Here is a 57,671-nt window from a genome sequence, read left to right as displayed (position 1 = left end):
TGAGCCTTTTCTTAAAAGGAGACTATTACTCTATCTTTATCATGATGAGTGTACTGCTTGCCTCACTTGGTGCGCTGAGTCTGATGAAGGCAGTCAAAAATGAGAGCAGCTCTATTCATGAACAGGGCGGCGGGATTTAATCACAAATCCGACTATTAACATCTAATAAATATGAACATTGAGAGGAAGATGAACAAATGAGTTTAACACCACATGGTGGCGTATTAATTAATCGAGTAAATGAAGAATATGATCTCAGCACAGCTGCAAAGGAAATTGAACTAGATGCGATCTCCTTTGCAGACCTTGAACTCATTGCAATTGGCGGATATAGTCCAATTGAAGGGTTTTTAACAAAAGCTGATTATGAAGCAGTTGTGAGCAGTATGCGGCTAGCAAGTGGTGTCGTTTGGTCTCTTCCTATTACACTGCCAGTGACAAAAGAAAAGGCGGCGGAAATCCATCAAGGCGATATCGTACGCTTATCCTATAATGGAACTGTATATGGGGTCATTGAAGTAGAGGATCAATACACACCAGATAAGGAAAAAGAAGCGGTAAATATCTATAAAACTGATGACCGCAATCATCCAGGCGTGAAAAAATTATTTGAACGCGGTGATACTTACATTGGCGGGAAAATTACACTGACGAAACGCAGTGAAAAACCATTCCCTCAATTTACGTATGAGCCAGAAGAAACAAGACGCCATTTTAAAGAAAATGGCTGGAAAACCATTGTTGGTTTCCAAACGAGAAACCCGGTTCATCGTGCGCATGAATATATTCAAAAAACAGCATTAGAAACGGTCGATGGTTTATTTTTAAATCCGCTTGTCGGTGAAACAAAATCTGACGATATCCCGGCAGATGTGAGAATGAAAAGCTATCAAGTGTTATTGAATGGTTATTATCCAAAAGACCGCGTCTTTTTAGGTGTTTTTCCTGCTGCAATGCGTTATGCTGGACCAAAGGAAGCGATATTTCACGCGCTTGTTCGTAAAAATTATGGCTGCACCCATTTTATTGTCGGAAGAGATCATGCAGGTGTTGGTGACTATTACGGCACATACGAGGCGCAGGAACTATTTGATCAATTTACAAGCGAAGAAATCGGTATTACGCCATTAAAATTTGAACACAGCTTCTACTGTAATACATGTGAAGCGATGGCCACACCAAAAACGTGTCCTCACGACAAAAGCGAGCATGTCATTCTTTCAGGTACAAAAGTTCGAACGATGCTGAGAAACGGTGAATTACCACCAAGCACGTTCAGCCGAAAAGAAGTCATTGAAACATTAATCGAAGGATTAAAAACGACGGTATCTTAAAGGGAGGGTATGACATGAGCAACGAACATATCGTGTGGCATGATGCATCTATTACAAAAAAAGAATATCAACAGAAAAACAATCATACGAGCGGCATTATCTGGCTTACAGGTTTAAGCGGATCAGGTAAATCAACGATTGCAAATGCAGCTGCAAGAGAGCTGTTTGAACAAGGCTATCAAGTCACCGTTCTTGACGGCGATAACGTGCGGCACGGACTCAATAAAGATCTAGGGTTTTCAGATGACGACAGAAAAGAAAACATCCGCCGAATCGGAGAAGTGGCGAAATTATTTGTGGAGCAAGGTACGATTGTCATCACTGCTTTTATTTCTCCATTTCAGGAAGACCGCCACATTGTCAGACAGTTAGTCGAAGATGGGGAATTTCACGAAGTGTTTGTCAAATGTGATCTGAACGTGTGTGAAGAGCGTGATCCAAAAGGGTTATATAAAAAAGCGAGAAACGGCGAAATTCCATTTTTCACTGGAATCGATTCACCATATGAAGAGCCAGCTTCGCCTGAGCTCGTCTTAGATACAGGGGAATTATCCCGTGAGGAATCCAAACAGCGTCTTGTTGATTATGTAAAAGCTACAACGAAATAATCGCCTGATGGCAGGGGGAGAAAAGCAAGATGGGGAAAGTATACATTGTGGGTGCTGGACCCGGAGACCCAGATTTAATCACATTAAAGGCCCATAAGGCGATACAGCAGGCAGATGTCATCTTATATGATCGTCTTGTCAATCAAGACATTCTCGCCCACGCCAAACCAGAGGCGGAATTGATTTATTGCGGAAAGCTGCCAAATCATCATACAATGAGACAGGAAGCCATCAATGAAGCGCTTGTGGCTCATGCAAAGGAAGGGAACGTTGTCGTTCGGCTGAAAGGCGGTGACCCCTTTGTCTTTGGACGCGGCGGTGAAGAAATCGAATGCTTAGCTGAGCACGGAATTCCGTATGAGGTTGTCCCAGGAATTACTTCTGGTATTGCGGCAGCTGCTTATGCGGGAATCCCTGTGACACACCGTGAATTCAGCTCAAATGTTGCTTTTGTCACGGGTCACTATCAAAAGGATGAACATTTTGAAGAAAAGTGGGAGGCGCTGGCTACAGGGATTGATACTCTTGTGATTTACATGGGTGTCAAAAACGTGGAAAGAGTGCAGCGCCTGCTTTTAAAAAATGGACGGGATCCAGAAACACCCGCTGCATTTATACACTGGGGAACCACGACGAGGCAAAAGACAACTTGCTGCACTGTGGCGACACTGTCTGAAACCGTTGAAAAAGAAGGGATCGAGCATCCAAGTTTAATTGTTATTGGAGATGTCGTTCATTTTCATCAAAAACTGAACTGGTTTGAACCCGCATTAATCGAGAAATGAGAATGATAGAGAAAAGACACGTACGTACATACATCGTGTCTTTTCGTCTGATGAAATAAGTGAGAGGGAGGAGCCGCATGAAACAAGCTGTCCTTTATGTTGGGCATGGAAGCCGAGTAAAAGAGGCGCAAGATAAGGCCATTTCTTTTATGAAAAGCTGTATGCCGTTAGTGAAAGCAGATATACAAGAAATTTGTTTTTTAGAGCTGACGGACCCTTCTATAGAAGAAGGATTTGAGGCCTGTGTGAAAAAAGGAGCGACACACATTGCCATCGTCCCGCTCCTCCTTTTAACTGCCATGCATGCTAAATCGGATATACCGGTCGAAATTGAGAAAGTGCGCGCGCGATTTCCGCAAGTGAAGGTCACATATGGAAAGCCAATCGGGGTGAATCAAGAAGTAACAAAAGCAGTTGCCGCAAGAATTGAAGAAGCAGGATATCAAGGCGAGCGGGCGCGGATTCTTTTAATTGGTCGCGGGAGCTCTGATCCGGATGTGAAGCGAGATGTGTTTGGCATTGCAGACGATGTCAGAAGTCTGCTTCCGCATGCAGAGGTTTTTCCGTGTTTTATTACAGCATGTGAGCCAAATTATCGAGATGTTCTCGCGCAGTTATCAGCAGATGACGATAGGCCTGTCTATATCGTTCCTTACTTGCTGTTTACCGGAATTTTAATGAAAGAAATTGAAAGTGAAGCCGCTCAGGCGAGAAATCGGCTGAAAGATGTCCGGGTATGCCGGTATATTGGCTTTCATCCGCATGTCAAAGCGGCTTATATTGAACGTGTGCAAGAAACCATGTTAAATAAAGAAGATGCGTTTCGTTTCCGAGGAGAAAGCCATGCTTCCAGTCCATCTTGATTTAACCAATAAACAAGTGGTCATTGCCGGCGGCGGATCGGTGGCGTTAAGAAGAGCAAAGGCGCTGTGCACGGAGTCTTGCCATATAACAGTTGTGAGTCCTAATCTTTCTGAAGAGATGGCACACTTCATTGATACATACCAATTGAATTGGAAGGAAAAGAAGGTAGACGCTGGAGATTTGAAGGATGCATTTTTCATTGTAGCTGCGACAAATGACCCTTCGGTAAACGAATGGATTGCACAAACAGCACAGCCTCACCAGCTTGTGAATTGTGTGAGCCAATCAGAGCTAGGCAATGTGATGGTGCCGAAGGTTGTCAAAGCAGGAAAAATGACGATTTCAGTCTCTACAAGCGGTGCAAGCCCCGCCCGGACAAAACAGCTGGCGGCGGCAATTGAATCCTTGCTTGAACAAGAGGATATTGACGCACTTGATGCCCTTTATATCGAAAGAAAAAAACGACAAAGAAAAAGCCGATAAATCCTCATGTCAGGATTTTATCGGCTTTACTTATTTATTTTCTCAGCTTGAGCACAAGATCCTCGTCAGGTGTGACAAATAATGTTTGCTGCTGATCATACGTAACAAAGCCAGGCTTTGCTCCGTTCGGTTTTTTCACATGCCGGATTTTTGTATAGTCGACAGGAACGGAGCTGGACTCTTTTGCTTTCGAAAAGTAGGCGGCAATTTGAGCCGCTTCAAGCAGCGTTTGTTCATCAGGTGCTTGGTGACGAATGACGACGTGTGATCCAGGAATATCCTTTGTATGCAGCCAAATATCATCACGAGCAGCTGCCTTTGTAGTCAAATGCTCGTTTTGCTTGTTATTTTTTCCAACTAAAATCGGAATACCTTGGGACGATTCATACGTTTCGAGCTGAATGGCCGCCGGTTTTTTCTTTTTGGCGTGACGCTTTTGTTTGGCGCGCAAATATTTTCCTTCAACAAGCTCTTCTCTCATTTCCTCTAAATCCTTCGGCGAAGCAGAGGACAGCTGCTGAATCAGCTCTTCAAAATAAGCAATTTCTTCATGTGTCCGCTTAATTTGTTCATTTACAGCTTCTACTGCATTTTTTGCCTTTTGATATTTTGTAAAGTATGCTTGTGCATTTTCAGAAGGGGTTTTGTTTGTTTTAAGCGGGATTGTAATTTCTCCGCCGTCTTCATCGTAATAATTGATGACAGTCGCTTCTTTATCCCCTTTTTTGATCGCATATAAATTGGCTGTTAACAATTCGCCATAGAGCTGATATTTGTGTGCATCCTGAGATTCTTCAAGGGTTCTTTTTAACTTTTTCAGCTTGTTTTCATTTTTCTTTTTTTCATTGACGACAAACCGTTCAAGGTCAGCCGCCTGCTGTTTGACTCTGTCTCTCTCAGCTTTTCCAAAATAAAAGCGGTCAAGCAGCTGGCTGAGTGAGTCGAATGTCTTCATCTCGCCTTGGACATGCTGAAGCTCTAATAAATAGAAATACTCTTTCCCGTCTTTTCTTGTAAGCTGCGGCGTAAAAGAATGCATGCGAATGAGCTGGAACATGTCGAGCAGTGTATTGGGAATCGTTTCTTGATTGGCAAGACCGGCCCGGTGTACTGCTTCCTTTGCAAACAGCGGGGAAACCCCAGAGAAGGTATCGACAATTTGATTGGCGATCTTTCCTTCTTGAAAGCGTAAATGCTTCAAAATATCATCCTTTGTCACGTCAAAAGGATTCAATTTTTGCTGCGCAGGCGGCAGTAGGTATTCATAACCAGGGAGCACCGTTCGATAGCTGTTCACAGATGGAGAAAGGTGTTTCAGACCATCAATGATCTGCTGCGTTCCATCCTCTACAAGAATGAAGTTGCTATGACGTCCCATGATTTCAATGTAAAGCTTACGCGTCTGCTCATCGCCGATTTCATTTCGGCTTCGCACATGAAGCACGATCACCCGGTCAAATCCAATCTGTTCAAAACGTTCAATGAAGCCGCCCTCAAGATGCTTTCTGAGAAGCATACAAAACATTGGCGGCTCACTTGGATTGTCGTATTGATGCTCGGTGAGCTGCACTCTCGCATAGCTCGGATGAGCCGATAAAAGGAGCTTATGATTTTTCCCATTTGCTCGAATATGAAAAATCAGCTCGTGTTTATATGGCTGATGAATTTTTGAAATCCTTCCACCCGTTAATGCCTTTTGCAATTCATTTGTCATACCATATGTAAAAATGCCGTCAAATGACATGTTGGATACACCCTCTTCTTTCACACAAATCTACTGAAAGAACCTTCCGTTTTCTCGTTCTTTAGGCAGTCTTATTATTATAGCATGATTTAGGACGAGTCTGAATAAACTGGCTTATAGAACACTGCATATGAGAGAGAGAACAAAAGAGGAGTGGACGAGGTCAAATGAATTGGCATGAACTGAACCAAACCGATTTATTAAAAACAATGAATACATCGATAGGTGACGGACTGTCAGAAAAAGATGTACAAAAGCGGCTTGAAAAACACGGGCCAAATGAATTGCAGGAAGGAAAAAAGGCGTCGGCTCTGATCATTTTTTTAGCACAGTTTAAAGATTTCATGGTGTTAATCTTGCTTGCAGCAACAATCATTTCTGCCTTTTTAGGAGAATACATTGATGCTGTTGCGATTGTAGCCATTGTTTTGATTAATGGTGTACTCGGCTTTTATCAAGAACGCCGGGCGGAAAAATCCTTACAAGCGTTAAAGGAATTATCAACTCCGCACGTGTATGCAAGGAGAAATAATGAATGGGTCAAGATCCCGTCTAAACATCTCGTGCCAGGGGATATTGTGAAATTTTCAAGCGGAGACCGGATTGGGGCAGATATTAGATTACTAGATACAAAGAGCTTAGAAATTGAGGAGTCCGCCCTCACTGGTGAGTCTATCCCAGCGGTCAAACACGCAAGTCCACTTTCAAGCGGCCATGTTTCGCTTGGGGATTTGACGAATATGGCCTTTATGGGGACGCTTGTTACTAGAGGCAGCGGCGTAGGGGTTGTCATTGGTACAGGAATGAATACAGCGATGGGACAAATTGCCGGCATGCTGGATGCAGCAGGTAATATGGAAACGCCGCTGCAAAGGCGTCTCGAGCAGCTTGGAAAAATTCTGATTGTGGCTGCTTTATTTTTAACGGTGCTCGTTGTTGTTCTTGGTGTAGTGCAAGGACATGAATTGTATCATATGTTCCTAGCGGGAGTATCTCTTGCTGTGGCGGCGATTCCAGAAGGACTGCCGGCGATCGTCACTGTCGCCCTTTCCCTAGGGGTGCAGCGGATGATCAAACAAAAATCGATTGTCAGAAAGCTCCCGGCAGTGGAAACACTCGGCTGCGCGTCAATCATTTGCTCTGATAAAACAGGAACCATGACGCAAAATAAAATGACAGTGACCCATGTGTGGGCAGAGGGAAAAACGTGGAATATTTCTGGCACAGGCTACGAGCCATCCGGTGACTTTACCTTAAACGGGGAAATCGTCCATGCCGACAAGCATCCAAGCCTGCAAAAGGTGTTATTATACGGGGCGCTTTGTAATACATCAACCATCGTTGAAAAAGACGGGGAGATGAGGCTTGATGGGGATCCGACAGAGGGAGCGCTCCTTACCGCAGCACGTAAAGCGGGTTTTACAGAGCAATTCATCGAAGCTGGATTTCATGTTATTGAGGAGTTTCCTTTTGACTCAGAAAGAAAGATGATGTCAGTCGTCGTTGAAACAAATCAAAAAGAGCGGTATGTCATTGCAAAAGGTGCGCCGGATGTACTAATGAACCGTTCAAGTCATATCATGCACGGCGGACGCACAGCTTCTTTTTCAACCACTCATAGGCAAGAAACAGAAGCTGCGATTCAAGGTTTAGCAAGACAGGCGCTTAGAACCATTGCCATTGCGTATAAAAAAGTCGGTTTGACAGAGAAAATCACCTCTGTCCAGCAGGCTGAAGCTGATTTAACATTTATCGGATTAGAGGGCATGATCGATCCGCCGCGTCCTGAAGTCAGACGAGCGATTAAAGAGTGCCGGGATGCTGGCATTAAAACGGTCATGATTACAGGGGACCACGTGGAAACGGCCAAAGCGATCGCAAAAGACTTAAGCCTTTTACCGAAGCAAGGACAGGTGCTCGACGGAAAAGCGCTTGATCAGATGAGCGACAAAGAGCTTGAGCAAACAGCTGAAAATGTATACGTCTTTGCCCGGGTTTCCCCTGAGCATAAGCTGAGAATTGTCAAAGCCTATCAAAAAAATGGTCATGTTGTGGCGATGACAGGTGACGGGGTCAATGATGCGCCTGCCATTAAACAAGCAGATATCGGCATCTCCATGGGCATCACTGGTACAGACGTAGCCAAGGAAGCGTCTTCTCTTATTTTACTTGACGACAACTTTGCGACCATTAAATCCGCCATTAAAGAAGGCCGAAATATTTATGAAAACATTCGTAAGTTTGTCCGCTATTTGCTGGCATCAAATGTCGGAGAAATTTTGGTCATGCTGTTTGCGATGCTCCTCGCGCTTCCGCTTCCGCTCGTTCCTATACAAATCTTATGGGTAAACCTTGTCACAGATGGTCTACCGGCTATGGCACTTGGCATGGATAAGCCAGAAGGCGATGTCATGAAGAGAAAGCCGCGGAATGTGAAAGAGGGCATTTTTGCAAGGGGGCTTGGCTGGAAGGTCATCTCAAGAGGATTCCTCATCGGGCTTGCGACCCTTTTGGCATTTATATTTGTGTATCACCGCGATCCAAACAACCTGCAATATGCACAGACTGTCGCATTTAGTACGCTTGTTTTGGCGCAGCTCATTCATGTATTTGACTGCCGCAGTGAACGGTCCATTTTTGAACGTAATCCATTTGGGAACCTTTATTTGATCGGTGCGGTTTTGTCATCACTTTTACTCATGCTTGTGGTCATTTATTACCCGCCGCTTCAGCCAATTTTCAAAACGGTCGCGATTGCACCAATTGATTGGCTGCTGATCATCGGGATGTCTGCACTGCCAACTTTTTTACTGGCAGGATCACTTTTGACAAGAAAAAAATAATTCATTATGGTATAATTTTGAGGTAATAGTGTCTGCTATTACCTTTTTCATTTTATTAATATGAAAGAATTGGGTGTTTTAACATGATACGCAGTATGACGGGATTCGGCCAAGCGAGTAAAACGGATGGAGAACTGACAGTGTCAGTTGAGCTAAAATCGGTCAATCACCGTTTTAAAGAGGTTCATGCCCGTTTGCCGAGGCCGCTTTTATATTTCGAAGATACATTAAAAAAGATCATTCTTCGTCACGTGCAGCGCGGTAGAATTGAGCTGTTTGTCACGATTGAAGGCGGTAAACTAGCAAGCCGGTCCTTACAGATCGACTGGCCGCTGCTTGATGAATACATGAAAGCCGCAAAAGACCTCGAGGAACGCTATCACATTTCAGGCATTCAGCATGCACATGACTTATTGGGGCTTGAGCTTGCCGTTCAGGTGGAAGAGTCAGCCAGCCGAAATGAACAGCTAGAGCAGCTGCTGATGGAAGCTTGCGAGGATGCTGTCAAGGAGCTTTGCTTCATGAGAGAGCAAGAGGGAGCATCACTTCAAAAAGACTGTGAACTAAGGCTTTCTGAACTAGAGGCCTATACAGAAGAAATCAAAGTCTTTGCACCAGAGGTTGTGAGTCAGTACAAAGAACGATTGAATCAGCGATTGCAAGAATGGATCGGAGAGGCGCTTGACGAGAGCAGACTGACAACAGAGGCTGCCATCTTTGCTGACCGCTGTGACATTACAGAAGAGATTACGAGATTAAAAAGTCACTTTCAGCAATTTCAGCAAATCTTGCTGCAAGGCGGTGCTGCCGGCCGAAAACTTGACTTCCTTGTACAGGAGCTCAACCGTGAAGTGAACACCATTGGATCAAAAGCGAACCATCACCATTTAACAAAGCTGGTGGTTGAAATGAAAAGTGCTATTGAAAAAATAAAAGAACAAGTGCAAAATATAGAATAGTCATTGTGTATGCTGTTTACAGTGCGTCTCTTTCGGCGAGACTAGAGACGTTTATATTACAGGGGGACGAAAGAAGATGACCATAAAGTTGATCAATATCGGATTTGGAAACATCATTTCAGCGAATCGGATGATTTCGATCGTCAGTCCGGAATCAGCACCGATTAAACGAATGATACAAGACGCAAGAGATCGAGGCATGCTCATAGATGCTACATACGGAAGAAGAACCCGTGCTGTTGTCATTATGGACAGTGACCATGTCATCTTATCTGCCGTTCAGCCTGAGACTGTCGCGCAAAGACTTTCTGTAAAAGAAGAAATCATAGATGAAGGGCAGGGGTAATACGCCATTATGAAAGAAAGAGGACTATTAATCGTTCTCTCTGGACCTTCGGGAGTTGGAAAAGGAACGGTCAGACAAGCCATTTTCTCCCAGGAAGATACGAAATTTGAATACTCTATTTCTGTGACGACACGCAAACCGCGTGAAGGTGAAAGAAATGGTGTCGATTATTTCTTTAAAACCAGGGAAGAATTTGAACATATGATTGAAAACAAAAAGCTGTTAGAATGGGCAGAGTACGTCGGGAATTACTACGGCACGCCTGTTGACTATGTTGAACAGACATTAAGCGAAGGAAAAGATGTTTTCCTTGAAATTGAAGTGCAAGGTGCACTTCAAGTAAGAGAAGCATTCCCGGAAGGTCTATTTATTTTCCTTGCACCGCCTAGTCTTTCAGAACTTCAAAACCGCATCATTACACGCGGTACAGAATCTGAAGAGCTCATTCGAAACCGAATGGCCGCTGCGAAAGAAGAAATTGAAATGATGGATGCTTACGACTATGTCGTTGAAAACGATGATGTCGAGCTTGCTTGTGAAAGAATCAAAGCGATCGTCCTTGCAGAACACCTGCGCAGAGACAGAGTCGCACCGAGATATAAAAAAATGCTGGGGGTAGAATAAACCATGTTAGATCCTTCAATTGACTCATTGATGAACAAACTTGATTCAAAATATACACTTGTAACAGTGTCTGCACGCCGTGCACGTGAAATGCAGATCCACCAAGATCAGCAGATTGAAAACACAAAGTCTTACAAATTTGTAGGCAAAGCACTAGAAGAAATCGACGCTGGTCTTTTGACATTTGAAAAAGAGGATCAAGAATAACACATCGCTTCTGCTATGCAGATACGATACGTTCAAAAAAGTCAAAACTATGATTGGTTTTGACTTTTTTGAATTGTAGACGAATTTGTGAAAAAGGCCGTTAAGGGGGACAAACAAATGATACAGTCAAAAAATATTTTGCTCGGTGTCAGCGGAGGAATCGCCGTATATAAAGCAGCAGCACTTACTAGTAAACTTGTACAAGCAGGCGCAAATGTCAGAGTGATTATGACGGAATCTGCTCGTGAGTTTGTGTCTCCGCTAACCTTCCAAGCTCTGTCTAGGCATGAGGTATATGTGGATACATTCAAAGAAAACAATCCAAGAGTCATTGCGCATATTGACGTAGCTGACTGGGCCGATCTCATTCTTGTTGCCCCTGCAACAGCACATACAATCGGTAAAATGGCCGCTGGACTTGCAGATGATATGCTGACGACGACTTTGCTTGCTTCAACAGCGCCTGTATGGATCGCTCCAGCGATGAATGTGCATATGTACGATCACCCGGCTGTGAAACGGAACATTCGCACATTATATGAAGACGGCTACCGCTTTATTGAGCCAAGTGAAGGTTATTTAGCCTGCGGATACATTGGAAAAGGGCGATTAGAAGAGCCTGAAAAAATTGTGGAACACATCCGTGCTTTTTTTGATGAGCCAAAAAGCTTACCGCTCTCAGGAAAAAAAGTCGTGGTGACAGCAGGTCCTACACGTGAAGTCATCGACCCTGTCCGATTCTTTACAAATCGTTCTAGTGGAAAAATGGGCTATGCGATTGCAGAGGCTGCTCAGCAAATGGGGGCAGATGTTACGCTGATTTCTGGACCTGTTTCTTTAACTGAACCTGACCATGTACATGTAGTGCATGTTGAATCAGCTGAGGAGATGTATCAAGCTGCACTAAATGTATACGGGGAAGCTGATCTTGTCATTAAATCAGCAGCTGTCGCCGATTACACCCCTGTCACGACATATGCTCATAAAATGAAAAAACAGGACGGCGCTCTGGACATTGAATTCACTCGGACAAAAGATATTTTAAAAGAGCTCGGGAAAAGAAAAGAGCATCAAGTGCTGGTCGGTTTTGCAGCTGAAACGCAGGATGTAGAATATTATGCGAAAAAGAAAATTGAATCCAAGCATTTAGATATGATTGTCGCCAACAATGTGACAAAAGAGGGTGCAGGCTTTGGCACAGATACAAATGTGGCAGCGATCATTAAGGCAGATGGAACAAAAACAGAGCTGCCGATGATGAGTAAAAAAGACCTCGCTTTTGAAATTTTAAAGGAGGCAATACAGCTGCTTCCAGAAGAGCGTGATCGAGCATGATTGCTGAAGTCATCGTAGATGTCACAACGAAAGCCATTGACCGGCCATTTGATTACCGTGTACCAGATCGATTCAAAGATCTCGTCAAAGCGGGAATGAGGGTGGTCGTTCCCTTTGGCCCGAGGAAGATTCAAGGGTTTGTGACAAAAGTCAAAGATGAAACAGACATCAAGACAGGAAACATCAAAGAGATTGTCGATTTATTTGATTTATCACCTGTTCTGACAGATGAGCTATTGGAGCTTTCCCACTGGCTGACGGAAAAAACATTGTCCTATCATATCACGGCACTTCAATCGATGCTGCCCGCAGCCATGAAGGCAAAGTATGAAAAAGAAATTCAGGTGCTTTCAGAGGAAGAACTTCCGCAGTCATTGAAAGAGCTTTTCGGTCAGCGAGAAAGCATTCTTTATGCTGACATCCCTGCTGAACAATTAAAACTAATTCAAAAGCATGTCCAAAAAGGTCATCTCGAGGTGAGATACCATGTCTCACAAAAATCTGGAAAGAAAAAGGTCCGCATGCTCCAGGTGGCTGTATCGAAAGAAAAACTTGCAGAAAAACAGCAGCAGCTAAAGAAAAATGCGGTGAAACAAAAAGCACTGATCTCCTATCTGCTTGAAGCGGGAGAGACAACCTTTTTAGCGAAAGACTTGCAGCAGCAAACAGGCGCAAGTTCTCAAACGCTTAAAACCTTTATTCAAGAAGGGCTGTTAACAGAAAGCTATGAAGAGGTCTATCGAGATCCTTATCGTGACCGGGAGTTTACACCATCTGCTCCACTAGATCTCACGCCAGAGCAAAGAGAGGCGGCCAAGCATATTCATCAAGCAGTGAGTGAGGATCAGCACGAAACCTTTCTTTTGCACGGAGTGACAGGAAGCGGCAAAACAGAGATTTACTTGCAGACAATCGATCATGTTCTTCAAAAAGGAAAAGAAGCGATCGTTTTAGTTCCTGAAATCTCGTTAACCCCTCAAATGGTGCAGCGATTTAAAGAACGATTTGGCTCAAATGTGGCCGTTCTTCACAGCGGCTTATCGACAGGAGAAAAATATGATGAATGGCGGAAAATCCATCGCAAGGAAGTCAAGCTTGTCGTTGGCGCAAGATCTGCTGTTTTCGCTCCATTTGAAAATCTAGGCATGATTATTATAGATGAAGAGCACGAATCCTCTTATAAACAAGAAGAAATGCCTCGTTACCATGCCAAGGATGTCGCCATTGAACGAGCAGGGCGGCATCAATGTCCAGTCGTATTAGGCAGTGCAACACCTTCACTTGAAACCTATGCACGTGCGAAAAAAGGCGTCTATACATTGCTGTCGCTCAAACACCGCGTCAACCAGCAGCAGCTGCCGCACGTTTCGTTAATTGATATGAGAGAAGAACTAAGAAATGGCAACCGCTCCATGTTTTCAGAGGAATTGATGCTCAGGTTAAAGGAAGTGCTTGAAAGAAAAGAACAAGCCGTTTTATTTCTGAACAAAAGAGGCTATTCATCCTTTGTCATGTGCCGTGATTGCGGATATGTAGAGCAATGTCCTCATTGCGAAATTTCTCTCACCTATCACCGCTATCAAAAACGGCTGAAGTGCCATTATTGTGGTCACGAAGCACCAGTACCTGCTGAATGTCCAGAATGCCACAGTGAGCATATCCGCTATTTTGGTACGGGGACGCAGCGTGTAGAAGAAGAGCTGACAAAAGTACTGCCAGAGGCAAGAGTCATCCGAATGGATGTGGATACAACGTCTAGAAAAGGTGCTCATGAAAAGCTTCTTACCTCTTTTGGCAATAAAGAAGCGGACATTTTGCTCGGGACGCAAATGATTGCAAAGGGACTGGATTTCCCAGATGTCACACTTGTTGGTGTTCTCAGTGCGGATACATCCCTTCACATCCCTGATTTCCGTTCAAGTGAAAAAACATTTCAGCTTCTCACACAGGTCAGCGGCAGGGCAGGGCGGCATGAAAAAGCGGGCTCGGTCATTATTCAATCGTATACGCCTTCTCACTATAGTATTGAATTAACGAAGCAGCATGACTACGAATCCTTTTATGAACAGGAGATGCTGCATCGCCGCCACCAGTCCTATCCGCCGTATTACTTTTTGGCGATGGTGACAGTGTCACATGAGGAAGTGACGAAGGCAGCACATGTGACTGATCAAATTGTCCAGTTCCTAAAAATGAATTGTGCACCGAATACGCGAATCCTTGGTCCGGCTGCATCACCAATCGCTAAGATCAAAGATAGATATCGCTATCAATGCGTGATAAAATACAAAAGGGAAAATGAACTGGCAAGTTTACTACGGAAAATACAAGACCATTATCAAAAGGAAATGGAACAAAAACCATTGATGATTTCAATAGATATGAATCCATATATGATGATGTAAAACGGAGGGCTATAAGTGGCAGTAAAACCAATAGTCATACATCCGGCAGAAGTGCTTGAACAAAAGACAGAGCGTGTCGATACGTTCGATAAAAAGCTGAAAAAACTGCTGGATGATATGTATGATACAATGCTTGAGCTGGATGGAGTTGGACTAGCAGCACCACAAATTGGTGTTTCAAAAAGAATCGCTGTTGTAGATATTGGAGAGGAATCTGGCAGAATTGATTTAGTGAACCCCGAGGTGCTTGAAGTAGAAGGAAGCCAGACAGATATTGAAGGCTGCCTGAGCTTTCCATCTTTATACGGTACTGTAGAGAGACCGAACTATGTGAAGGTAAAAGCCTTTGATAAGAAAGGCAAACCATTTACAATAGAAGCAGATGGATTTTTAGCAAGAGCTTTATTGCACGAAATTGATCATTTAGACGGCATTTTATTTACGTCAAAAATCATTGAAACCTATACAGAAAAAGAACTTGCGGAAATGGAAGGGTGAAGAAAATGGCACGTATCGTATTTATGGGAACCCCTGATTTCTCAGTACCTGTGCTGCAAACACTGATAACAGAAGGATACGAAGTGGTAGGGGTCGTCACGCAGCCAGACCGCCCGAAAGGAAGAAAGCGAGTGCTCACACCGCCTCCTGTGAAAGTGGAAGCCTTAAAACACGGCATTCCTGTGTTGCAGCCTGAAAAGGTACGCCTAGATGAAGAAATTGATAAGGTGCTTGCATTACAGCCGGATTTAATCGTCACAGCGGCATTTGGACAAATTCTACCTAAACGGTTACTTGATGAACCTAAGTTTGGCTGTATCAACGTTCATGCCTCGCTCCTGCCAGAACTAAGAGGCGGCGCGCCGATTCATTATGCGATCCTTCAAGGCAAAAAGAAAACAGGCGTTACGATCATGTACATGGTGGAAAGGCTTGATGCAGGTGACATGATCAGTAAAGTAGAAGTGGAAATCGATGAATTAGACAATGTTGGAACATTGCATGACAAATTAAGTACAGCTGGTGCCGCACTGCTAAAAGATACGGTGCCAAATGTTCTGAGCGGATCTATTTCTCCGATTCCGCAAAATGAAGAAGCGGCCACATACGCACCAAATATTAAGCGGGAGCAAGAAAGGTTAGACTGGACAAAAACCGGTGAAGAGCTTTACAACCAAGTTCGCGGGCTAAATCCATGGCCAGTTGCCTATACTGAATGGAACGGCGCTCATCTAAAAGTATGGGAAGCGAAAAAGGTTCCGCTACAAGCGCAAGAAGAACCTGGGAAAGTGATTGAGCTTCAAAAAGAAGGTCCGGTCATTGGAACGGGTAATAAGCAAGGCCTCTTGTTAACAGGTGTGCAGCCAGCTGGTAAGAAAAAAATGAGCGGCGAAGACTTCTTAAGAGGCGCAAATATCGAAATTGGGCAGAAATTAGGGTTAATGAATGAAGAAAAGTAATGTGAGAGAAGTAGCGCTGGACGCTTTAATCAAACTCGAACAAAACCAAGCTTACAGTAATTTGCTTTTGCAGTCAGTCATGAAAGATAAAGACTTAGCTGATCAAGACAAACCGCTGTTAACAGAGCTTGTGTATGGTACACTGCAAAATAAGCTGGCATTAGATTATATGCTTGCGCCCTTTGTGAAAAAACCGCAAAAGGTGGCTCCGTGGGTGATGCAGCTTTTACGGATGTCACTTTATCAAATGGTGTACCTTGAAAAAATCCCAGATCGTGCAGCCATTCATGAAGCTGTCGAGCTAACGAAAAAGCGCGGGCACAAAGGCATTTCTTCACTTGTGAACGGTGTTCTTCGTTCCGTACAAAGAGAAGGCATTCCGTCATTTGATGTGATCAAAGATCCAGTAAAGCGGCTGTCCATTGAGACAAGCCACCCATTATGGCTTGTGCAGGAATGGGTTCAGGCGTACGGATTTGAAGCGGCAGAAAACATGTGCCGCATTCATTTAGTCCCGCCAAAGCAAACCCTTCGCGTCAATCGAATGAAAACTGACCGGACGGCACTGCAGCAAAAACTAATGGATGCAGGCATCGAAACGGAGCTTGGCGACTTATCTGAAGATGCACTTAAGCTCATGAAAGGGTCCATCGTCTCAACCCCTTCTTTTCAAGAAGGCTATGTTACGATTCAAGATGAAAGCTCGATGCTTGTTGCAAGAGCGCTTGACCCTCAGCCAGGAGAAACGGTGCTTGACGCCTGTGCGGCTCCTGGCGGAAAATCAACTCATATTGCAGAACGTATGAATGATGAGGGGAAAATTGTTTCACTCGACTTACATGAACATAAAGTGAAACTCATCAAACAAGCAGCAAAACGTCTGAACCTTACTCACATTGAGGCAAAAGCACTTGATGCAAGGAAAGCGGCAGACTATTACAGCGAAGCTTCGTTTGACCGTATTCTCATTGATGCGCCGTGTTCCGGTTTTGGCGTCATTAGACGAAAACCAGATATGAAATATACAAAGTCACAAGAAGACTCAGCAAGGCTTGCAGCTATCCAGCAGGCCATTTTAAAGGAAGCGGCCCCGCTTTTAAAACCGGGCGGAACCCTTGTATACAGTACATGTACAATGGATCCAACAGAAAATCAACAAGTGATTCATGCGTTTTTACAAGAACACCAAGACTTCGAACCCGATCTATCTCTTAATGAACGGCTGCCTGAGCAGGTTGCTCCGTTTGTTCAAAACGGAAGTGTACAAATTCTTCCTCATTATTTCGGAACAGATGGTTTCTTTATTTGCAGCATGAGAAAGAAGGGATAAAAAATGACAGAACAAAAAGTAAGAAAAGAACTGAAGACAGAAATGCCGTCGATCTACTCATTTGAGCTTCACGAAATGAAAGAATGGTTAAAAGAACAAGGCGAAAAGCCTTTCCGCGCAGCTCAAATTTTCGAGTGGCTTTATGAGAAACGTGTGACATCCTTTGACGATATGTCTAACCTTTCAAAGGATTTAAGAGAAAAATTAAAAAATCAATTTGCGATCACCACATTAAAAACCGTGATCAAACAAACGTCTCAAGACGGAACGATCAAGTTTTTATTTGAATTACATGATGGTTATACCATTGAAACAGTGTTGATGCGCCACGAATACGGAAACTCTGTCTGTGTTACAACTCAGGTTGGCTGCCGAATTGGCTGTACATTCTGTGCATCTACACTTGGCGGGTTAAAACGAAACCTTGAAGCAGGAGAAATCGTTGCTCAAGTATTGAAAGTGCAACAGGCACTTGACGAAACAGATGAGAGAGTCAGCTCGGTTGTTATCATGGGAATTGGAGAACCATTTGATAACTTTGACGAAATGCTTGCTTTCCTTAAAATCATCAACCATGACAACGGCTTAAATATTGGCGCGCGTCATATTACAGTGTCGACAAGCGGAATCATTCCAAAGATCTATCAATTCGCTGATGAGCAAATGCAAATCAATTTTGCTGTCTCCCTGCATGCACCAAACACAGAAATCAGAAGCCGTCTAATGCCGATCAATAAGGCATATAAGCTGCCGAAATTAATGGAAGCCATTGAATACTACATTCAAAAAACAGGAAGACGTGTCAGCTTTGAATACGGCCTGTTTGGCGGAGTAAATGATCAAGTTCATCATGCAGAAGAGCTTGCAGACTTATTAAAAGGAATCAAGTGCCACGTGAACCTCATTCCGGTGAACTATGTACCGGAAAGGGATTATGTAAGAACACCGAGAGAACAAATCTTCCTATTTGAAAAAACGCTGAAAGAACGCGGCGTAAACGTAACGATTAGACGAGAGCAAGGCCATGATATTGATGCTGCTTGCGGTCAGCTAAGAGCGAAGGAGCGTCAGGAAGAGACGAGGTGACGAATGTTGATAAGGGCAGCCTTTCAAACCGATACAGGAAAAGTCCGTCAGCATAATGAAGATGATGCAGGTATTTTTGAAGCAAAAGAAGACACCCTTCTAGCTGTTGTAGCTGATGGAATGGGAGGTCATCTTGCTGGTGATGTCGCCAGCAGGATGGCCGTCTCTTCTTTAAAAGAATACTGGGAAGAAACATCTTCAATCCCAGCAAAACCAGCAGAGCAAGAAAGCTGGTTAATCTCAAAAATTAGTGACATTAATGATCAAGTATATGAACATGCGAAAAACAATGAGGAGTGCCAAGGAATGGGGACAACCATTGTTTGTGCGCTCGTTCATTTGCAAACGGTCACAATTGCCCATATTGGAGACAGCCGCTGCTACTTGCTAAGAGAAGGAGCACTGACCCAGCTAACAGATGACCATTCACTTGTAAATGAGCTTGTGAAAACAGGTGAAATTTCTAAAGAGGATGCAGAATATCATCCAAGAAAAAATGTGCTTACAAAAGCATTGGGAACAGATAAACACGTTCAAATCGATGCACATACTTTTGAAGTGGACCCAGGAGATCAAATCCTGCTTTGCTCAGATGGATTATCAAATAAAGTAGAAGAAGAGAATTTGATTCATATTTTAAACCAAACGACCGCACCAGATGAAAAAGTAACAGCATTAATCCAAACAGCGAATGACAACGGCGGTGAAGATAACATTACAGCAGTATTGTTAGAAATCTCCTCCCAGCCAGAGGAGGGTGACAGCAAGTGTTGATCGGAAAACGGATCAGCGGCCGTTATCAGATTCTTCGCGTCATAGGCGGAGGCGGAATGGCAAACGTTTATTTGGCGGAGGATATGATTTTAGATCGCGAAGTCGCGATTAAAATTTTGCGCTTTGACTTTGCAAGCGATGATGATTTTATTAGACGTTTCCGGCGCGAGGCGCAATCAGCCGCAAGCTTAGATCATTCAAATATTGTCAGCATCTACGATGTAGGGGAAGAAGATGACATTTATTATATTGTCATGGAATATGTCGAGGGGATGACGCTAAAAGAATACATACACGCCAATGGCCCGCTTCATCCGAAAGAAGCCGTTCGCATTATGGAGCAAGTCGTTGCGGCGATGGAAGAAGCCCATGCGAAACAGCTCGTCCACCGGGACATTAAGCCTCACAATATATTAATAGACAACATGGGGAATATTAAAGTCACTGATTTCGGGATTGCCATAGCACTCAGCTCAGCGACCATCACCCACACAAATTCGGTCCTAGGATCCGTGCACTATTTGTCTCCAGAACAAGCACGCGGAGGTCTTGCGACGAAAAAATCAGACATCTATTCACTTGGCATTGTGCTCTATGAACTCATTTCTGGCCGCATGCCATTTGAAGGGGAATCAGCTGTCAGTGTTGCGCTGAAGCATTTGCAATCAGAGCCGCCATCTGTGAGAAGGTGGAATCCTTCTGTTCCACAAAGCGTGGAAAACATCATTTTAAAGGCGATGGCCAAAGATCCTTTTTATCGATATGAAGATGCATCTGAAATGCAAAAAGATTTACAAACTGCTTTCGACCCTTCAAGGCTAAAAGAAAAACGCTTTGTGATCGAAGAAGATCATGAAGCAACGAAAGCGATCCCAATCATTCAAGATCATCAAGTCGATCAAGACAATGAAAAAACAGCTGTCCATCCAGTGCAAAAACCGAAGAAAAAAGAGAAACAAAAGACGAAAAAGAAACGGAAAAAATGGCCTTGGATTGTGGCATCCATCCTATTTATTCTGACTGCTGCGACTATTTTAGCCATCACTGTGTTTCCGGGACTGCTTTTTCCAAAAGATGTGGAGGTCACTGATGTATCTGGCATGACGATTGATAAAGCCGAGAACACCTTGAAGAACGCCGGCTTTACCGTCGCCTCTGATCCAATTGAGATCGCTGATGAAAAAATTGAAAAAGGGCTTGTCGTCAAAACAGACCCGAAAATCGGCACAAAGGTAAAAGAAGGAACCGAGATTCAGCTTTACCAAAGTACGGGCAAGGAAAAGACCGAATTACCTGATGTAACAGGTGAAAAGGTCGATAAAGCAAAAGAATTATTAGCGAAAAAAGGGTTTAAGCAAGTTGTTGTGGAGGAAGTAAATGATAATGACACCGAATCTGGGATTGTCATGGAACAGAAACCTTCAGCGAGTACTGAGCTTGTGGCAGCAGATGAAGAAGTGACGTTGACGGTCAGCATAGGTCCTGCCGATATTACTTTGCGGGATTTAACGACATATAGTAAACAGGCTGCATCGAATTATTTAGAGGATAACGGATTAAAGCTTGATGAAAAAGAAGCGTATTCTGATGATGTGCCAAAAGGTGAAGTGATGAAACAGGAGCCAGGAGCTGGTACTGCTGTGAAACCAGGTGATACGGTTAAGATCACCTTCTCACTCGGACCGAAGAAAAAACCGGCTAAAACAGTGACTGAGAAGATTGCCATCCCGTATGAACCAGTAACAGAAGGGCAAGAGATGACCGTTCAGATTTCCATTGACGATGCTGAGCATAGCATTTCTGATTCATATGAAACCTTTAACATCACTGCACCAACCGAACGGACCATTAAATTTAAGATTGAACCAGGTCAAAAAGGATACTATCAAGTGACGGTTGATGATAAAGTCGTAAGCTCTAAAACAATTGAATACCCTGAAGATGAATAAAGGAGGGACTTTATGCCTGAGGGCAAAATTATTAAAGCATTAAGCGGATTTTATTATGTGCTTGATGAGTCTTTAGAAAGTGGAAAAGTGATTCAGTGCAGAGCAAGAGGCATTTTTCGTAAAAACAAAATCACACCTCTTGTTGGAGATTATGTTGTGTATCAAGCAGACAACGATAAAGAAGGCTACTTATTAGAAGTAAAAGAGCGGACAAATGAACTTGTTCGTCCGCCTATTAGTAACGTCGATCAAGCGGTGCTCGTTTTCTCTGCGACAGAACCAACCTTCAGCACATCGCTTTTAGACAGATTTCTAGTGCTTGTAGAAGCAAATGATATTGAGCCGATTATCTGTATCACAAAAGTGGATTTATTGAAAACAGATGAAGAGCGTGAAAGTATTCAAGGCTATGCAGAGGACTATCGGCAAATTGGATATGATGTTCATTTAACATCCACGATCGAGGGAGACGGAATTGAAAAGCTGACCCCGCATTTTCACAATAAGATCACTGTATTTGCTGGTCAGTCTGGTGTAGGCAAGTCCTCCCTTTTAAATGCGATGAGTCCTGATCTGGCGCTGAAAACCAATGATATTTCCTCCCATCTTGGAAGAGGGAAGCATACGACTAGACATGTCGAACTCATTCGTACAGCAGAAGGGCTTATTGCAGATACACCTGGCTTTAGCTCACTTGAATTTACCGGCATCGAAGCGGAAGATTTAGGTCTTTACTTTTTAGAAATCAAAGAGCGGAGTGCAGATTGTAAGTTTAGAGGCTGCCTGCACGTGAAAGAGCCAGGCTGTGCGGTAAAAGATGCGGTCGAACAAGAGCAAATCAAAGAGTATCGCTATCAGCATTATTTAGAGTTTTTAACTGAAATCAAAGACAGAAAGCCGAGGTACTAAATCATGGTTTATATTGCCCCTTCCATTTTATCAGCAGATTTCGCCAATTTGGAGAAAGATATCCGTGATGTGGAACAAGGCGGAGCGGATTACATTCATATCGATGTGATGGACGGCCATTTTGTACCGAATATCACATTTGGGCCGAATGTTGTGGAAGCAATCAGACCGCATACAAAGCTGCCGCTTGATGTTCACTTAATGATTGAGCAGCCAGACCGGTATATTCCTGCATTCGCCAAAGCAGGTGCTGACATTATTTCTGTCCATGTTGAGGCTTGTCCGCACTTGCACCGAACGATACAGCACATAAAAGAACAAGGTGTAAAAGCAGGTGTCGTCTTGAACCCGCACACACCTGTTTCTCAGATTGAGCATGTATTAGAGGATGTAGACCTTGTCTTATTCATGACGGTGAATCCTGGTTTTGGCGGACAGGCGTTTATTCCTTCTGTCCTCACGAAGGTAAAAGAAGTGAAGTCCCTTAGTAAACAAAAGGGCTTATCAGACTTACTCATAGAAATAGACGGCGGTGTCAATGTAGAGACTGCAAAGAGCTGTAAAGAGGCGGGCGCTAATTTACTTGTGGCCGGCTCAGCGGTATACGGTAAAGACAACCGTGCAGCTGCTATTCAGGCCATTCGAGAAGCGTAAAAAAAGGAACCAAAGTCACTCTGATCTTTGGTTCTTTTTACATGGAGAGGAGCGTATATCATGCACATACATATCGTAGCCGGCGGTCCTTTTGAATACATTCCGCCCCTTGAACATGAAGCATCACAGGATGATATTCTCTGGGTTGGTGTAGACCGGGGAACGCTCTTTTTACTAGAGCATGGCATCATGCCTGCCAAGGCTTTTGGTGATTTTGACAGTGTGACAGAAGAAGAGCTTTGCGAGCTGAAAAAGAAATTGCCTGCCTTGAATGTATTTCAGGCTGAAAAGGATGAAACCGATTTAGAGCTTGCGCTGAACTGGGCCATGCGCCAGCATCCAGCGCATATTTACATCTACGGCATTACAGGAGGAAGGGCTGATCATTTTCTAGGAAATATTCACCTTCTATATCAAGGCATTCAGCACAAGCAGAACATGACTCTTGTAGATAAACAAAATATCATTCAAATGTTTGGGCCTGGTACATACGAAATCAAAGAAGACCCTGATAAAAAATATGTGTCGTTTCTGCCCTTTGGTACATCGGTTGAAAAGCTGACATTAAAAGGTTTCAAATATCCTCTGAAAAATTGTCATATTGAGCCTGGTTCCACACTATGTATTAGTAACGAACTCATCCACTCAAATGGTACTTTTTCTTTTCATGAAGGCATATTAATAATGGTAAGAAGCAAAGATTGACCAACCTATCAATGTGGATGGCTGATTAAGCTCAATTGTGCTGCAAGCGGTACTTTTAGGAGGGGGACAAAATGAAATTTTATACAATCAAACTGCCTAGATTTCTTGGCGGCATTGTCCGTGCGATGCTTGGTTCATTTAAAAAAGATTAATGAGTAATCTCCTTTATTTCCACATAAAAACGCCTGCTACAGTTTATTGTAGCAGGCGTTTACTCTTGCTTATACACGCTCAACTTTACCAGATTTCAAAGCTCGAGCTGATACATATACTCTTTTAGGCTTACCGTCCACTAGAATACGAACTTTTTGAAGGTTCGCGCCCCATGTACGTTTTGTAGAGTTCATTGCGTGAGAACGGTTGTTCCCAGCTTTTGTTTTTCTGCCTGTAATAACGCATTTACGTGCCATTTGTTTCCCTCCTAACTGCGAAAACATCATCATATTCTTCATATACGTACTTAGAGATGCCTCAAGATACTTTAATAATTTACCACAGCTTCAAGGGGTTTGCAAGGATTGTTTACTCCTCTTTCAAGAAAAATACCTTGACATCTTGATAAAAAATCAAGGCTATAGTATAAGTAGGATTGGGTCGGATTGAATGATTTCTTTTAAAAAGAAGGGTCTTATAGTAAAATAGTGATAACTCAGGGCAATTTCTCAAAAAGGGGGAACCAATGTGTCCATTGAACTTAGAACGAAATACGGACAAATTGATATATCAAATGAAGTCATTGCAATGGTGGCAGGAGGCGCTGCGATCGATTGCTATGGTATTGTTGGCATGGCGTCCAAAAATCAAATCAAGGACGGTTTGACGGATATTCTCCGCAAAGAGAACTTCAGCCGGGGTGTTCTTGTGCGTCAAAAAGAAGACCGCATTCATATTGATATGTACATCATCGTCAGCTACGGTACAAAAATATCAGAAGTCGCACATAATGTTCAAACGAAAGTCAAATACACGATTCATCACACAATTGGACTTTCTGTTGACTCGGTCAACATTTATGTACAAGGAGTAAAAGTTACGAACCCGTAGTAAGGAGGAAATATATTGTCTATTAGAAATCTTGATGGCCGCTCATTTGCAAAAATGATTCTTGCAGGTGCTCACCATCTTTCTCAAAACGCACAAATTGTGGATGCGTTAAATGTTTTTCCAGTGCCAGACGGAGACACGGGGACAAATATGAATTTGTCGATGACTTCAGGGGCAAAAGCAGTTGAAGAAACAAATACCGATCATATTGGGAAGGTCGGCGTGGCTCTCTCGAAAGGGTTATTGATGGGCGCAAGAGGAAACTCAGGCGTGATCCTGTCACAGCTCTTTAGAGGTTTCAGTAAACATATTGAACAAAAAGAAACGATTGATGCAAAAGAATTTGCTCTTGCCTTACAGGCGGGTGTTGATACAGCATATAAAGCCGTGATGAAACCGATTGAAGGAACCATCTTAACGGTTGCAAAGGATGCAGCAAAGAAAGCGGTTGCTGTTTCAGCGGCAGAAGATCAAATTGACCGCGTTCTAGAGTTGACGATTGAGGAAGCAAGAGCATCACTTGATCGAACGCCAGATCTGCTTCCTGTCTTAAAAGAAGTGGGTGTTGTCGATAGTGGAGGTAAAGGACTTCTATGCGTATATGAAGGTTTCCTTGCTTCATTAAGAGGAGAAGAGCTTCCTCCTAAAGCGGCTTCTTTACCGACGCTAAAAGAACTTGTCAGTGCAGAGCATCATAAAAGTGCGCAAAGCCATATGAACACAGAAGATATCGAATTTGGCTATTGTACTGAATTTATGGTGAAATTTGAAGAAGACAAACAGTCCTTTGATGAGAATGCCTTCAGAGAAGACTTAAGTGAATTCGGAGATTCACTTCTTGTAGTGTCTGACGATACACTTGCGAAAGTTCATATTCATGCAGAGCAGCCGGGAGATGTTTTATCATATGCCCAGCGCTACGGCAGCTTGATTAATATGAAAATTGAAAACATGAGAGAGCAGCATAGCTCAATCGTAAACGAAGAAAGAGAACATGCACCTGCTGCACCAAAAGCACCTGCTGCTGAAAAACAGCGCTTTGGCGTCGTCAGTGTCGCAATGGGAGAAGGAATTGCTGACTTGTTCAAAAGCATCGGAGCTTCCGTCGTCATTGAAGGCGGGCAGACGATGAATCCGAGCACAGAAGACATTGTCACAGCAATAGAAAGCGTACATGCCGAAACCGTCTTTATCTTACCTAATAATTCTAATATTGTCATGGCAGCTAAACAGGCGGCAACTGTCTCAAACCGTGAGGTCGTTGTCATTCCGACGAAGACCGTTCCTCAAGGAATGTCGGCACTTCTTTCTCTCAATGAAGCAGCTTCAAATGAAGATAACGAAAGAGCGATGCTAGAAGCGATTGACCATGTGAAAAGCGGGCAAATTACCTTTGCAGTGAGAGATACCCAAATTGATGGAATCGACATTGCGAAAGGTGACTATATGGGTCTGTTCAACGGGAAAATCACCTTAACAGCGAAAAATCAATTAGATGCAGCAAAAGAACTTCTCGCCAAAATGGTGACAGAAGATGATGAGATTGTCACCATCATTAAAGGGGAAGATGCATCATCTGATGAAATGGATGCGTTACAAGCCTTTATTGAAGAAACATTTGAAGATGTAGAAGTTGAAGTCCACGATGGAAAACAGCCGCTTTATTCATATATTTTGGCGGTTGAATAACGAAAGAAGGGCAAATAAAGCCCTTCTTCTTCTTTTGCAATTTTTTACTAGCCATTCCACGGTGAAATGAGTTGCGGGAAACGAATGAATCCATTAGTCTAAAGAAAGAACCAAACCATACGTGAGTGGTGATGAGAGGGGAAGACCTATGAAATTTAGAAGTGTGTTTGATATTATTGGACCTGTCATGATTGGGCCATCAAGTTCGCACACAGCGGGTGCGGCTCGTATCGGGAGAGTAGCTCGCAGCTTATTTGGAAGAGAGCCGAAACGAATTGTCGTTTCATTTTATGGTTCCTTTAAAGATACGTATAAAGGGCATGGTACAGATGTCGCCATTATCGGCGGTGTTCTTGACTTTGATACATTTGATGAACGAATCAAAACAGCGATCGATATTGCTAAAAGCAAAGAGATCGATATTGAATTTAAAGAAGAAGAGGCAGTGCCGGCGCATCCAAATACAGCAAAAGTAGAGATTTCAGATGCGAACGGAAGCCTTGAATTAATCGGCATTTCCATCGGCGGAGGTAAAATTGAAATCACAGAATTAAATGGCTTTGAGCTCAGGCTTTCAGGGAATCATCCTGCCATTCTTGTGGTTCATAACGATCGCTACGGGACGATTGCGGCAGTTGCCAATGTATTAGCGAAATTCGCCATTAATATCGGTCATATGGAAGTGGCGCGTAAAGATGTCGGGCAAGAGGCACTGATGACAATTGAAGTGGATCAAAATATTGACCCAGCTGTCCTATCAGAGCTTGAAACGCTGCCAAACATTATTCAAGTCACACAAATTGCAGAGTAACAACAAGGAGGTTATGAATGATGTTTAAAAACGTCAAAGAACTCGTGCAGCTAACAGAAGAACGGAATACCTCCATTTCAGAAATTATGATTGTGCAAGAAATGGAAGTGACAGGGAAGTCACGTGAAGAAATTTTCTCCCAGATGTACCGCAACCTAGAAGTGATGGAGCAGGCTGTTGAAAACGGTCTGAAGGGTGTGAAATCATTATCAGGGTTAACAGGCGGAGATGCAGTCAAACTTCAAGCCTATATCGCATCAGGCAAAACGCTGTCTGGTCATACGATATTAGATGCTGTTAGTAAGGCTGTTGCAACAAATGAAGTCAATGCCGCAATGGGAACCATTTGTGCAACGCCTACAGCAGGCTCAGCAGGTGTTGTACCAGGTACGTTATTTGCAGTGAAAGAAACATTAAAGCCAACAAAGGAACAAATGGTCAGATTCCTGTTTACTTCTGGTGCATTTGGTTTTGTTGTGGCGAATAACGCCAGCATTTCTGGTGCAGCAGGCGGCTGTCAGGCAGAGGTAGGTTCTGCATCAGGTATGGCGGCAGCAGCGATTGTCGAGATGGCAGGCGGTACACCGCAGCAATCTGCAGAAGCAATGGCGATTACACTGAAAAATATGCTTGGACTTGTTTGCGATCCAGTAGCGGGACTTGTCGAGGTACCTTGCGTGAAACGAAACGCAATGGGTGCATCTAACGCCATGATCGCAGCAGACATGGCGCTTGCCGGCATCACAAGCCGCATTCCTTGTGATGAAGTCATTGATGCGATGTACAAAATCGGTCAAACGATGCCAACAGCTCTTCGCGAAACAGCCCAAGGCGGACTCGCTGCGACACCGACAGCAAGAGAGCTTGAAAAGAAGATTTTCGGAGGTGTGACCTCATCTCGTGATACAGAAACTGCAAGATAATGTCTCTGTCCTGAAGGGGATTGGAGAGGAAACCGAAAAAACACTCAATGAACTTGGAATCTACACAGTAGCCGATTTACTCGGCTACTTTCCTTATCGATATGACGACTATGAGCTTCGTAACTTAGAAGAAGTAAGGCATGACGAGCGTGTCACAGTTGAAGGGAAAGTACATAGTGAGCCCGTTCTCACCTATTATGGAAAAAAACGAAGCAGGCTGACATTCAGGCTGCTTGTCGGGCGTTTTCTCATTACAGCGATTTGTTTCAATCGTCCATATTTAAAACGAAACCTTGTGTTAGGTGATACAGTTTCCGTCACAGGAAAATGGGATAAAAACCGCCAATCTATCATGGTCCAGGAATTTAAAAAAGGAACGCACGAGCAAGATGGCAGTATAGAACCCGTTTATTCAGTAAAAGAAAATGTGACCGTGAAAATGATGAGACGCTTTGTGAAACAAGCTTTGTCACTTTATGCAGACAAAGCTGAAGATCCATTGCCAAAGCAGCTTGTCTCTGCTTATAAGCTCATGTCCTATCAGGAAGCGTTAAAAACCATTCATCTCCCAGAGACAAGAGACTCGCTCAAGCAAGCAAGACGACGTTTTGTGTACGAGGAATTTCTCATCTTTCAGCTGAAGATGCAGGCGATTAGAAAGAAAGAACGAGAGAGAACATCAGGCATCCAGCATCCGTTTTCCAAAGAAGCTGTTTTTGAGTTTGTTCACAGTCTGCCATTTCCACTGACAAAGGCACAATCAAGAGTGCTTGATGAAATCATGTCAGACATGGCGTCTCCATATCGAATGAACCGGCTGCTCCAAGGAGATGTAGGTTCAGGGAAAACAGCTGTTGCAGCCATTGCGCTTTATGCCGCTCATTTATCAGGTTTTCAAGGTGCATTAATGGTCCCAACAGAAATTTTGGCAGAACAGCATGCGGATTCGCTTTACCAGCTGTTTGAAAAATGGGGACTGAATATCGCCCTTTTGACAAGCTCTGTGAAAGGAAAGCGCCGCAGAGAATTGCTGGAACGTCTAAAAGAAGGTGAGATTGACATTTTAGTCGGCACGCACGCACTCATTCAAGACGAAGTCGAATTTCAGCAGCTCGGTCTAGTCATCACAGATGAGCAGCACCGGTTTGGCGTAGAGCAGCGGAAAAAACTGCGAAGTAAAGGGCAGGATCCGGATGTCTTGTTTATGACTGCTACACCTATTCCGCGAACACTTGCGATCACTGTCTTTGGAGAAATGGACGTATCCGTCATTGATGAATTGCCAGCTGGCAGAAAACAAATCGAAACGTATTGGGTGAAGCATGACATGCTTGAGAGAATTCTTGCTTTTGTGGATAAAGAGCTGAGAAAAGGCAGACAGGCATATATTATTTGTCCGCTCATTGAAGAATCAGACAAGCTTGATGTCCAAAATGCGCTTGATGTCCATAGCATGCTGACTGAAGCATACCGCGGTAAGTGGTCGATTGGCTTAATGCATGGGAAGCTGGCAAGTGATGAAAAAGATCAGGTCATGAGAGCCTTTACCGCAAATGAAGTGCAAATTCTCGTTTCGACCACAGTCGTTGAAGTCGGGGTCAACGTGCCGAATGCAACCATCATGGTTATTTATGATGCAGACCGCTTCGGATTGTCTCAGCTTCATCAGCTAAGAGGGCGGGTCGGCCGAGGAGAGCATCAATCATTTTGTATTTTAATGGCTGATCCAAAGTCAGAAACGGGAAAAGAGCGGATGCGGATCATGTCCGAAACAACCGATGGCTTTGAGCTGTCTGAAAAGGACTTAGAACTAAGAGGACCCGGCGACTTCTTCGGTAAAAAACAGAGCGGTATGCCCGAATTTAAGGTAGCAGATATGGTTCACGACTATAGAGCGCTGGAAACGGCTAGAAAAGATGCGGCAGACCTTGTCCAATCGGACGTCTTTTGGACTGATCCCGAATACAAAGAACTCCGGCAAACGCTGATAGACAGCGGTGTGCTGGGAGGAGATAAATTAAGCTGATCAAACGCTGGAGGAATTTTCTTGTCTTTTTGAAACAAGGATTGATTTATCATCTATGAGATTATATACTACTATTAGTACCTAGTCATAAATGTACGGATGGTGTCTGCATATGAAACTAAATAAAAAAGAACGTCAAAAGCTCCTCCAGCAAACGATCAGCTCGACTCCATTCATTACTGATGAAGAATTGGCAAGTAAATTCGGTGTCAGCATACAAACGGTTCGTCTTGATCGTTTAGAGCTGTCGATCCCTGAATTACGCGAAAGAATTAAGCATGTGGCCGAAAAGACATTAGAGGATGAAGTAAAATCACTTCCACTGGATGAAGTGATTGGAGAAATGATTGATGTAGAACTTGATGACCAAGCCATTTCCATTTTAGAAGTGAGAAAAGAGCATGTATTCAGCCGCAACCAAATTGCCAGGGGACATCATCTCTTCGCCCAGGCAAATTCGCTGGCAGTTGCCGTCATCGACGATGAACTGGCTTTGACAGCAAAAGCGAATATCAGGTTTACAAGGCAGGTGAAACAAGGCGAAAGAGTCGTCTCTAAAGCCAAAGTAGCCTCACATGATAAAGAAAAAGGAAGAACCGTAGTTGAAGTAAACAGCTATGTTGGTGAGGAAGTTGTCTTCTCAGGTGACTTCGTCATGTATCGCTCAAAACAAAAGTAAAAGGTGGCACGTAATATGAGAATTGCAGTCGATGCAATGGGGGGAGATCATGCCCCTAAAGCCATTATTGACGGTGTGCAAAAAAGCTTAACAGCATTTTCAGATATCGAGATTACACTTGTCGGCGATGAAAACAAAATCAAACCATACATAACAAACAACGATCGCATCACGATTTTAGATGCAAAAGAAGTCATTGAACCGACGGATGAACCAGTGCGTGCAGTTAGACGTAAAAAGGATTCATCCATGGTGAAAATGGCGCAGGAAGTTTCCGAGGGACGAGCAGATGCTTGCATCTCAGCAGGAAATACCGGTGCCCTCATGACAGCTGGGCTGTTTATCGTAGGCAGAATTGACGGTATTGACAGACCAGCCCTTGCCCCAACTTTGCCAACACTGGATGGCAGCGGCTTCTTATTACTAGATGTTGGTGCCAACGTTGATGCAAAACCAGAACATCTCGTGCAATATGCCATGATGGGATCCATCTACGCAGAGCGTGTCTTCCCAAAGAGCAATCCGCGTGTTGGACTGTTAAATGTAGGAACAGAAGATAAAAAAGGCAACGATTTAACGAAAAAAACCTTTGAATTATTAAAAGCATCAGACTTGAATTTCGTAGGAAATGTAGAGTCCCGTGACTTATTAGAAGGTGTTGCTGACGTTGTTGTCACAGATGGTTTCACAGGAAATATTGCGCTTAAAACAATTGAAGGCACAGCCCTTTCTGTCTTTAAAATGCTGAAAGAAACATTAACATCCAGTTTCACAGCAAAAATAGCAGCAGGCATGATGAAGCCGAAATTGATGCAGATGAAATCTAAAATGGATTACTCCGAATATGGCGGTGCCGCTTTATTTGGTTTAAAGGCACCTGTTATTAAAGCGCACGGCTCCTCTGATGAAAATGCCATTTTCCATGCAATTCGTCAGGCGCGTGATATCGTAGAAAAAGACGTTTCAGCTATCATTCATCAAGAAGTCCAAAAAGAAACGACGAAAGAGTCTTAATGGAGGTAAAGCAGCATGACTAAAATTGCATTTTTATTCCCTGGCCAAGGCTCTCAAAAAATTGGCATGGGAAAAGATTTATTTGACCAAGAAACAGTATCTAAAGCTGTATTTGAAGAAGCAGACAATACCCTCGGGTTTGATTTATCTTCTATGATTTTTGAAGGGGATGCAGAAGAACTGACGCTCACTTATAACGCGCAGCCAGCTCTTTTAACGACAAGTATCGCCATCTTAAAGAAATTTGAAGAGAGCGGAATCAAAGCCGATTATGCAGCAGGACACAGTCTTGGCGAATACACTGCCCTCGTTGCAGCAGGCGCACTTTCGTTTAAAGATGCTGTTTATGCAGTCAGAAAGCGCGGAGAATTAATGAATGAAGCTGTTCCAGCAGGAGAAGGCGCCATGGCAGCGATTCTCGGCTTAGACAAAGCGGCACTTGTCGAAGTGACAAAAGAAGTGACAGAGAGCGGTCACCTTGTAGAGCTCGCTAACTTAAACTGTCCTGGTCAAATCGTCATCTCTGGTACAGCAAAAGGGGTAGAACTTGCTTCAGAGAAAGCGAAAGAAAAAGGCGCTAAACGTGCAATTGCTCTTGAAGTGAGCGGACCTTTCCATTCTGCATTAATGAAACCAGCTGCTGAAAAATTTACAGATGTTTTGTCAAAGCTAGATATTGCGGATGCCAAAACTCCAGTCATCTCAAATGTAACAGCAGACATCGTGACATCTCGTGATGACATTGAGACAAAGCTCATTGAACAACTGTATTCTCCAGTTCGTTTTGAAGAAAGTGTGGAACGCCTCATTGATCTAGGCGTCACAACATTTATTGAAATTGGTCCTGGCAAAGTGCTTTCAGGTCTTGTGAAAAAAGTGAATCGCCGCCTGACGACGATTTCCGTTTCAGATCAAGAAACAATTGAAGCAGCCATTCAAACACTCAAGGGGGATTCTTGATGCTTACAAATAAAACAGCCGTTGTAACAGGAGCATCACGCGGGATTGGCCGTTCCATCGCGATCGATCTAGCGAAAAGTGGTGCAAATGTTGTCGTGAACTATTCTGGAAACGAAGCAAAAGCAAATGAAGTCGTCGATGAAATCAAAGCACTCGGCCAGCAGGCATTTGCTGTGAAAGCTGATGTCTCAAATGCTGAAGAAGTACAAGCCATGATGAAACAAGCGATTGATACCTTTGGTTCAATTGACATTCTTGTGAATAATGCAGGCATCACAAAGGACAACCTGCTTATGAGAATGAAAGAGAATGAATGGGATGATGTCATTAACATAAACTTAAAGGGTGTCTTTAACTGTACAAAAGCCGTGACACGTCAAATGATGAAGCAAAGAAGCGGAAGAATTATCAATTTGGCTTCAGTCGTTGGTGTGTGTGGAAACCCTGGACAAGCAAACTATGTTGCAGCAAAAGCTGGCGTCATCGGATTAACGAAAACAACAGCTAAAGAGCTGGCAACTCGTCACATTACAGTGAATGCAGTAGCACCAGGCTTTATTTCAACAGATATGACAGACAAGCTTGATGACAATGTACAGACGGAAATGCTTAAACAAATCCCGCTCGCACGCTTTGGTGCACCTGAAGATATTAGCAATGTTGTTGTCTTTTTAGCTTCAGAAGGAGCAGGTTATATTACAGGCCAAACCATCCAAGTAGATGGCGGAATGGTCATGTCCTAAGAAATATCAAAATTTCATTAGGTTTTCTCTAGTTTTTTAAAAACGAATCAACTATAATACTTTGAGGGGAGGTGAAAGGCAATGGCAGACGTATTAGAGCGTGTATCAAAAATTATTGTAGACCGCCTTGGCGTTGATGAGGCTGACGTGAAAATGGAAGCTTCATTTAAAGAAGATTTAGGCGCTGATTCCCTTGATGTAGTTGAGCTAGTTATGGAACTTGAAGATGAGTTCGATATGGAAATTTCTGACGAAGATGCTGAAAAAATTGCAACAGTCGGTGACGCTGTGAACTACATAAATAACCAGCAATAAGCGTAACAAAGTCCCGTCTACTTTCGACGGGACTTTGAAAATTTATGTTAGTTTCAACACATTCAGCTGATCAATTGTCAGCCTTTTTCAGATGCTGGGAGCAATGTTTCCCTGCATGTAGAAAGAGAGACTCCATATAATCAGTATCCTTAAAGGCGATTACGCCTACCTGGAGGTTGCTATGCCAAAACAATATAAAGACAAACAGAAACAGAGCAAAAAACTAGAGCAATTTAGAGAATTCCAGCAGCGCATTTCTGTACACTTTAAAAATGAAAAGCTTCTATATCAAGCTTTTACCCATTCCTCTTATGTGAATGAACACCGGAAAAAGCCATACGAGGACAATGAAAGACTTGAATTTTTAGGAGATGCTGTTTTAGAATTGACCATCTCTCAATTCTTATTTGCAAAATATCCAGCGATGAGCGAGGGAGATTTAACGAAACTAAGAGCGGCGATCGTATGTGAACCGTCACTTGTATCACTAGCACATGAGCTATCCTTCGGAGACCTTGTTCTTTTAGGAAAAGGCGAAGAAATGACAGGCGGTAGAAAACGTCCAGCACTCTTAGCGGATGTATTCGAGGCGTTTATCGGCGCACTTTATTTAGATCAAGGACTGGAGCCAGTTGAACGGTTCCTAGAAGCGTACGTTTATCCGAAAATTAATGATGGAGCGTTCTCGCACGTCATGGACTTTAAAAGCCAACTGCAAGAATTTGTGCAGCGCGATGGAAAAGGTGTGCTTGAATACCGTATCCTGCATGAAAAAGGCCCTGCACATAACCGGGAATTTGAAGCAAATGTATCCCTTCGAGGTGAAGTGCTCGGAATCGGAAATGGACGCTCTAAAAAAGAAGCAGAACAGCACGCTGCACAGGAAGCACTTGCTAAATTGCAGAAACATCATATGAACCAATAAAATCCCCCTCGTTATTCAGGGGGATTTCACTCTGTTTTCCATCATCTTTTTACACTTCATATGGTAAGATGATAGTACTTTAAATACATAAGGAGGATCACTCTCATGTTCCTCAAACGTTTAGACGTGATAGGATTCAAATCATTTGCACAGCGAGTGACCGTGGACTTTGTCAAAGGGGTCACAGCTGTTGTTGGACCAAACGGAAGCGGCAAAAGCAATATTACCGATGCCATCCGCTGGGTACTTGGAGAACAATCAGCGAAAAGCCTCCGCGGAGGAAAAATGGAAGATATCATTTTTGCAGGCAGTGACTCAAGGAAAAGAGTCAATCTAGCAGAAGTGACTTTAACATTAGATAACGAAGACCACTTTTTACCGATCGATTTTCACGAAGTCAGTGTGACAAGAAGGGTTTATCGTTCAGGAGAAAGTGAATTTCTCATCAACAATCAATCTGTCCGCTTAAAGGATATTATTGATCTTTTCATGGATTCAGGTCTTGGAAAAGAAGCTTTTTCAATCATCAGTCAAGGAAAGGTAGAAGAAATTCTATCAAGTAAGGCAGAAGAGAGAAGAAGCATCTTTGAAGAAGCGGCTGGTGTTTTGAAATATAAAACAAGAAAGAAAAAAGCCGAGAATAAACTGTTTGAAACGCAGGACAACTTAAACCGAGTAGAAGATATTCTGCATGAACTAGAAGATCAAGTAGAACCATTAAGAATGCAAGCCTCTATTGCAAAAGACTATTTGCAAAAAAAAGAAGAGCTTGAAAATGTCGAAATCGCCCTCACTGTCCATGACATCGAAGCACTTCATGAAAAATGGACAACACTTGGTGAAGCAGTCGAGCGCTTCAAACAAGATGAAATGAAGCAGTCTACAGATATCCAAGCAAAAGAAGCCAAAATTGAAGAATCGAGAGACCGCATTCAAGCGCTTGACGAATCAATTAATGACCTGCAAGAAGTTCTTCTTTTCACAAGTGAAGAGTTAGAAAAACTTGAAGGAAAAAAAGAAGTGCTAAAAGAACGGAAAAAAAATGCTGCCGCAAACCAAGGCCAGCTTGAAGAAACGCTCGTTCGCTTAACTGAAAAGCAGGCGCTGCTAACCGAAAAGATTGAGCAGCAGAAAATCACGCGTGACAGCCTGCAAAAAGAAGTGCAGCAGCTAAAAGATGAAGTGAACACAAAGCAGCATCAACTGTCGCTTCATAGCGAAGATGTGGAAGGTCAAATTGAACAGCTGAAAAGCGATTATTTTGATCTGCTCAATGAACAGGCTTCCATCCGTAATGAACGTAAATTACTAGAAGAACAGCAGCGCCAAGCGGCGATGCAGCTAGAGCGACTGACGCAAAATAACCAAAAACATATCGAAGAACGAGTGTCTGTCAAAGAAAAGAAAACAGAGGCTGAGCAGCAGCTTTCAGCACTGGAAGATGACATTCTGGCTCAAGTTAAACGTTTTAGGGAAGCAGAACAAAAGCTTGAGCAAATGAAACGTCAATACGAGAAAAAAGAAACGGCTCTTTACCAAGCCTATCAATACGTACAGCAGGCAAAATCCAAAAAAGAGATGCTTGAATCCATGCAGGAAGACTTCTCAGGCTTTTTCCAAGGAGTGAAAGAGGTCTTAAAGGCAAAAGAACGGTTAGGCGGTATTCACGGTGCTATTGCAGAGCTGATTCAAACGGATCAGCAGTATGAAACAGCGATTGAAATTGCGCTAGGTGCAGCCACGCAGCACGTCGTCACAGAAAATGAAGCTGCTGCGAGACAAGCGATTGGATACTTAAAGCAGCATTCCTTTGGACGTGCAACCTTCCTGCCAATGAACGTCATCAAAGAAAGAACCATTCAGCTCAGAGATGTCCAAACAGCAGAGCAGCACGCTGCATTTATCGGTGTAGCGAGTCACCTCGTTTCCTTTGACGACAAGTATCAAAAGGTGATTCAGAATTTACTTGGAACTGTGCTGATCGTTAGAGACTTAAAAGGCGCCAATGAATTGGCAAAAATGCTTGGACATCGTTACCGTATCGTGACCCTTGATGGTGATGTCGTAAACCCCGGCGGTTCAATGACCGGTGGCGGCGTAAAGAAAAAGAACAACTCTCTTCTTTCAAGAAACCGGGAGATCGAAACGTTAACAAAGCAGCTCGTTGAAATGGAAGAGAAAACAACGATCCTTGAAAAAGAAACAAAAGAAACGAAACAATTGATCGGAGCAAACGAAAGCCAATTAAACGAACTGCGCCAGCGCGGCGAAACGCTTCGTGAAAAGCAGCAAGAACTCAAAGGGAAGCTATACGAACTGCAAGTCGCAGAAAAAAATATCAATGCTCATCTTGAACTCTATGATCAAGAAAAAGAAGAGTTGCAGCAGCGTTCTACTGAACTCGCGGATAAGGACAAAAAGCAGGTCGCTCTAGAAGCCTCTATAGGTGAGAAACTGACGACTCTTGATCAAGAAATCAATATATTAACAAAGCGTAAGCAGACGCAAAGCTCAACGAAAGAAACCATTTCTGCCGAATTAACAGAGCTGAAAATCTCGCTGGCGAAAAAAGATCAGTCCTTAGCCAATGAACAAGAAAAGCTTTCGAGCTTAATGGCTGAATTAGAAGAGGCTGAACAGACGCTGATGGAAACAAAAGAAGATCTGTCACTCTTAACAAGTGAAATGTCATCTAGTTCAAGCGGAGCCGAACAACTGGAAGAAGCGGCGAAAGAGAAGCTGGAAAACAAAAACAAAACAACCGCACTCATTTCAGAGCGGCGTAAGCAGCGTCTTGCTCTTTCTGAAACATTAGAATTCGCTGAACGTGAACTTAAAGAACAAAAGCGTTTATACAAGCAGCTCACTACAAGCTTAAAAGATGAAGAGATTAAGCTAGGCCGTATGGAAGTCGAGCTCGATAACCTGATTGCTTATTTGAACGATGAATATGCTCTTTCGTTTGAAGGAGCAAAAGAGATGTATCAGTTGACGTTATCGCCAGATGAAGCGAGAAAACGAGTGAAGCTGATCAAACTAGCGATTGAAGAGCTTGGAACAGTAAACTTAGGCAGCATTGACGAGTATGAACGTGTCAATGAACGCTATCTCTTCTTAACAGAGCAGCGAAATGATCTGACAGAAGCGAAAAATACATTATTCCAAGTCATCGAAGAAATGGATCAAGAGATGACAAAGCGCTTCTCTGAGACATTCTCTCAAATTCGCGGGCACTTTGAATCTGTATTCCAAGCATTATTTGGCGGCGGAAGAGCCGATCTTAAGCTGACAGATCCAAATGATTTGCTCAACTCTGGCGTTGATATTGTCGCGCAGCCGCCAGGGAAAAAACTGCAAAACTTAAGCCTGCTTTCAGGCGGGGAGAGAGCCTTAACAGCGATCGCTTTACTATTCTCTATTTTAAAAGTGAGACCTGTTCCATTCTGCGTATTAGATGAGGTAGAAGCGGCGCTTGATGAAGCAAATGTTTTCCGTTTTGCGCAATATTTAAAGAAATACAGCGAGGAAACACAGTTCATTGTCATTACGCACCGCAAGGGAACAATGGAAGAAGCCGATGTGCTCTACGGTGTGACCATGCAGGAATCAGGTGTTTCTAAGCTTGTATCTGTCAAACTAGAAGAAACGAAAGAGCTTGTCCAGTAATTAAAGGAGGTTTTTGAACCAATGAGCTTTTTTAAGAAATTAAAAGAAAAATTTACGCAGCAAACCGATTCAGTATCAGAAAAGTTTAAAGATGGACTCGAAAAAACGAGAAACTCCTTCCAAGGAAAAGTAAATGAACTGATTTCTCGCTACCGCAAAGTCGATGAAGACTTTTTTGAAGAGCTGGAAGAGGTTCTAATCGGTGCTGATGTCGGTTTCACAACTGTGATGGAACTGATTGATGAGCTGAAAAAAGAAGTGAAATTAAGAAATATTCAAGACCCAAGTGAAGTACAAGCGGTGATTTCTGAAAAACTGGTTGACATCTACAATAGCGGAGAGGAACAAATCTCTGCGCTGAACATTGAAGACGGGCGTTTGAATATCATTTTGTTTGTAGGCGTCAACGGTGTTGGGAAAACAACGACGATCGGCAAGCTTGCAAACAAGCTGAAAAATGAAGGGAAATCCGTCATTTTAGCAGCAGGTGATACGTTCCGTGCTGGTGCGATCGAGCAGCTTGAAGTTTGGGGAGAGCGTTCAGGTGTTCCTGTCGTCAAACAAACAGCAGGCTCTGATCCAGCAGCGGTGATCTATGATGCCGTTCAATCAGCAAAAGCGAAAAATGCAGATGTCCTCATCTGCGATACAGCAGGAAGACTTCAAAACAAAGTCAATTTGATGAAAGAGCTGGAGAAAGTCAAGAGAGTCATTGAGCGCGAGGTTCCAGATGCACCTCATGAAGTATTGCTCGCCCTTGATGCGACAACAGGTCAAAACGCCATGGCACAAGCCAAGGAATTTTCTAAAGCGACAAATGTGACAGGGATTGCTTTAACAAAGCTTGACGGTACTGCAAAAGGCGGAATTGTTCTTGCGATTCGAAATGAGCTGAACATCCCAGTAAAGCTTGTCGGTTTAGGTGAAAAGGTGGACGATTTGCAAGAGTTTGATGCAGAATCGTATGTGTATGGATTATTCTCAGACGTAATTGATCAACAAGTCTAACAAAAAAATGCCGGCAAAACTGCTGGCATTTTTATTTATACGTAGCTTCATGAAGTGACAAGATAAAAACTTGACACACAGCAGAGAACCGTGTAAACTTAGTTGATGTAAAGGGAATGAACTTAACAAAGGGGAGAGAGCCCATGACGCTTGAAAAAACAACGAGAATGAATTACTTGTTTGACTTCTATCAATCGTTGTTGACCGCAAAGCAAAAGAGCTACATGTCGCTTTACTACCTAGACGATTTTTCCCTCGGTGAAATTGCGGATGAATATGAAGTATCAAGGCAGGCTGTTTATGATAATATTAAACGGACTGAAGCGATGCTTGAACAATATGAAGAAAAGCTGCTCTTGTTTAAGAAATTTAAAGAGCGTAAAGAACTTCTCAAAAAAATGAGAGAGCTTGTAGCTGATTCTGCGCAAACGGAAGAAGCAGAAGCTTTAATTGAATCGCTTGAGAAATTAGATTAGGAGGCGGCACAGTATGGCATTTGAAGGATTAGCCGACCGACTGCAGCAGACGATTTCAAAAATCCGCGGCAAAGGAAAAGTGTCAGAGCAAGATGTAAAAGAAATGATGCGCGAGGTACGCCTTGCCCTTCTTGAAGCTGACGTCAATTTTAAAGTAGTCAAAGACTTTGTGAAAAAAGTAAGTGAGCGGGCAGTTGGACAAGAGGTCATGAAAAGCCTTACCCCTGGACAACAGGTCATTAAAGTTGTAAAAGAAGAACTCACTGAATTAATGGGCGGAGAAGAGAGTAAGATCGCTGTAGCGAAAAAATCTCCAACAGTCATTATGATGGTAGGTCTTCAAGGGGCAGGTAAAACAACCACAACTGGGAAGCTTGCCAATTTACTTCGCAAAAAACATAATCGCAAGCCGATGATGGTGGCTGCTGATATTTATAGACCAGCAGCGATCCAGCAGCTTCAAACGCTTGGGAAACAGCTTGATATGCCGGTGTTTTCATTAGGTGACCAAGTCAGCCCTGTCGAAATTGCCAAACAGGCAATTGAAAAAGCGAAAGAAGAACACCATGATTATGTCATTTTAGATACAGCAGGACGTCTTCATATCGATGAAGAATTAATGGATGAACTTCAGAAAGTAAAAGAAGTAGCGAATCCAGAAGAAATTTTCCTAGTTGTTGACTCTATGACAGGTCAAGATGCGGTCAATGTCGCAAAAAGCTTTAATGAACAGCTTGGTTTAACAGGTGTCGTTCTCACAAAACTAGACGGTGATACAAGAGGCGGTGCAGCCCTTTCTATTCGAGCTGTCACCAATACGCCGATTAAATTCGCTGCACTAGGAGAAAAGCTTGATGCGATTGAACCATTCCATCCGGAGCGGATGGCATCAAGAATTCTTGGCATGGGAGATGTGCTGACCCTTATTGAAAAAGCACAGGCAAACGTCGACCAAGATAAAGCGAAAGAGCTTGAGCAAAAAATGCGGACAATGAGCTTCACGCTCGATGATTTCCTCGAGCAGCTTGGCCAAGTTCGAAATATGGGTCCTCTTGATGAACTGATCCAAATGATGCCGGGAGCCGGTAAAATGAAAGGGCTCAAAAACGTCCAAGTGGACGAAAAGCAGCTCAATCACATCGAAGCGATCATTAAATCAATGACGACTCAGGAAAAAGAACAGCCAGAGGTCATCAATGCAAGCCGAAGAAAACGGATTGCAAAAGGAAGCGGAACATCTGTACAGGAAGTCAATCGCCTTTTAAAGCAATTTGATGAAATGAAAAAGATGATGAAGCAAATGACCAACATGTCCAAAGGAAAGAAAAAGGGCTTTAAATTACCATTTATGTAATTGGTTATACATGATAAAACCGTTGTTAAGAAAAAACACTTTACAAACCCTTTTATCATTGTTAATATACTATCTTGTTGAAATATTTTCGGAGGTGCTAGTAAAATGGCAGTAAAAATTCGTTTAAAACGTATGGGAGCAAAAAAATCTCCTTTCTATCGTATTGTTGTAGCAGATTCTCGTTCACCACGTGACGGTCGTTTCATCGAAACAGTTGGAACTTACAACCCAGTGGTATCACCAGCTGAGGTGAAAATCAACGAAGAATTAGCGCTTAAATGGCTTCAAAATGGTGCGAAACCATCTGATACAGTTCGCAACCTTTTCTCAAGCCAAGGAATTCTTGAAAAATTTCATAATGCGAAAAACAGCAAATAATGAATGAGCTGTCCTTGGAAGAATTGATTGTGTCCATCGTCGAGCCACTTGTTGATTTCCCTGAAGATATTCACGTATCTTCATTAGAAAAAGATGAGCAGGTGATTTACACACTGTCTGTCAATGCTGAAGATACCGGAAAAGTGATCGGAAAGCAGGGACGTACAGCAAAAGCGATACGAACAGTCATTTTTTCAGCAAGTGCAGAGTCTTCTAAGAAAGTTCAACTTGAGATTGCTGACTAAAAAGGGAGAGGGCTTAGGACCTCCCCTTTTTTTACACGTTTAAATCTATTTTTCGTTATACTGTAGAGGACAAATGCCTTCGGATAGGGGGACAAAAAGGAAGATGCAGATCATTCAACATGTCACCGTGATGCAAGTATTAACTGAAAGCAGTAAGGACAAACTGTTAACGACTTTTTTGGAGAAAAAAGAAAGACTAGAACGTGAATGCAATCAATTATATTTTCAACTAAAAAAACATGAAAAAGAACCACATCAGCAAGAAGCCATCCCTCAATTTCAAAAAGCGATCGATAAAAGGCAAGAGAAAATTAGGCAGATTGATTTTCAAGTAGAGCAGCTTCATATTTTGCCGCTTGGAAGTGAGATGAAAGAAACAGAAGTGGATGCACTGGTTGAAGTAAAAATAGGTGATAAATGGGATGACAAAATGCAAGATAATGTCATCGTCGTGAAAGACGGCACCATTGTGGAAATACGTCAGGGGTGATTGAGAACATGGAGCTAGAATGGTTGAATGTTGGAAAGATCGTCAATACACACGGAGTGCGCGGAGAAGTACGCGTCGTGTCAAAGACGGATTTCCCAGAAGAGCGTTACAAAAAGGGAAGCGTGCTCTATATTTTTAAACAGGGTCAAAAAGAGCCGCTGAAAGTGACTGTCGCATCACACCGCCAGCACAAACAGTTTGATTTGCTCACATTTGAAGAAATCAACTCATTAAATGAAGCAGAGCTTCTGAAAGAGTCAATCTTAAAGGTAGAAAAAGAACATCTTGGGTCATTAGACGAAGGAGAATTTTATTTTCACCAAATCATTGGCTGTGAAGTATACGATGAAGAGGACAAGCTGATCGGCCAAATCAAAGAAATCCTTACGCCAGGGGCAAATGATGTGTGGGTGGTTGGAAGAAAAGGCAAAAAAGATGCCCTCATTCCATATATTCCATCTGTCGTCAAAAACATTGATATCTCATCCAAAACTGTTCGCATTGAAATGATGGAAGGACTCATTGACGAATGAAAATCGACTTTTTAACCCTTTTTCCTGAAATGTTCGAAGGTGTGCTTCACTCATCGATCTTAAAAAAAGCACAGGAGAAAGAAGCTGTTTCATTTCATGTTGTCAATTTTAGAGAGTATTCGGATCATAAGCATAAAACAGTGGATGACTATCCGTATGGCGGCGGTGCTGGTATGGTACTGAAAGCACAGCCCGTATTTGATGCGGTAGAAGATTTAACGAAGAAAGCAAGCACGAAGCCCCGAGTTATTCTTGTCTGTCCTCAAGGGGAAAGATATACACAAAAGAAGGCAGAAGAACTTGCAAAAGAAGAGCATCTTATGTTCATTTGCGGCCACTATGAAGGCTACGATGAGCGCATCAGGGAGCATCTTGTCACAGATGAGATCTCAATCGGAGATTTCGTCCTCACAGGCGGAGAGCTGCCAGCGATGATGATTGCAGACAGTGTGGTCAGGCTTTTGCCTCATGTGCTTGGAAAAGAAGCGTCTCACATCGAAGATTCATTCAGTACAGGTCTGCTTGAGCATCCGCACTATACAAGGCCAGCGGATTATAAAGGACTAAAAGTGCCGGATGTGCTCCTCTCTGGAAATCATGCCAAAATAGAAGAGTGGCGGCGCAAAGAATCCTTGAAGCGAACCTATACAAGACGGCCAGATTTGATCGATTCTTGCAAAACATTAACGGATGATGAAAAAAGATGGCTTTGGCAGCTTCATAATGACTAGATTGTATTGCACACGGCATAGAGGTATGGTATGATACTACTTGTGACTTGGACGGCTTGCTGATCCAAGTTTGAAAACGATGTTCCGCTGCAATGAAGAAAGAGGACATGAGCATCTGTTGGAAGGAGTTGAAAACGATGCAACATTTGATTGAAGAAATCACAAAAGAACAATTACGCACTGATCTTCCTGCGTTCCGTCCTGGTGACACTTTACGTGTACACGTTAAAGTTGTCGAGGGTACTCGTGAGCGTATCCAGATCTTTGAAGGTGTTGTAATTAAGCGTCGTGGTGGTGGAATCAGCGAAACTTTCACAGTTCGTAAGATCTCTTACGGTGTAGGCGTTGAGCGTACATTCCCTGTACACACACCAAAAATCGCTAAGATCGAAGTTGTACGTCACGGTAAGGTACGTCGTGCGAAACTTTACTACCTACGTGAACTTCGCGGTAAAGCGGCTCGTATCAAAGAAATCAGACGATAATGATATCAAAGGAAAGAGCTTGTTACCTGTAACAGGCTCTTTTTTTGTACAATGTATAAAGATAACAGGTAGAAGAGAGAAGGTGCACATATGACGATTCAATGGTTTCCAGGCCATATGGCAAAAGCAAGACGTGAAGTCACAGAAAAATTAAAGCTCATCGACATCGTATTTGAATTAACCGATGCAAGAATTCCGATGTCCTCTAGAAACCCAATGATCGAAGAAATCCTTCAAAATAAACCCAAAATCATGCTATTAAACAAAGCAGATAAAGCAGATCCTCGTATGACAAAGGAGTGGCAGGCGCATTTTGAGCAGCAAGGCGTTCGGTCACTAGCTATTAACTCTGTCGATGGACAAGGGTTAAATCAGATCATCACAACTTCAAAAGAAATTTTAAAAGAAAAGTTCGACCGCATGAAAGCAAAAGGCGTCAAACCACGTGCCATTCGAGCACTGATTATCGGGATTCCCAACGTCGGAAAATCGACCTTAATCAATCGTTTAGCGAAAAAGAACATTGCCAAAACAGGAGACCGTCCTGGTATTACGACATCACAGCAATGGGTAAAGGTAGGGAAAGAACTAGAGCTGCTCGATACCCCTGGAATCCTCTGGCCGAAGTTTGAAGATGAGCAAGTAGGACTCAGACTTGCGGTGACCGGAGCGATCAAAGATTCGATCATCAACTTACAGGATGTCGCTGTGTATGCACTTCGTTTTCTAGAAGAGAACTACCCAGAGCGATTAAAAAAACGCTATGACCTAGCGGAGATACCTGAAGATACGGTTGAGCTGTTTGATGCAATTGGCACTAAGCGCGGCTGTCTAATGAGCGGGGGATTCATAAACTATGACAAAACCACCGAAATCATTATTCGGGATATTCGAACAGAAAAATTTGGTCCCCTCACTTTTGAGAAGCCTGAAAGCTAAAAGACACGCAGCTCATGCGGGTCTTTATTTTTTGCGAAAAACTGCCGATATAAAGAAGGAGGCTGCGAAAAAGCCTATGTACACGGTGAAACAAATAAAAGAACTAATAGAAAAGCATGCAGGCGATGAGTCATACATTCGTGAGCTTGTGAAAGATGATACGAGAAAAAGTGTCCAAAAACTCATAGAAAAGTGGCACAAAGAGAGAGAAAAGCAGCAAGCACTTCGCGTGGGATGGGATGACATGCTGCAATTTGAAAACAAAGCAAAGGCACAGGGATACACATGTATTGCGGGAATAGATGAAGCAGGAAGAGGACCGCTCGCCGGCCCAGTTGTGGCAGCAGCCGTCATACTAAAGGAAGATACAGTCCTGCTCGGTTTAAACGACTCAAAGCAATTATCTGAGAAAAAAAGATTGGCTTATTATGATTTAATTCAAAAAGAAGCACTTGATATCGGAATCGGCATTGTTGATGCGGCTACGATTGACGAAATCAATATTTACGAAGCATCAAGACTGGCGATGGTGAGAGCTGTGGAACAGTTAACTCATACACCAGATTATCTACTCATAGATGCCATGACACTCCCGCTTTCAACTCACCAAGAGAATATCATCAAAGGAGATGCAAAAAGTGCATCCATTGCAGCAGGTGCATGTATTGCGAAGGTGACAAGGGATCAGATGATGGAAGAGTATGGGCGTAAGTATCCTGAGTATCAATTTGAAAAACATAAAGGGTACGGAACGAAAGAGCACTTGGCTGCGATTCAAACACATGGTGCGGCCCCAATCCACCGATTATCGTTTGCGCCAGTGAAATCTGTTATATCATAAATTTTAATCTAAGGAGGCTGCCTGTGATGACAAGAGTTGAGGATATACATACAGCACTGAATAGCCGGCTGAATACGGCTGAATCTGTTCCATTAAACACCGAAGGGAAGGAAAATGTTCATCGGCTGATTCTCGGTAAAGTACTAAAAATGCTTGGAGATGATACAGCCCTTGTTCAAATAGGCTCAACGAAAATAAAAGCGCAGCTGGCGGCCCAGCTTAAAGCAGACGCATTTTATTGGTTCCAATTTGAACAAGAGGGCGGAGGCAGCCTCAATAAACTAAGACCCGTTCAGCAATTTGATCAAGATCCTAAGACGTTAAAGGATGCAGCAGCCAAACTATTAGAAGGACTTTCACTGAAAAATGGGCTTGAAAACATGCTGACAGCTACAGCTTTTTTAAAGGAAAAGTCCGTCATTAACGAAGGGGAGTTAAAAACGGCAGTGAAATGGATCGAACAGCTTCAAGGAGCTGATGTGAAGAAAGGGCTCCAAGCACTCCTCTTTGCTTTAAAGAAAGATTTACCGATCCAGCAAGGGGTACTTCAATCTATTTTAGCCGTGAAATCATCCTCTGCTCTTCATCAGGATATAAAAGCGCTGCTAAATCAATTAACACAGCTTCCGAAGCACACAGATGCTACACAGACCCTTACACAGGCCGTTCGGTCAGTTGTAGATGCAGAGACAGCCGTCCATGCAGAAAAGCTCTTATCAGTCCTTGTAGCAGCGAGAGAAGGCGAGGCGAAGCAAGGCGGTAGTTTACCAGTAACGACTCAGCTCAATCCGTCTAAGCAAAAAGAAAATAGCCATGCCCCGATCGTTCAAGAGCGTCAGCCATCCCAAGTTCTTCAGACAAACGTGCAGCAGCAGTCAATAAGTCCAAAAGAGCTGCAAATCCCGCTTCAGCAAATTGAGCGGATACTGGCCAGCTTGATGAAACAAGGTGCAGACGGGCAGCAAGAACCCAACTTAAAACAGCTCACAGCATTGCTGCACGGACTCCAGCAGGTAGGATCTCAGCCTGACGCAAAAGCAGCTGTACTGCAAAAAGAGTTCCCATTCCTTTCGAAACCGGAGGCGAAAGCATTGGCTCAGGCGGTGCAGCAGACTGAACCAACATTAAGCAATAAAACTGATGTGCTCGATTTACTAATGACGATGAAAAAGGCAATCGGTGTGCGTGATGAAATTGGTATGCTGAAACTGCTTGAAAAAGGCAGCCAGGATGTCAAAAGTCAGGAGCTGCACCAATTAAAGCTTACCTTAAATGATGTGAGACAGGCTGATTTACCAGAGCACGTTAAAAAAGAAGTGGATCAATTATTTCATAGATTGAATGGACAGTTATTTGTGCAGCAGGAGAACCAAACCGTCAGTCAAATGATGGTTTCCTATCCTCTTTTCTCAAAACATAGTGTTCAAGATTTAACCTTTATACTGAAGGGACATAAGAAAAAAGATGGCTCTATTGATATTTCTCAGTGCCGCCTGATGTTTTATTTAAACATGGAAAACCTTGAAGAAACCTTAATAGACTGTACGATTCAGCAAAAGGTCATGTCCATTACTGTCGAGACAGCTCATGAACTGCAAGGAACCATTAATCCGATGATTCCGGCTGTTCGGGAGAATTTAAATGCTCTAGGATACAGTTTAACGGGAATTACAGCAAAAAAGAGACAAGAGCCAGTAGATCCGTCTCAATTTCTAGATGAACACTTTCATAAAATCAGCGAGAAAGGGCTGGACTTACGAGTATGAAGGATTCAAAACCGCTTAGAAGAGCGGTCGCTCTGCATTACGATGAAGAAAAACAAAAGGCGCCAAAAGTCGTTGCAACAGGCAGCGGCTATGTGGCAGATCATATTATTGAAGAAGCAAAAAAGTCGGGAGTCCCTATCCAAGAAGACCGTAATTTAGTCGAACTCATGCGCCACTTAACGTTAGATGAGGAGATCCCTGAAGCGTTATACGATACTGTAGCAGAAATTTTTTCGTTTATCTACAGGTTAGATCAAAAAATGAAAAAATAAGGTAAAATAAGTGATTTGACTGAAAAATTTATATTTTTAATAAAATAAAAGTTTGAATGTTTAGAAGGATTTTACGATTTTACATAGAACCCTAGACATTCTCTTTTTTATTCTTTAAAATGAAAGCGCAGTCTATTTTATAATTTTTGTTTCTACATATGTTGGGAGGATGGGAAATGAATATCCATGAGTACCAAGGAAAAGAAATCCTAAGAAAATATGGGGTTTCAGTTCCAAATGGTAAAGTAGCATTTACACCTGATGAAGCAGTGAAAGCATCAGAAGAGCTAGGGAGCTCTGTATATGTCGTAAAAGCACAGATTCATGCAGGCGGCCGTGGTAAAGCAGGCGGGGTAAAAATTGCAAAAACGAAAGATGAAGTGAAAGGGTTTGCAGAGGAATTACTCGGCAAGACACTTGTCACACATCAAACAGGGCCTGAAGGGCGCGAAATAAAACGCTTACTTATTGAAGAAGGCTGCGATATTCAAAAGGAATACTATGTTGGACTAGTTTTGGACAGAGCGACATCAAGAATTGTATTGATGGCATCTGAAGAAGGCGGTACTGAAATTGAAGAAGTGGCAGAAAAAACGCCAGAAAAAATCGTCAAAGTGGTCATCGACCCAGCGATTGGCCTGCAAGGCTATCAGGCGAGAGAAGTAGCATTTAAAATTAATATTCCAACAAAATTAGTTGGCCAAGCTGTTAAGTTTATGACAAGCCTTTACAATGCGTTTATTGAAAAAGATTGTTCAATTGCTGAGATTAATCCACTGGTTGTAACAGGCGATGGAAAAGTCATGGCACTTGATGCAAAATTAAACTTTGATAGCAATGCCTTATATAGACAAAAAGATATATTAGAATACCGTGACCTTGATGAAGAGGATCCAAAAGAAATTGAAGCATCTAAATATGACTTAAGCTACATTTCTCTAGATGGAAATATTGGCTGTATGGTCAATGGAGCAGGTCTTGCGATGTCTACAATGGATATCATCAAGCATTACGGCGGGGACCCTGCAAACTTCCTAGATGTTGGCGGCGGTGCAACAGCTGAAAAAGTAACGGAAGCATTTAAAATCATCTTATCTGATCAAAATGTAAAAGGGATTTTCGTGAACATTTTTGGCGGCATCATGAAATGTGATGTCATTGCAGAAGGTGTTGTTGAAGCGACGAAACAAGTCGGCTTAACATTACCACTTGTTGTACGTCTTGAAGGAACAAACGTTGAATTAGGGAAGAAAATCCTGAGTGATTCAGGCTTAAATATCACTTCTGCTGAGTCTATGGCTGACGGGGCAGAAAAGATTGTATCTTTAGTCAAGTAGAGCAGAAAGGCAGGGAACCTAAATGAGTGTATTTATTAATAAAAATACGAGAGTAATTGTTCAGGGGATTACCGGTTCAACCGCATTGTTCCATACAAAACAAATGATTGAGTACGGAACAAATATTGTTGGTGGTGTCACACCTGGAAAAGGTGGAACTGAAGTAGAAGGAGTTCCTGTATTTAATACTGTATCTGAAGCAGTTCAGACAACTGGAGCGAACGCTTCTGTTATCTATGTACCAGCACCATTTGCGGCAGATGCCATTTTAGAGGCTGTTGACGCAGAAGTCGATCTCGTCATTTGTATCACAGAACATATTCCAGTTCTGGACATGGTTAAAGTGAAGCGTTACATGGAAGGTAAGAAAACAAGACTAGTTGGACCAAACTGCCCAGGTGTCATCACACCTGAAGAATGTAAAATTGGTATCATGCCTGGCTACATTCATAAAAAAGGCCATGTGGGTGTTGTTTCTCGTTCTGGAACGCTTACATATGAAGCGGTACATCAGCTTTCAGAAGCTGGCGTTGGTCAATCGACAGCTGTTGGCATCGGGGGTGACCCGGTAAATGGGACAAACTTTATTGATGTGTTAAAAGCATTCAATGAAGATCCTGAAACGCATGCTGTGATTATGATCGGTGAAATCGGCGGTACTGCTGAAGAAGAAGCAGCTGAATGGGTAAAAGCAAATATGACTAAACCAGTCGTAGGCTTTATTGGCGGTAAAACGGCGCCTCCAGGAAAACGTATGGGACATGCTGGTGCCATTATTTCTGGTGGTAAAGGAACAGCTGATGAAAAGGTAAAAACAATGCGTGAATGTGGTATTGAAGTGGCAGAAACACCATCTGTCATGGGAGAAACGTTGATTAAAGTATTAAAAGAGAAGAATCTCTTCGAAGCTTGTAAAACGCATTAATGACACAAGAAGACTTGTTCTTTGACAAGTCTTCTTCTTTCTATCTTAAACTGGAGGAATGGTATGTACAACGTGTCCGAAAGAATGATTTTTCACCGCTTAAAAGGCCTCATCTCACCCTCATTACTTACAAAATGGTGGAAAGTCGATCCTGAGCTATATATAAATGAAGAAACACATCATTTTAAACAGGATCGAGCATTACAAACGATCGACTTTACCCGCTTAAAACAAGCTGAAGAAAATGAATTCCCCATTTTTCAACACATCGTTCAAGCCTATTTAAAGCAAAACATTCACATGATTCCCATCACATCACCCTTATATCCAAGCACACTAAAAAATATTTATGATCCTCCCCCTGTGTTATTCCTAAAAGGAAACGTATCATATTTAAATGAAGAGAAAAGTTTAGGTGTAGTCGGCACGCGACTTCCATCATCTTATGGAGAAGCATGTGTGAAAAAAATTGTTGGTGAGCTTGTCAAAGAAGAGTGGATGATTGTTAGTGGGCTAGCTAAAGGAATAGATGGACTGGCACATAAAGAGTGCATCAGGAAAAAAGGGAAAACGATTGGCATTATAGCCGGCGGCTTTCAGCATTTATACCCAAAAGAGCATGCGCAAATGGCTCAATACATGGGCGAGCATCATTTGCTTTTGTCAGAGCATCCACCTTATGTCAAACCAGAAAAGTGGCATTTTCCAATGAGAAATCGTTTAATTAGTGCGTTGACGAGAGGAACCATTGTGATTCAGTGCAAAGAAAAGAGCGGTTCTCTTATTACAGCCTATCAAGCACTTGAGCAAGGAAAAGAAGTATTTGCGGTTGCCGGGTCCATCTTTGATCCTAATTCCACAGGGCCGGCAAGACTCATTCAGCAGGGGGCAAAGCTTGTTCATTCCACAAAGGATATTTTAGAGGAATTCTCCTTCCGCAGCGTTCAATATACTGAACTCTCATAAAAATATCGTTTGACAAAAGACATCGGAATATTTAATAATAGTGAGGATTTAAGTTTACACTTTGTTTTTCGTGTTTATAATGATGTTCATCATAAAGAATTTTTAACGATTGCCTGTTAGATAGGTGCAATTAACATAAATATGAATTGTGAAATGTATAAAGAGAGAACACCTCTTAAGGGGGATTTTGAGTATGGCTGATTATTTAGTCATCGTTGAGTCGCCAGCAAAGGCGAAAACGATTGAGCGTTATTTAGGAAAAAAGTATAAAGTAAAGGCTTCAATGGGGCACGTAAGGGATTTACCGAAAAGTCAGCTCGGTGTTGACACTGAGCATGACTTCGAACCGAGATATATTACGATTCGCGGGAAAGGCCCAGTTTTAAAGGAATTAAAAACAGCGGCGAAAAAAGCAAAGAAAGTCTTTCTCGCGGCTGACCCCGATAGAGAGGGAGAAGCGATTGCTTGGCATTTAGCACATAGCCTTGACCTTGACCTCTCTTCTGACTGCCGTGTTGTTTTTAACGAGATTACAAAAGATGCGATTAAAGATTCCTTTAAGCATCCTCGTATGATCGATATGGATTTAGTTGATGCACAGCAGGCAAGACGAATTTTAGATCGTCTCGTTGGATACAAAATCAGTCCGATTTTATGGAAGAAAGTGAAAAAGGGCTTAAGTGCTGGCCGTGTTCAATCAGTTGCACTCCGACTCATTATTGATCGCGAGAATGAAATTAATGAATTTAAACCAGAAGAATACTGGACAATTGACGGTACATTCCTCAAAGGAAAAGAAAGCTTCGAAGCAAGTTTCTTTGGCCTCAACGGGAAAAAGCATCCACTGAAAACAAAAGAAGATGTAAAAGAAATCCTTTCGAAATTAAAAGGAAACAAATTCTCTGTAGAGAAAGTAACGAAAAAAGAACGTAAACGTAATCCAGCTGTTCCGTTTACGACTTCTACTTTACAGCAAGAGGCTGCAAGAAAATTAAACTTCCGTGCAAAAAAGACGATGATGATTGCACAGCAATTATATGAAGGAATTGATCTTGGTAAAGAAGGTACAGTCGGTCTCATCACTTATATGAGAACGGACTCAACACGTATTTCAAATACGGCGATTGAAGAAGTATCTGCTTTCATTGATCAGACGTACGGCAAGAATTTCTTAAATACAACAAAACGAACGGCTAAAAAGAATGAAAACGCACAAGATGCTCACGAAGCCATCCGTCCGACTTCTACGTTAAGAAAACCGGCTGATGTCAAGCATGTGCTAAGCCGTGATCAGCTTCGCCTGTACAAATTGATTTGGGAACGATTCGTGGCAAGCCAAATGGCGCCGGCTGTTCTTGATACAATGAGTGTGGATCTTGATCATAATGGTCTTACTTTCCGTGCGAATGGAAGTAAAGTGAAATTCCCTGGGTTTATGAAGGTTTATGTAGAAGGAAAGGACGACCAGCTCGAGGAAAAGGACAAAATGCTTCCTGATTTGAAAGAAGGGGATACAGTTCTTTCAAAAGATATCGAACCTGAACAGCACTTCACACAGCCGCCTCCGCGCTACACTGAGGCAAGACTGGTCAAAACACTTGAAGAGCTCGGTATAGGCCGTCCATCTACGTATGCACCAACATTAGATACGATTCAAAAGCGCGGTTATGTCGCGCTTGATAATAAACGATTTACTCCGACAGAGCTTGGAGAAATTGTACTCAACTTAATCATCGAATTCTTTCCTGAAATCATTAACGTTGAATTTACAGCGAAAATGGAAAAGGAACTTGATAGTGTTGAAGAAGGTACGATCGAATGGGTTCGTATTATCGACAGCTTCTATCAAGACTTTGCAAAACGGGTAGAAAAAGCTGAAGCAGAGATGCAAGAAGTTGAGATTGAGCCGGAATACGCAGGTGTTGATTGTGAAGAGTGCGGACATCCGATGGTGTACAAAATGGGTAGATACGGCAAGTTCATGGCGTGCTCTAACTTTCCTGACTGCCGTAACACAAAACCAATTGTCAAAGATATCGGTGTCAAATGCCCGTCATGTCATGAAGGAAACATCGTTGAACGAAAATCGAAGAAACGCCGCATTTTTTACGGCTGTGATCGTTTTCCAGAGTGTGAATTCGTTTCTTGGGACAAACCAATTGAAAGAAAGTGTCCAAAATGCGAAAATATGCTTGTAGAGAAAAAGCTGAAAAAAGGCGTTCAAGTTCAATGTGTGAACTGTGATTATAAAGAGGAACAACAAAAATAGCGGTGAGCAACCTTGTTCACCTGCTTTTTTATGTCATCAAACAGAACTTACGAAATAGGAGAGTTGTCCAATGAGTCAATTTGTAAATGTGATCGGAGCCGGTTTAGCTGGAAGTGAAGCTGCATGGCAAATCGCTAAACGAGGAATTAAAGTCAATTTATACGAAATGAGACCTGTGAAACAAACGCCGGCTCACCACACAGATAAATTTGCGGAGCTTGTATGCAGCAACTCACTGCGTGCGAACGCTTTGACGAATGCAGTAGGTGTATTAAAGGAAGAAATGCGTCATTTAGATTCAGCCATTATCGCAGCAGCAGATGAAAGCTCAGTTCCTGCAGGCGGCGCGCTTGCAGTAGACCGTCATGAATTTGCAGCAAACGTGACAGATCGCGTGAAAAATCATCCGAATGTTACGGTCTTTCAAGAAGAAGTGCAAAGCATTCCAGAAGGTCCGACAATTATCGCGACTGGCCCGCTGACATCAGAAGCACTTTCAAAAGAATTAAAATCGTTAACAGGAGAAGAATATCTCTATTTCTACGATGCAGCGGCACCTATTCTAGAGAAAGATAGCATTGATATGGATAAGGTGTATTTGAAATCACGCTATGACAAAGGGGAAGCCGCATATTTAAACTGTCCAATGACAGAAGAAGAATTCGATCGTTTTTATGAGGCGCTCATTTCTGCTGAAACTGTGCCATTAAAAGAATTTGAAAAAGAAATCTTCTTTGAAGGCTGTATGCCAATTGAAGTCATGGCGAAAAGAGGAAAGAAAACGATGCTGTTTGGCCCGATGAAGCCAGTAGGACTGGAAGATCCGAAAACAGGAAAAAGACCTTACGCTGTTGTTCAATTAAGACAGGATGATGCAGCAGGTACTTTATATAACATCGTTGGCTTCCAGACACATCTAAAGTGGGGCGATCAAAAGGAAGTATTCCGTTTGATTCCAGGCCTTGAAGAAGCAGAGATTGTTCGTTACGGGGTAATGCACCGTAATACATTTATTAACTCGCCAAGCCTTTTAAGACCGACTTATCAGTTTAAAAATAGAGATGATCTATTCTTTGCCGGACAAATGACAGGCGTTGAAGGGTATGTCGAGTCTGCAGCTTCCGGACTTGTGGCTGGCATTAACGCCGCTCGTTTTGTTAAAGGGGAAGAGCTTGTGACACTTCCTGAGGAAACGGCGATTGGCAGTATGGCTTATTACATCACGTCGACAAACAAGAAAAGCTTCCAGCCGATGAATGCGAATTTTGGTTTGCTGAAAGATCTAGGTGTACGAATTAAAAACAAACAAGAACGTTATGCAGAGTACGCTAAGCGCGCAATCGAAACTATTCAAACTATTTCGAAATCTCTGTAGTAAAACATTGCACGGAAAGCAAGATATGTGATACCATTTAAAAGCCTTAAAGAGGTGTAAAAATGACGAATAAACAGCGTCTTGTCCACTTATTCATTGAATATCTGCAAATTGAAAAAAACTATTCAGCTTTAACGATCTCAGGATATACAGAAGCCATTGAAGAGTTTGTCAGATTTATGAACATTCAAGGAATAGACGGTTTTGAAGAGGTATCCTATCAAGATACGAGAATTTATTTAACAGAAGCTTATGAAAAAGGCCTGACAAGAAGAACGATTAGTAAGAAAGTCTCTGCGCTTCGCAGCTTTTATAAATTTTTATTAAGAGAACAGCTTGTGAAAGAAAATCCTTTTTTACTCGTTAGCTTACCAAAACAGGATAAGCGGATTCCTTCATTTTTGTATGAGGAGGAACTAAAAGAGCTTTTTACAGTTTCTGATGTCAGCACACCGCTTGGGCAAAGAAATCAAGCCATTTTAGAACTTCTTTATGCAACAGGTATGAGGGTCAGTGAGTTATGTTCATTAAAAGAATCTGATCTTGATTTATCGATGGATACAGTGCTTGTTCATGGGAAAGGCAGCAAGCAGCGGTATGTTCCTTTCGGGTCATATGCTCATGAAGCGCTCATTACTTATTTAGAGGATGGAAGGCAGAAGCTGAAATCTAAGGGGAAAGACCGCGCTGATGCACATGTGTTTTTGAATCAGCGCGGGGCGCCTCTTACAGACCGAGGTGTTCGATTCATTCTCACTGAATTAATGAAAAAGGCGTCAGGTACATTACATATCCATCCTCACATGTTAAGGCACACCTTTGCCACGCATCTCTTAAACGAGGGGGCGGATTTGAGAAGTGTTCAAGAGCTTCTCGGTCATTCAAATTTATCATCTACACAGGTGTACACGCATGTATCAAAAGATTCTTTAAGAAACACGTACATGTCTCATCACCCAAGGGCTTTTAAACGATCCTAAAAGGAGGTTTTTTCATGTCATCATTTCATGCAACAACCATCTTTGCCGTTCAACATAAAGGAAAAAGTGCAATGGCTGGCGACGGTCAAGTTACTTTCGGGCAGGCTGTCGTGATGAAACACACAGCAAAAAAAGTGCGTCGTCTTTTCGGAGGCAAGGTGCTTGCAGGTTTTGCAGGTTCAGTAGCAGATGCGTTTACACTCTTTGAAAAGTTTGAAACAAAGCTTGAAGAATATGGTGGCAACTTAAAGCGGGCAGCCGTAGAACTAGCGAAGGAATGGCGAAGTGACAAGATGCTAAGGCAGCTTGAGGCCATGCTCATCGTCATGAACAAAGAAAGCATCCTGCTCGTCTCTGGAACTGGAGAGGTCATTGAACCAGATGATGGGATTTTGGCCATTGGCTCAGGCGGCAACTATGCCCTTAGCGCAGGGAGAGCACTCAAAACCCATGCAGGTGATCATCTCTCAGCGAGAGAAATTGCAAAGGCCGCTCTTGAAACGGCCGGAGAAATCTGTGTCTACACGAACGATCAAATCACTTTAGAAGAGCTTGAATAGAAAGGACATGAGACGTATGGAGAAAAAGCCGTTCACCCCAAGAGAGATAGTTGAAAAGCTTGATCAATACATCATTGGTCAGCTTGATGCGAAAAAAGCAGTGGCGGTGGCTTTAAGAAACCGTTACAGAAGAAGTCTTTTACATGATAAGCTAAAGGATGAAGTCGTTCCTAAAAATATTTTAATGATCGGCCCTACAGGTGTGGGGAAAACAGAAATTGCCCGAAGAATTGCTCGAATTTCTGGTGCGCCTTTTATTAAAGTGGAAGCGACGAAATTTACTGAAGTGGGTTATGTTGGCCGTGACGTAGAGTCAATGGTGAGAGATTTAGTTGAAACAGCGATTAGACTCGTCAAAGAAGAAAAAATGAAAGATGTTCAAGAAGAAGCAGAAAAACAAGCAAATAAACGTCTTGTTCATTTACTTGTTCCTGGTAAGAAAAAAAGCCAGTCTGTAAAAAATCCTTTTGAGATGCTGTTTGGCGGTTCAGATGAAGATGACCGTGATCGAGATCATTCAAATGAAGAAGTGGAACTCGAATCGACAAGAAAGCGAATTGCTCATCAGCTGGCGATGGGAGAACTTGAAGATCATTACGTCACGATCGAAGTAGAAGAACAGCAGCCTTCCATGTTTGATATGCTTCAAGGCTCGGGTATGGAGCAAATGGGTATGAACATGCAGGATGCACTCGGCAATCTCATGCCTAAAAAGAAAAAACGCAGAAAGCTGACTGTCAGAGAAGCAAGAAAGGCGTTAACGGCTGAGGAAGCTTCAAAACTGATTGATATGGATGAAGTCAGTCAGGAAGCAGTCTACAAAGCAGAGCAGCAAGGAATTATTTTTATCGATGAAATCGACAAAATCGCCAAAAGCGGCGGTGCATCATCTGCAGATGTTTCTCGTGAAGGGGTTCAGCGTGATATTTTACCGATTGTAGAAGGTTCAACTGTGATGACGAAATATGGTGCCGTTAAAACTGATCATGTGCTTTTTGTTGCAGCAGGTGCATTTCATATGGCAAAGCCATCAGATTTGATTCCCGAGCTTCAGGGGCGCTTCCCAATTCGTGTAGAATTAGATAAATTAAGTATAGAAGACTTTGTGAAAATCTTAACGGAACCAGATAATGCATTATTAAAGCAATATAAAGCTTTACTTGAAACAGAAGGTATATCTCTTGAATTTTCTGACGATGCTATTCATAAGATTGCCGAAGTGGCTTATCATGTCAATCAGGAGACAGATAACATCGGTGCAAGAAGGCTTCATACCATACTTGAGAAGCTGCTTGAAGAGCTTTCATTTGAGGCGCCTGATATTACGATGGAGAAAGTGACCATTACCCCTCAGTATGTCGAAGAGAAGCTAGGAAAGATTGCAAATAACAAAGATTTAAGTCAATTTATACTTTAACAAATGAATAAAGTAATCTAGGAGGATCATTATTATGGCGTTACTACAAAAAACAAGGATTATTAACTCAATGCTGCAAGATGCAGCGGGGAAACCAGTTAATTTCAAAGAAATGGCAGAAACACTGA

Annotated in this window: 59 protein-coding genes (2 of these 59 only partly in view); 57 read left to right on the top strand and 2 right to left on the bottom strand. The window is 42.7% G+C overall.

The features are described 5' to 3' along the window. The 6 genes from AMR95_RS04745 to AMR95_RS04720 form a co-directional block, all read left to right on the top strand. Nucleotides 1–140, top strand: the 3' portion of a protein-coding gene (locus AMR95_RS04745; RefSeq protein WP_047202130.1) for an inorganic phosphate transporter. The gene continues 925 nt to the left of window position 1, outside the view; only the last 140 of its 1,065 coding nucleotides appear in the window; its start codon lies off the left edge, out of view; it ends in the stop codon at nucleotides 138–140. 57 nt (nucleotides 141–197) lie between these two features. Continuing rightward, entirely contained in the window at nucleotides 198–1,334 is a 1,137-nt protein-coding gene (sat, locus tag AMR95_RS04740; protein WP_039178416.1) for a sulfate adenylyltransferase, read from the top strand. A 14-nt stretch (nucleotides 1,335–1,348) separates the two neighbouring features. After that, nucleotides 1,349–1,942, top strand: coding sequence for an adenylyl-sulfate kinase (gene cysC / locus AMR95_RS04735; RefSeq protein WP_058837730.1), 594 nt, complete (start codon nucleotides 1,349–1,351; stop codon nucleotides 1,940–1,942). 29 nt (nucleotides 1,943–1,971) lie between these two features. Then, on the top strand, nucleotides 1,972–2,727 hold the full coding sequence (gene cobA, locus AMR95_RS04730; RefSeq protein ID WP_058837729.1) for a uroporphyrinogen-III C-methyltransferase: 756 nt from the start codon (nucleotides 1,972–1,974) through the stop codon (nucleotides 2,725–2,727). A 77-nt stretch (nucleotides 2,728–2,804) separates the two neighbouring features. Next, nucleotides 2,805–3,590 (top strand): sirohydrochlorin chelatase, encoded by a 786-nt coding sequence (locus AMR95_RS04725; RefSeq protein WP_058837728.1) that lies wholly within the window; start codon nucleotides 2,805–2,807, stop codon nucleotides 3,588–3,590. Beyond that, entirely contained in the window at nucleotides 3,571–4,074 is a 504-nt protein-coding gene (locus AMR95_RS04720; protein WP_058837727.1) for a precorrin-2 dehydrogenase/sirohydrochlorin ferrochelatase family protein, read from the top strand. Before AMR95_RS04725 ends, AMR95_RS04720 begins: the two co-directional genes overlap by 20 nt. A gap of 34 nt (nucleotides 4,075–4,108) precedes the next feature. On the opposite strand, the gene AMR95_RS04715 is transcribed toward AMR95_RS04720, so the two are convergent. Then, nucleotides 4,109–5,818 (bottom strand): Rqc2 family fibronectin-binding protein, encoded by a 1,710-nt coding sequence (locus AMR95_RS04715; RefSeq protein WP_058837726.1) that lies wholly within the window; start codon nucleotides 5,816–5,818, stop codon nucleotides 4,109–4,111. Nucleotides 5,819–5,985: 167 nt separating this feature from the next. On the opposite strand from AMR95_RS04715, the gene AMR95_RS04710 reads away from it, so the two are divergent. From AMR95_RS04710 to spoVM, 17 genes are all read left to right on the top strand, one after another. Further along, nucleotides 5,986–8,661: a calcium-translocating P-type ATPase, SERCA-type gene (locus AMR95_RS04710; protein ID WP_058837725.1), complete on the top strand. Its 2,676-nt coding sequence runs from the start codon at nucleotides 5,986–5,988 to the stop codon at nucleotides 8,659–8,661. A gap of 83 nt (nucleotides 8,662–8,744) precedes the next feature. Continuing rightward, on the top strand, nucleotides 8,745–9,620 hold the full coding sequence (locus tag AMR95_RS04705; RefSeq protein ID WP_058837724.1) for a YicC/YloC family endoribonuclease: 876 nt from the start codon (nucleotides 8,745–8,747) through the stop codon (nucleotides 9,618–9,620). A gap of 76 nt (nucleotides 9,621–9,696) precedes the next feature. Then, nucleotides 9,697–9,966, top strand: coding sequence for an extracellular matrix/biofilm regulator RemA (remA, locus tag AMR95_RS04700; RefSeq protein WP_008344898.1), 270 nt, complete (start codon nucleotides 9,697–9,699; stop codon nucleotides 9,964–9,966). Nucleotides 9,967–9,975: 9 nt separating this feature from the next. Further along, complete coding sequence (gmk, locus tag AMR95_RS04695) at nucleotides 9,976–10,590, top strand: guanylate kinase (RefSeq protein ID WP_024424214.1); 615 nt, start codon at nucleotides 9,976–9,978, stop codon at nucleotides 10,588–10,590. A 3-nt stretch (nucleotides 10,591–10,593) separates the two neighbouring features. Next, nucleotides 10,594–10,797 (top strand): DNA-directed RNA polymerase subunit omega, encoded by a 204-nt coding sequence (gene rpoZ, locus AMR95_RS04690; RefSeq protein WP_003211647.1) that lies wholly within the window; start codon nucleotides 10,594–10,596, stop codon nucleotides 10,795–10,797. A 117-nt stretch (nucleotides 10,798–10,914) separates the two neighbouring features. Continuing rightward, nucleotides 10,915–12,132 (top strand): bifunctional phosphopantothenoylcysteine decarboxylase/phosphopantothenate--cysteine ligase CoaBC, encoded by a 1,218-nt coding sequence (coaBC, locus tag AMR95_RS04685; protein WP_058837723.1) that lies wholly within the window; start codon nucleotides 10,915–10,917, stop codon nucleotides 12,130–12,132. Continuing rightward, nucleotides 12,129–14,537: a primosomal protein N' gene (gene priA / locus AMR95_RS04680; RefSeq protein WP_058837722.1), complete on the top strand. Its 2,409-nt coding sequence runs from the start codon at nucleotides 12,129–12,131 to the stop codon at nucleotides 14,535–14,537. The genes coaBC and priA overlap by 4 nt, the downstream gene beginning before the upstream one ends. A 15-nt stretch (nucleotides 14,538–14,552) precedes the next feature. Then, entirely contained in the window at nucleotides 14,553–15,035 is a 483-nt protein-coding gene (gene def, locus AMR95_RS04675) for a peptide deformylase (protein ID WP_039178446.1), read from the top strand. A gap of 5 nt (nucleotides 15,036–15,040) precedes the next feature. Beyond that, nucleotides 15,041–15,994, top strand: a complete 954-nt coding sequence (gene fmt / locus AMR95_RS04670; protein ID WP_039178449.1) for a methionyl-tRNA formyltransferase — start codon at nucleotides 15,041–15,043, stop codon at nucleotides 15,992–15,994. Then, the gene (rsmB, locus tag AMR95_RS04665) at nucleotides 15,981–17,324 is read left to right on the top strand and encodes a 16S rRNA (cytosine(967)-C(5))-methyltransferase RsmB (RefSeq protein WP_058837721.1); all 1,344 of its coding nucleotides are present in this window, start codon (nucleotides 15,981–15,983) and stop codon (nucleotides 17,322–17,324) included. Before fmt ends, rsmB begins: the two co-directional genes overlap by 14 nt. A gap of 3 nt (nucleotides 17,325–17,327) precedes the next feature. Next, nucleotides 17,328–18,410, top strand: a complete 1,083-nt coding sequence (gene rlmN, locus AMR95_RS04660; protein WP_024424208.1) for a 23S rRNA (adenine(2503)-C(2))-methyltransferase RlmN — start codon at nucleotides 17,328–17,330, stop codon at nucleotides 18,408–18,410. Between the two features lie 3 nt (nucleotides 18,411–18,413). After that, nucleotides 18,414–19,184, top strand: coding sequence for a Stp1/IreP family PP2C-type Ser/Thr phosphatase (locus AMR95_RS04655; protein WP_029706534.1), 771 nt, complete (start codon nucleotides 18,414–18,416; stop codon nucleotides 19,182–19,184). Continuing rightward, complete coding sequence (gene pknB / locus AMR95_RS04650) at nucleotides 19,178–21,133, top strand: Stk1 family PASTA domain-containing Ser/Thr kinase (protein ID WP_058837720.1); 1,956 nt, start codon at nucleotides 19,178–19,180, stop codon at nucleotides 21,131–21,133. Before AMR95_RS04655 ends, pknB begins: the two co-directional genes overlap by 7 nt. Nucleotides 21,134–21,145: 12 nt before the next feature. Then, nucleotides 21,146–22,042, top strand: a complete 897-nt coding sequence (rsgA, locus tag AMR95_RS04645) for a ribosome small subunit-dependent GTPase A (RefSeq protein WP_058837719.1) — start codon at nucleotides 21,146–21,148, stop codon at nucleotides 22,040–22,042. A 3-nt stretch (nucleotides 22,043–22,045) separates the two neighbouring features. Continuing rightward, nucleotides 22,046–22,696 (top strand): ribulose-phosphate 3-epimerase, encoded by a 651-nt coding sequence (gene rpe, locus AMR95_RS04640; protein WP_058837718.1) that lies wholly within the window; start codon nucleotides 22,046–22,048, stop codon nucleotides 22,694–22,696. 60 nt (nucleotides 22,697–22,756) lie between these two features. Next, complete coding sequence (locus AMR95_RS04635) at nucleotides 22,757–23,401, top strand: thiamine diphosphokinase (protein ID WP_058837717.1); 645 nt, start codon at nucleotides 22,757–22,759, stop codon at nucleotides 23,399–23,401. 71 nt (nucleotides 23,402–23,472) lie between these two features. Further along, entirely contained in the window at nucleotides 23,473–23,553 is an 81-nt protein-coding gene (gene spoVM, locus AMR95_RS04630; RefSeq protein WP_008354550.1) for a stage V sporulation protein SpoVM, read from the top strand. 69 nt (nucleotides 23,554–23,622) lie between these two features. Here the strand turns inward: spoVM and rpmB are convergent, their stop codons facing one another. Beyond that, nucleotides 23,623–23,811, bottom strand: coding sequence for a 50S ribosomal protein L28 (gene rpmB, locus AMR95_RS04625; protein ID WP_003212514.1), 189 nt, complete (start codon nucleotides 23,809–23,811; stop codon nucleotides 23,623–23,625). A 271-nt stretch (nucleotides 23,812–24,082) separates the two neighbouring features. On the opposite strand from rpmB, the gene AMR95_RS04620 reads away from it, so the two are divergent. The 34 genes from AMR95_RS04620 to codY all read left to right on the top strand — a co-directional run. Beyond that, nucleotides 24,083–24,445, top strand: coding sequence for an Asp23/Gls24 family envelope stress response protein (locus AMR95_RS04620; RefSeq protein ID WP_008344871.1), 363 nt, complete (start codon nucleotides 24,083–24,085; stop codon nucleotides 24,443–24,445). Nucleotides 24,446–24,460: 15 nt separating this feature from the next. Further along, complete coding sequence (locus AMR95_RS04615; protein ID WP_039178471.1) at nucleotides 24,461–26,134, top strand: DAK2 domain-containing protein; 1,674 nt, start codon at nucleotides 24,461–24,463, stop codon at nucleotides 26,132–26,134. A 148-nt stretch (nucleotides 26,135–26,282) separates the two neighbouring features. Then, nucleotides 26,283–26,945 (top strand): L-serine ammonia-lyase, iron-sulfur-dependent subunit beta, encoded by a 663-nt coding sequence (gene sdaAB / locus AMR95_RS04610; RefSeq protein WP_024424201.1) that lies wholly within the window; start codon nucleotides 26,283–26,285, stop codon nucleotides 26,943–26,945. 20 nt (nucleotides 26,946–26,965) lie between these two features. After that, on the top strand, nucleotides 26,966–27,868 hold the full coding sequence (gene sdaAA / locus AMR95_RS04605; protein ID WP_024424200.1) for an L-serine ammonia-lyase, iron-sulfur-dependent, subunit alpha: 903 nt from the start codon (nucleotides 26,966–26,968) through the stop codon (nucleotides 27,866–27,868). Further along, nucleotides 27,846–29,894 (top strand): ATP-dependent DNA helicase RecG, encoded by a 2,049-nt coding sequence (gene recG, locus AMR95_RS04600; protein WP_058837716.1) that lies wholly within the window; start codon nucleotides 27,846–27,848, stop codon nucleotides 29,892–29,894. Before sdaAA ends, recG begins: the two co-directional genes overlap by 23 nt. A 112-nt stretch (nucleotides 29,895–30,006) precedes the next feature. Next, nucleotides 30,007–30,573: a transcription factor FapR gene (fapR, locus tag AMR95_RS04595; protein WP_024424199.1), complete on the top strand. Its 567-nt coding sequence runs from the start codon at nucleotides 30,007–30,009 to the stop codon at nucleotides 30,571–30,573. 15 nt (nucleotides 30,574–30,588) lie between these two features. Then, a complete protein-coding gene (gene plsX, locus AMR95_RS04590; RefSeq protein ID WP_024426965.1) occupies nucleotides 30,589–31,587 on the top strand; it encodes a phosphate acyltransferase PlsX in 999 nt (332 codons plus the stop codon). A 15-nt stretch (nucleotides 31,588–31,602) separates the two neighbouring features. After that, nucleotides 31,603–32,547, top strand: a complete 945-nt coding sequence (gene fabD / locus AMR95_RS04585) for an ACP S-malonyltransferase (protein WP_058837715.1) — start codon at nucleotides 31,603–31,605, stop codon at nucleotides 32,545–32,547. Continuing rightward, on the top strand, nucleotides 32,547–33,290 hold the full coding sequence (gene fabG / locus AMR95_RS04580) for a 3-oxoacyl-[acyl-carrier-protein] reductase (RefSeq protein WP_039178486.1): 744 nt from the start codon (nucleotides 32,547–32,549) through the stop codon (nucleotides 33,288–33,290). The genes fabD and fabG overlap by 1 nt, the downstream gene beginning before the upstream one ends. 81 nt (nucleotides 33,291–33,371) lie before the next feature. Beyond that, on the top strand, nucleotides 33,372–33,605 hold the full coding sequence (gene acpP / locus AMR95_RS04575) for an acyl carrier protein (RefSeq protein WP_008344853.1): 234 nt from the start codon (nucleotides 33,372–33,374) through the stop codon (nucleotides 33,603–33,605). Nucleotides 33,606–33,786: 181 nt separating this feature from the next. Further along, the gene (gene rnc / locus AMR95_RS04570) at nucleotides 33,787–34,530 is read left to right on the top strand and encodes a ribonuclease III (protein WP_008344850.1); all 744 of its coding nucleotides are present in this window, start codon (nucleotides 33,787–33,789) and stop codon (nucleotides 34,528–34,530) included. Between the two features lie 105 nt (nucleotides 34,531–34,635). Beyond that, nucleotides 34,636–38,196, top strand: coding sequence for a chromosome segregation protein SMC (gene smc, locus AMR95_RS04565; protein WP_058837714.1), 3,561 nt, complete (start codon nucleotides 34,636–34,638; stop codon nucleotides 38,194–38,196). Nucleotides 38,197–38,217: 21 nt separating this feature from the next. Further along, nucleotides 38,218–39,204 (top strand): signal recognition particle-docking protein FtsY, encoded by a 987-nt coding sequence (gene ftsY / locus AMR95_RS04560; protein ID WP_058837713.1) that lies wholly within the window; start codon nucleotides 38,218–38,220, stop codon nucleotides 39,202–39,204. 143 nt (nucleotides 39,205–39,347) lie between these two features. Next, complete coding sequence (locus AMR95_RS04555) at nucleotides 39,348–39,680, top strand: putative DNA-binding protein (protein WP_012009935.1); 333 nt, start codon at nucleotides 39,348–39,350, stop codon at nucleotides 39,678–39,680. Nucleotides 39,681–39,693: 13 nt separating this feature from the next. Further along, nucleotides 39,694–41,034 (top strand): signal recognition particle protein, encoded by a 1,341-nt coding sequence (gene ffh, locus AMR95_RS04550; RefSeq protein ID WP_024426967.1) that lies wholly within the window; start codon nucleotides 39,694–39,696, stop codon nucleotides 41,032–41,034. A gap of 105 nt (nucleotides 41,035–41,139) precedes the next feature. Beyond that, nucleotides 41,140–41,412 carry a 30S ribosomal protein S16 gene (rpsP, locus tag AMR95_RS04545; protein WP_008344841.1) on the top strand — a complete coding sequence of 91 codons (273 nt, stop codon included), beginning with the start codon at nucleotides 41,140–41,142 and terminating at the stop codon, nucleotides 41,410–41,412. Next, nucleotides 41,412–41,657 (top strand): KH domain-containing protein, encoded by a 246-nt coding sequence (locus AMR95_RS04540; protein WP_058837712.1) that lies wholly within the window; start codon nucleotides 41,412–41,414, stop codon nucleotides 41,655–41,657. Before rpsP ends, AMR95_RS04540 begins: the two co-directional genes overlap by 1 nt. Nucleotides 41,658–41,760: 103 nt before the next feature. Then, on the top strand, nucleotides 41,761–42,147 hold the full coding sequence (locus tag AMR95_RS04535; protein ID WP_024424191.1) for a YlqD family protein: 387 nt from the start codon (nucleotides 41,761–41,763) through the stop codon (nucleotides 42,145–42,147). A gap of 8 nt (nucleotides 42,148–42,155) precedes the next feature. Then, nucleotides 42,156–42,680: a ribosome maturation factor RimM gene (gene rimM / locus AMR95_RS04530; protein WP_058837711.1), complete on the top strand. Its 525-nt coding sequence runs from the start codon at nucleotides 42,156–42,158 to the stop codon at nucleotides 42,678–42,680. After that, on the top strand, nucleotides 42,677–43,411 hold the full coding sequence (gene trmD / locus AMR95_RS04525; RefSeq protein WP_058837710.1) for a tRNA (guanosine(37)-N1)-methyltransferase TrmD: 735 nt from the start codon (nucleotides 42,677–42,679) through the stop codon (nucleotides 43,409–43,411). Before rimM ends, trmD begins: the two co-directional genes overlap by 4 nt. Nucleotides 43,412–43,548: 137 nt before the next feature. Next, a complete protein-coding gene (rplS, locus tag AMR95_RS04520; protein ID WP_008354510.1) occupies nucleotides 43,549–43,896 on the top strand; it encodes a 50S ribosomal protein L19 in 348 nt (115 codons plus the stop codon). Between the two features lie 90 nt (nucleotides 43,897–43,986). Beyond that, on the top strand, nucleotides 43,987–44,835 hold the full coding sequence (gene ylqF / locus AMR95_RS04515; protein WP_024424188.1) for a ribosome biogenesis GTPase YlqF: 849 nt from the start codon (nucleotides 43,987–43,989) through the stop codon (nucleotides 44,833–44,835). A 76-nt stretch (nucleotides 44,836–44,911) separates the two neighbouring features. Next, complete coding sequence (locus AMR95_RS04510) at nucleotides 44,912–45,676, top strand: ribonuclease HII (RefSeq protein ID WP_039178498.1); 765 nt, start codon at nucleotides 44,912–44,914, stop codon at nucleotides 45,674–45,676. 26 nt (nucleotides 45,677–45,702) lie between these two features. After that, the gene (locus tag AMR95_RS04505) at nucleotides 45,703–47,442 is read left to right on the top strand and encodes a hypothetical protein (protein WP_058837709.1); all 1,740 of its coding nucleotides are present in this window, start codon (nucleotides 45,703–45,705) and stop codon (nucleotides 47,440–47,442) included. Then, nucleotides 47,439–47,714, top strand: coding sequence for a FlhB-like flagellar biosynthesis protein (locus tag AMR95_RS04500; RefSeq protein WP_003211418.1), 276 nt, complete (start codon nucleotides 47,439–47,441; stop codon nucleotides 47,712–47,714). The genes AMR95_RS04505 and AMR95_RS04500 overlap by 4 nt, the downstream gene beginning before the upstream one ends. A gap of 176 nt (nucleotides 47,715–47,890) precedes the next feature. Next, nucleotides 47,891–49,051 carry an ADP-forming succinate--CoA ligase subunit beta gene (gene sucC / locus AMR95_RS04495; RefSeq protein ID WP_024426972.1) on the top strand — a complete coding sequence of 387 codons (1,161 nt, stop codon included), beginning with the start codon at nucleotides 47,891–47,893 and terminating at the stop codon, nucleotides 49,049–49,051. Between the two features lie 22 nt (nucleotides 49,052–49,073). Next, nucleotides 49,074–49,976, top strand: coding sequence for a succinate--CoA ligase subunit alpha (gene sucD, locus AMR95_RS04490; protein ID WP_007499624.1), 903 nt, complete (start codon nucleotides 49,074–49,076; stop codon nucleotides 49,974–49,976). Nucleotides 49,977–50,039: 63 nt separating this feature from the next. Then, nucleotides 50,040–50,942: a DNA-processing protein DprA gene (gene dprA, locus AMR95_RS04485; protein ID WP_039178503.1), complete on the top strand. Its 903-nt coding sequence runs from the start codon at nucleotides 50,040–50,042 to the stop codon at nucleotides 50,940–50,942. A 193-nt stretch (nucleotides 50,943–51,135) separates the two neighbouring features. Then, complete coding sequence (gene topA / locus AMR95_RS04480) at nucleotides 51,136–53,211, top strand: type I DNA topoisomerase (protein WP_058837708.1); 2,076 nt, start codon at nucleotides 51,136–51,138, stop codon at nucleotides 53,209–53,211. Between the two features lie 70 nt (nucleotides 53,212–53,281). Further along, nucleotides 53,282–54,586, top strand: coding sequence for an FADH(2)-oxidizing methylenetetrahydrofolate--tRNA-(uracil(54)-C(5))-methyltransferase TrmFO (trmFO, locus tag AMR95_RS04475; RefSeq protein WP_034317774.1), 1,305 nt, complete (start codon nucleotides 53,282–53,284; stop codon nucleotides 54,584–54,586). 62 nt (nucleotides 54,587–54,648) lie between these two features. Next, on the top strand, nucleotides 54,649–55,566 hold the full coding sequence (gene xerC, locus AMR95_RS04470) for a tyrosine recombinase XerC (RefSeq protein WP_058837707.1): 918 nt from the start codon (nucleotides 54,649–54,651) through the stop codon (nucleotides 55,564–55,566). A 14-nt stretch (nucleotides 55,567–55,580) separates the two neighbouring features. Beyond that, nucleotides 55,581–56,126, top strand: coding sequence for an ATP-dependent protease subunit HslV (gene hslV / locus AMR95_RS04465; protein ID WP_024424181.1), 546 nt, complete (start codon nucleotides 55,581–55,583; stop codon nucleotides 56,124–56,126). Nucleotides 56,127–56,142: 16 nt separating this feature from the next. Next, nucleotides 56,143–57,543: an HslU--HslV peptidase ATPase subunit gene (gene hslU / locus AMR95_RS04460; protein ID WP_047202158.1), complete on the top strand. Its 1,401-nt coding sequence runs from the start codon at nucleotides 56,143–56,145 to the stop codon at nucleotides 57,541–57,543. A 34-nt stretch (nucleotides 57,544–57,577) separates the two neighbouring features. Further along, on the top strand, nucleotides 57,578–57,671 hold the start of the coding sequence (gene codY / locus AMR95_RS04455; RefSeq protein ID WP_007499612.1) for a GTP-sensing pleiotropic transcriptional regulator CodY. Its footprint extends 686 nt past the window's final position; only the first 94 of its 780 coding nucleotides appear in the window; it begins with the start codon at nucleotides 57,578–57,580; the stop codon falls past the right edge of the window.

The organism is Bacillus sp. G1(2015b) (genome assembly GCF_001482475.1).
In the GTDB taxonomy this organism is placed as follows: domain Bacteria; phylum Bacillota; class Bacilli; order Bacillales; family Bacillaceae; genus Bacillus; species Bacillus safensis.
Note: the sequence above shows the minus strand (reverse complement) of the source record. Positions and strands in the feature narration are given on the sequence as shown.

Coding starts and splice junctions, on each gene's coding strand:
- sat (WP_039178416.1), top strand. CDS start 198: ATGAGTTTAACACCACATGGTGGCGTATTAATTAATCGAGTAAATGAA.
- cysC (WP_058837730.1), top strand. CDS start 1,349: ATGAGCAACGAACATATCGTGTGGCATGATGCATCTATTACAAAAAAA.
- cobA (WP_058837729.1), top strand. CDS start 1,972: ATGGGGAAAGTATACATTGTGGGTGCTGGACCCGGAGACCCAGATTTA.
- AMR95_RS04725 (WP_058837728.1), top strand. CDS start 2,805: ATGAAACAAGCTGTCCTTTATGTTGGGCATGGAAGCCGAGTAAAAGAG.
- AMR95_RS04720 (WP_058837727.1), top strand. CDS start 3,571: ATGCTTCCAGTCCATCTTGATTTAACCAATAAACAAGTGGTCATTGCC.
- AMR95_RS04715 (WP_058837726.1), bottom strand. CDS start 5,818: ATGTCATTTGACGGCATTTTTACATATGGTATGACAAATGAATTGCAA.
- AMR95_RS04710 (WP_058837725.1), top strand. CDS start 5,986: ATGAATTGGCATGAACTGAACCAAACCGATTTATTAAAAACAATGAAT.
- AMR95_RS04705 (WP_058837724.1), top strand. CDS start 8,745: ATGATACGCAGTATGACGGGATTCGGCCAAGCGAGTAAAACGGATGGA.
- remA (WP_008344898.1), top strand. CDS start 9,697: ATGACCATAAAGTTGATCAATATCGGATTTGGAAACATCATTTCAGCG.
- gmk (WP_024424214.1), top strand. CDS start 9,976: ATGAAAGAAAGAGGACTATTAATCGTTCTCTCTGGACCTTCGGGAGTT.
- rpoZ (WP_003211647.1), top strand. CDS start 10,594: ATGTTAGATCCTTCAATTGACTCATTGATGAACAAACTTGATTCAAAA.
- coaBC (WP_058837723.1), top strand. CDS start 10,915: ATGATACAGTCAAAAAATATTTTGCTCGGTGTCAGCGGAGGAATCGCC.
- priA (WP_058837722.1), top strand. CDS start 12,129: ATGATTGCTGAAGTCATCGTAGATGTCACAACGAAAGCCATTGACCGG.
- fmt (WP_039178449.1), top strand. CDS start 15,041: ATGGCACGTATCGTATTTATGGGAACCCCTGATTTCTCAGTACCTGTG.
- rsmB (WP_058837721.1), top strand. CDS start 15,981: ATGAAGAAAAGTAATGTGAGAGAAGTAGCGCTGGACGCTTTAATCAAA.
- rlmN (WP_024424208.1), top strand. CDS start 17,328: ATGACAGAACAAAAAGTAAGAAAAGAACTGAAGACAGAAATGCCGTCG.
- AMR95_RS04655 (WP_029706534.1), top strand. CDS start 18,414: ATGTTGATAAGGGCAGCCTTTCAAACCGATACAGGAAAAGTCCGTCAG.
- rsgA (WP_058837719.1), top strand. CDS start 21,146: ATGCCTGAGGGCAAAATTATTAAAGCATTAAGCGGATTTTATTATGTG.
- rpe (WP_058837718.1), top strand. CDS start 22,046: ATGGTTTATATTGCCCCTTCCATTTTATCAGCAGATTTCGCCAATTTG.
- AMR95_RS04635 (WP_058837717.1), top strand. CDS start 22,757: ATGCACATACATATCGTAGCCGGCGGTCCTTTTGAATACATTCCGCCC.
- spoVM (WP_008354550.1), top strand. CDS start 23,473: ATGAAATTTTATACAATCAAACTGCCTAGATTTCTTGGCGGCATTGTC.
- rpmB (WP_003212514.1), bottom strand. CDS start 23,811: ATGGCACGTAAATGCGTTATTACAGGCAGAAAAACAAAAGCTGGGAAC.
- sdaAB (WP_024424201.1), top strand. CDS start 26,283: ATGAAATTTAGAAGTGTGTTTGATATTATTGGACCTGTCATGATTGGG.
- sdaAA (WP_024424200.1), top strand. CDS start 26,966: ATGTTTAAAAACGTCAAAGAACTCGTGCAGCTAACAGAAGAACGGAAT.
- fapR (WP_024424199.1), top strand. CDS start 30,007: ATGAAACTAAATAAAAAAGAACGTCAAAAGCTCCTCCAGCAAACGATC.
- plsX (WP_024426965.1), top strand. CDS start 30,589: ATGAGAATTGCAGTCGATGCAATGGGGGGAGATCATGCCCCTAAAGCC.
- fabD (WP_058837715.1), top strand. CDS start 31,603: ATGACTAAAATTGCATTTTTATTCCCTGGCCAAGGCTCTCAAAAAATT.
- fabG (WP_039178486.1), top strand. CDS start 32,547: ATGCTTACAAATAAAACAGCCGTTGTAACAGGAGCATCACGCGGGATT.
- acpP (WP_008344853.1), top strand. CDS start 33,372: ATGGCAGACGTATTAGAGCGTGTATCAAAAATTATTGTAGACCGCCTT.
- rnc (WP_008344850.1), top strand. CDS start 33,787: ATGCCAAAACAATATAAAGACAAACAGAAACAGAGCAAAAAACTAGAG.
- smc (WP_058837714.1), top strand. CDS start 34,636: ATGTTCCTCAAACGTTTAGACGTGATAGGATTCAAATCATTTGCACAG.
- ftsY (WP_058837713.1), top strand. CDS start 38,218: ATGAGCTTTTTTAAGAAATTAAAAGAAAAATTTACGCAGCAAACCGAT.
- AMR95_RS04555 (WP_012009935.1), top strand. CDS start 39,348: ATGACGCTTGAAAAAACAACGAGAATGAATTACTTGTTTGACTTCTAT.
- ffh (WP_024426967.1), top strand. CDS start 39,694: ATGGCATTTGAAGGATTAGCCGACCGACTGCAGCAGACGATTTCAAAA.
- rpsP (WP_008344841.1), top strand. CDS start 41,140: ATGGCAGTAAAAATTCGTTTAAAACGTATGGGAGCAAAAAAATCTCCT.
- AMR95_RS04540 (WP_058837712.1), top strand. CDS start 41,412: ATGAATGAGCTGTCCTTGGAAGAATTGATTGTGTCCATCGTCGAGCCA.
- AMR95_RS04535 (WP_024424191.1), top strand. CDS start 41,761: ATGCAGATCATTCAACATGTCACCGTGATGCAAGTATTAACTGAAAGC.
- rimM (WP_058837711.1), top strand. CDS start 42,156: ATGGAGCTAGAATGGTTGAATGTTGGAAAGATCGTCAATACACACGGA.
- trmD (WP_058837710.1), top strand. CDS start 42,677: ATGAAAATCGACTTTTTAACCCTTTTTCCTGAAATGTTCGAAGGTGTG.
- rplS (WP_008354510.1), top strand. CDS start 43,549: ATGCAACATTTGATTGAAGAAATCACAAAAGAACAATTACGCACTGAT.
- ylqF (WP_024424188.1), top strand. CDS start 43,987: ATGACGATTCAATGGTTTCCAGGCCATATGGCAAAAGCAAGACGTGAA.
- AMR95_RS04510 (WP_039178498.1), top strand. CDS start 44,912: ATGTACACGGTGAAACAAATAAAAGAACTAATAGAAAAGCATGCAGGC.
- AMR95_RS04505 (WP_058837709.1), top strand. CDS start 45,703: ATGACAAGAGTTGAGGATATACATACAGCACTGAATAGCCGGCTGAAT.
- AMR95_RS04500 (WP_003211418.1), top strand. CDS start 47,439: ATGAAGGATTCAAAACCGCTTAGAAGAGCGGTCGCTCTGCATTACGAT.
- sucC (WP_024426972.1), top strand. CDS start 47,891: ATGAATATCCATGAGTACCAAGGAAAAGAAATCCTAAGAAAATATGGG.
- sucD (WP_007499624.1), top strand. CDS start 49,074: ATGAGTGTATTTATTAATAAAAATACGAGAGTAATTGTTCAGGGGATT.
- dprA (WP_039178503.1), top strand. CDS start 50,040: ATGTACAACGTGTCCGAAAGAATGATTTTTCACCGCTTAAAAGGCCTC.
- topA (WP_058837708.1), top strand. CDS start 51,136: ATGGCTGATTATTTAGTCATCGTTGAGTCGCCAGCAAAGGCGAAAACG.
- trmFO (WP_034317774.1), top strand. CDS start 53,282: ATGAGTCAATTTGTAAATGTGATCGGAGCCGGTTTAGCTGGAAGTGAA.
- xerC (WP_058837707.1), top strand. CDS start 54,649: ATGACGAATAAACAGCGTCTTGTCCACTTATTCATTGAATATCTGCAA.
- hslV (WP_024424181.1), top strand. CDS start 55,581: ATGTCATCATTTCATGCAACAACCATCTTTGCCGTTCAACATAAAGGA.
- hslU (WP_047202158.1), top strand. CDS start 56,143: ATGGAGAAAAAGCCGTTCACCCCAAGAGAGATAGTTGAAAAGCTTGAT.